The sequence below is a fragment of the Streptomyces puniciscabiei genome (genome assembly GCF_006715785.1).
GTDB classification, from domain to species: domain Bacteria; phylum Actinomycetota; class Actinomycetes; order Streptomycetales; family Streptomycetaceae; genus Streptomyces; species Streptomyces puniciscabiei.
The window spans coordinates 1-57,318 of sequence record NZ_VFNX01000002.1; the positions used below are offsets into that span (position 1 = coordinate 1).

A 57,318-nucleotide genomic window follows, 5' to 3' on the forward strand; every position below is an offset into this window, starting at 1 on the left:
CGTTGATCAGGAAAATCGCCCCTGGACATCGCCGCGCTGACCTCGCTGGGGCTGGAGTGGGCGGCGGCCTGACGCCGCGCTGCTGTTAACGGGTGAGCGGGGCCGCGGGTTGAAGGGGTCCACCACCTGTCTCTGGCCGGAGCGTGATGGTGGACCCCGGGTAGACGTAGGCGATACGTCCATCCCGAAGGCTTTCGGATAGCGACCCTCTTTGTGCAACTCCCCCTACGCCTCTTTTGTGATTCAGCTCACAGGCTGGTCTTCAGTGAATGTAGCGCCACGTGCGCATCAGGGTCGGGAGGATGCCGTCGAGTAACGCTTGTCGATTGACGAACCGCTAACACCTTGGCCGGAGCGGGTGGTTGGCCAATCGACCAGAGAGAAAGGGTGACGTAGGCGATCATGCGTAGTTCACGCATGCGGAGAAGCGCGGCGGGAGACGGCTCGCTGCTTCCCCCTTTGGAGGTCTCACGGGCCAAGGCTTCTGCGGCCGTTGCCGGTGTAGCTCTCGTAGAGTCTCAGTACGTTGTCTCTTACCCGCCGGCGATGAGCTACTGGCTGGTGCGCTTCGCGCCGCACGTCACAGCTTTCATCATCGTCGCAGTGGTCTGGCCCTGGTTTGTAGCGATCCGGCACCGCACATGGAGGGCAGTCAGCTCGGCCGTGTCCCGAGCGGTCAAGGCCGTGCTGACGTACTTCGTGGTCAGAGCGGATGAAATCCGGGCAGAGCGTAAGCAGTCAGCCCCCCACGGGCTCGTTCCGCCGGAGCGTCTCTCCGGCGCGGGCGGAGCCGACAGGAAGGCCAGTGGGCCCAGCCTGAAAAAGGAGAACGATGCGAGCGACCTGGCCGGTGCGGATCCAGGCACATGAGCGCTAAGGCGACGGCCCCTCAAAGAATCGAGCGCTTCCAGGACGCTCACTCGATGGTCATGGAAGTCTTTCGAGGGCCGTTCCGTGAGCACATGGCATTCATGGAGAGCAGAATTGGCCTCTACGAGGCCATTGCCCGCTTGCCCGAACGACAGTTCGACGTTGTGCTCCTCCACTACATCCTTGGCTACGACTTCGGGAAGACAGCGAAGCTCATGGGCATCCGGCAGGCCACCGTGCGGTCACTATGCAGGCACGCAAAGGAGCGGCTGGCGTTGGATCTCGGCTTGTCGGTCGAATAGCGCACCGATCGATGTAGGCGGACATACGGTCCGGAGGATATGCAGCAGTGTGGTGGTTGCCTACAGGCCGCCACCACACTGCTGCAGGCCTACCGCCTCCCCCCTGCCGTCCAGAATGCCTGGCTGAGCAGCTGATTGAGTTGGTCATCGAGTTGATGCTTGAGAGAGCACATCTGATCGGGCTCCAGCTCAGGGAACGCGGCTTGGAGGAGCGGGTGGGCCTCTGCGATCGCCTTGTCGAGCCACTCCATCGGGGCGACCGTGTAGGCGCCGAGCATGCCACTGCGGCGCGTGTACGGAATGTAGTCCACGCTGAGCTTCGCGTGAGTCTGGGTGAAAAGGCGCAGGTAGTCGAAGCGTTCCCAGGCTTCCTGGTATGCGCTCTCGCTGAGCGCGAGGTGGTCGGTGAAGACCGAACGGAGCTGCTCGTAGAGGCCCCGCGCCGTATCGTTCATCCCGAAGACGGCAGGCCCGAGCGCTACGGCCACGGGTAGAACCTCGTTGTTGTACGGGTTGTGTGTCATCGGCTGGGTGAGGACCTGCGCCAGGGGCGTCCAGCGCTCCGCTGCCAGAGCCGCGATGCCGGCGGCGTAGGTGACCATCGTGGCGGGGGCACGCTTCAACTGCAGGAGTGCCGTGTTCCCGCCTGAGCTGACGGGTGTGGCGAGTTCCTCGATGCTGCGGATCCACCATCGGTCGGTCGTGTTGTTGCCCCAGTAGGCGGCGGTGGCGACCAAGGCCAACAGCAGTTCCGATTCCGCCCGAAGGATCTCCACACGTCGGGTGTGTTCCGCGTTGGCGTCCGTGAAGCCGTCCCACGGGCCGCTGGTGTTCACCGGGAGGGCGGCGACGCGCTGGAATTCCCTGCGGATGGTGTCGTGCAAGGAGATCGCGGTGTGGCTTCCGGCAAGCGAGCGTTTCGCGGTGGCCACGGCCACAGCGACGCTGGTGGGGTGCCGGCGTTCCACGTCGGCGAGCGCCTGGGTGGCGTCGGCGACCTGGCCGAAGAAGGCGTCGGCGTCGGCCTGCACGAAGGTGCCAGCGCGGAGGTTGAGGAGATTCTTTGCTTCCGGCTTGAGGATGCCGGGGTCGGCCCAGTAGCTGGCGAAGCGGCGGGTGGTGCACCTGGCCAGGGCGTTGCGCAGGGCCAGGTCCCATTGGGCGGACCAGCCAGCGATGATCAGGCCGTAGTCGTCGAAGATCCGGTCGAGGAGTTTGTCGACCTGCGGTTGGTAGTGGTCCAGCTCGTCGGCGGTGTTGAGCATGCTGGTCGGGTTCAGGTAGTCGCCGTGGACATGCACGACCAGGCAGTTGATGGTGTGGAGCGGAGCCAGGCCGGTGATGTCGTCCGGGTGGGCAACCACCGTGGGCTCGATGCCGGCCTCGCTCAACGCAGTCTCGATCAGTCGGTCGAAGTTGGTGGTGAGGACGATCCGAACAAGTCCTGCGGAAGCGAGGCGGGCCACCGCGTGGTGGGCGGCGGTCGGCTTCTTCTTCCCCTGCTCCCGATCCGCGTCATCAGGCTCAAAGTATCCGCGCAGCAGCGCCTGACGCTCCATTTGGGTGGCCGTCAGCGTGGCCAGGAGGTCGTCGTAGGTGGCTGGCTTACCAAAGCGGTCTTGGTACCAGGCGAAGGGATCCCCGATCTCCCCGGCGGCCTCTGCGGCCGCAATCTGCTCGATCAGCTCCTTCTGGACATCCCAGGCCGACGGCAGCCCCGCAGCGAGGGAAACACCGGCACCGAGCAGGACGGCGTAACCACCTGGGGTCGCGCGCAGGGCGAACGCGAGCATCACGTGGGGTTCCACAGCAGGCCTCCAGACAGCTCAGAGTGACGGAGCGTCGGTCGTAGCGGCCTGCTCCCGAGTCCACTTTACGTCATAATGACGAGAAGTTGTCCAGTCTCTCGTGTGCGGACTCCGAAAGTCCCAAGCCTCATCAGGAGGGCGATCCAGACATCAGCCCTGTCCGCGCGGTACCAAGCGCAGGTGAGCCGGTGGGCTGGGCAGCTGCGGGGCGCGGAACCAGCCGTGGGCGTGCATGTTCTCGGTCTCCCAGTCCTCGAAGAGCTTAGGCAGCGCCTTCGGGTCGCGGTCCGGGTCTCGGTGCCACTGGATGAACGCGCGGGCGGCGGGGCTGCGGGCCGGGCAGAGTTCCATCCACACGCCGGTCATCAGCGGGCCGTGCCAGTGCAGCAGGAGCTCTGTGCCGCAGCGGGAGCAGAGCCGGGTCGGCTGCTCGTCTTCATCCCGCTCGGGGTGGATGGTTTTACCGCCGGGAGTCAGCAACGTTTGTTGGTCACCGCTGGAAACGCTCCGTCAGCGACAAGAATCATGTCGCTGAGTTCTGGGAGCGCGCCGGAACTTGCCTCCGGCCGTGGCGTGTGCTGGTCGGCTGGAGGCAAGTGATCACGGCCCCGGACTCCAGATCTCTGACCCCAGCCGCAAACTGACCGCCAGGGGGTAGGTCCGGAGCGCAGCAGGCATAACCCCGCCACCGAAGCGCCGCCGCGTACCTCGCTATCCGCCGACCCCACCACCGAAACCGACTGCCCGAGAGGACCCAACACCTGATGTCCATATGGCCTTCGATCGTTGCCGTACTCGGTACCCTCGCCGGTGCCCTGACCGCCGGACTCCTCCAACACCGTTCGGCACGCACCGCACGCGCCGAGGAGCGCGCCGACAGCCACCGCCAGGACCAACTCGGTGCCGTCACCGACTTCGCGGCCGCCCTCGACGCGCACCGCTCGGCGATGTTCCACCGGGAGCGTCTGCCCCTGACCGAGGCAGGCAGCGAGCACCAGCTGGAGGCACAGAAGAGATCCCACGAGACCCGGGCGGCAATCACCGCGCCCCACATCCGCCTTCAGGTCCTGGTCCCCGAACTGGCCGGCCCCGCCCAGCAGGCCGCGGACGCCACGTACGCGCTGCGCAAAGCCACCGACCGGACCGAGCTGGACGCCCGGCGGCAAGCTGCCAAGGAAGCATCCGTCGCCTTCATCGCCGCGGCCGCCACGCTGCTGAGCCCCAACAACCGCTGACTGAGGGCGACCACTGCCAGCCTCCTAACCGTCCGGTCGTGCCAGTCCCATACGCCCTACAACACGCGTGCGCTCCCGTGGCGAGTACTCCTGATTCTCGCCGATATCCCGGACGTCGGTGATCGTGAAGCGTTCCTGAAAGCCGCAAACAACCGTTCTTGGAGATCACCTACGCAGCGAGGGTGGAGCCGGGCAAGTTCTTCGTCGCTGACGTTGTCGAGGCTGCCGTCGAGGTTGCCGAGACGACAGAAGGAGCCGTCGGGGCGTACGACATAGCGCCAGGTGAACGACATGCAAGGCCCCCTTCGGGGCGGAGCGTCCCGCGACGGCCACGATCGCCTGCGCTCTGAGGCAGCGTCAAGGTGTCTGCACGCGCGGCCAGGGCTGCAGAGTAGCCAGCACTGAGGCGGTGGCACATACCAACAATCAACGAAGGCGACCTGCGCGCACTGCAGATGACAAGGACTGATCAGCCGACCGAGAACTAATAGACCCGCAGCTCATGGCGCCGACCGTGCAGAGGGAACTCGTCGCTCTCTCCCGACCCAGCACCCCAGACCACGAGCAGCACCAAACTGATCAAACCACCCCAACCCACCTAGACTTGATCAGAGAAAATGCTCCTGTACAAGCAGCTCGCCGACCTCGGTCTCGACTGGGCATAAGACAGGTCGTTAGATGCGGGCCAGTGCCGCAGCCCAGCGAAGAGGCCGGCAGGTGCATGTCGCCACGGCGCAGCCTCAGCGCCTCATCAATCCGCAGCCCGGTACACGCCAGCCGCGCGATCATGAACCGGTCCCTCGCCCGCTCCGCAAGAGTGATCACTGCGGCGATCCCCTGGAGCCGACGCCTGACCCTGGCCGAGCGCCCCGGCGTCCGAGGACGCCGGTGCGTTTCCGAAGCAGCGATGGCCTGCGGTAGAGAGAATGCAAGCGACCATTAGCAGTACGACGGAACCTCACGAGACGGGAGCCGGGGACGGTGGCGCAAGAGAACCTGATCTCTGGGGGCACGTTCAACGCCCCAGTCTTCATGGGGCGCGACTTCTCTTCCGTGGCCCTTGGCGCCAACGGTCAGGACCGTATGGATGTCCCCTCCGGCCAGCTGATTCACCAACTGCGAGACGCCGTCGCGTTCGAGGTGCACCCCGCCATCGACCTTCCCTCTGAGAGCGATGGCCCGGACCTGCCGCTCTACGTTGCCCGCAGCCACGACAGTGAACTGTGCGCAGTCGTTGAACGGGCCGCTGAGGGATCAAGCACGGTTGCGATGTTGGTGGGAGGATCTGCCTGCGGTAAGACGAGGGCGTGTTGGGAGGCAGTACACCAGCTTCCCGAAGAGTGGAGGTTGTGGCATCCCATTCAGCCAACGCGTCCGGGAGCGGTCCTGGATGGCATCGGGTCGGTTCAACCGCGCACGGTGGTGTGGCTGAACGAGGCCCAGCACTACCTGCTGACTCCAGGCAGCGACACTGGCGAGCGAGTCGCGTCAGCACTTCGGGAACTGCTTCGAGATCCCAACCGCGCACCGATACTGATCTTGGGAACACTCTGGCCCGAGTACTGGTCGCCCCTGACGGCCCCTCCAAACAGCGGACACCCAACTGACCCACACGCGCAGGCCAGAGCGCTGCTTACCGGCACCGGCATCGCTGTGCCCGACACCTTCGACGGGAAAGACCTCGACGCACTCGGCACCGCAGCCGACGCCGACCCGCGGCTGCAGAAGGCTCTTCGGAACGCCCAGCACGGCGAGATCACCCAGTACCTTGCCGGTGTCCCCGCACTGGTGGAGCGCTACCGGACCGCCAGTCCCGGAGCAAAAGCCTTCATCCATGCCGCAATGGACGCGCGCCGGCTCGGACACGCTGAGGGTCTCTCGCTGTCCTTCCTGGAAGAAGCCGCCATTGGGTACCTGACAGACCAACAGTTCGACAGCATCAGTGAAAACTGGCTCGAGGAGTCTCTGGCGTACCTGGCCGCTCCGACGCGCGGCGCCCGCGGTGCGCTTACTCGTATGCGGTCCCGACCTGGGCAGACGGAGCCTGGTCCCTTGTGCTACCGGCTTGCCGACTACCTTGACCAGATCGGCCAGAACGAGCGCCGCAGCCTCTGCCCACCCCAGGGGTTCTGGAATGCCGCAGTGAACCACCTTTCCGCCACCGATGATCTTCTCGCTCTTGGCAGGGCTGCCGAGGAACGCTGGCGACTGCGCCTCGCTTCCGCCCTCTACACCAAGACCGCTGCCCTTGGCCAGGTTCAGGGTCTCGCCGCTGCAGCACAGCTGCTGGACCGGGTGGGCGAGAACGCGGCAGCCCAGCAGCTATTCCAGCAAGCAGCCGAAGCCGGACACGCAGGAGCCATGGTGCGACTCGCGGAGGAACGAGCGCGGGCGGCCGACCACGAGGAGGCCGCACGCCTCTACTCAGCCGCCGCCGACGCGGGCGACGCCGCCGCTCTCGTAGCCCTCTGCCACATACGCGAAGTGGCAGGGCAGCACCAAGAGGCTGAGCGTCTCGCTGTTCAAGCCAGCCAGAGAGGAGAGCAGAAAGCCCTGGTCACTCTCGCCCGCGGCCGCAGCCGGAACCCGGACTTCCCGGCAACGGAGGAAGAGCGTCTTCTCCGTCTCGCTGGCGGGAAAGAAGTGGCACAACTGGCGCAACGTCGCCTCCGTGCAGGTGATCTCGTCGAAGCTGAACGCCTCGCCGCAGAAGCCGCACGCATGGGTTCTTCGGGGGCCCTCAGCCGCGTCGCCCGTGCGCACCGTTTGGCTGGGAATGTCAAAGCAGCCGAACAGCTGTACCGGCAGGCGATTCAGTCGGACGCTACGGTCCTGGCTGGCAGCAGGCCGTACGAGGAGCTGGCGAGGATACGAGAAGAGGCAGGCGATCTCCAGGAAGCCGAACAGCTATACCGGACCGGTGCAGAAAGGTCAGTAACCCATATCCTTCGCCTTCTTCGTGACGGCACCCCGTCCAGTGTCCGGAAGCGGCTCGCCGAGGACCTGCGCCACGCGGCCGAAGGAACAGCACTGCTCAACATGGCTCTCATGCGGGAACGTATGGGTGACGAATCCGAGGCTGAGCGCCTGCACCGATTGGCCGGCGACCGAGGTCTGAGGCAGCTCATCACGGCGAGGGACGATGCCGGTGAGTGGAGCGAAGCGGAACAGCTGGCACTTCGTGCAGCAGCCAAAGGCGATCCCGTCCCCTTGAGGAAGCTGGCCGAACGGCGTCGTAAGAACGGCGACATGGCAGCCGAGAAGCGCCTTTACCAACTCGCCGCGGATGCCGGAGACACACGCTCTCAGCGAGAACTCGGCCGTCTGCTTCACGACTCCGGGGACGACGCAGGCGCGAAGAGGGCCTTAAAGCTCGCCGTCAACGCTGGCGACCGACAAGCCCGGCATAGTCTCGCCCAGCTTTACGAAACAACCGGAGACACCCACCTAGTCGAAGACCTCGCGCGGCACGCAGCGAACGAGGGCGACGCACGCCTACTCACCAATCTCGCGCGAAGGAGGGGCCGAAGCGCCCCCGGATGGCAACAGCTACTCCGTTACGGCATGGAGCCTGATGGCAGCACATCCGCCCCATGGACGCCAGAGTCAACAACACCTTCACGTTGACCATTGCGGCGGCTCGCATGGCCGATCTCGAAGAACGCGTCCGGTCTGTCTGCGGACGCTGTCCGACCAGGACGGAATTGCCGGATCAGCGCCCGGTGCAACCGCGGCCTCTCGTAGCGTGTCCACTCCTGATGAAGTAAGAGATACCGAGGGTGGTACAGCATGGAACCGATTTCGATGGCGTTGCTCGCGGCGCTGGCAGGGGGCGCAGGTGGTGAGCTCGGACGGCAGGCCTGGGTGGGGCTGACCACGCTGGTGCGCCGCCCGTTCACACGTCGCCAGGATGACTCCGCACAGGCCCCAGCCGTCAGTTCCGGGGAGGCCGAGCTGGTCAGACTTCAGGAGGCGCCCGGCGATGTGGCGCGTGCGCAGGCGCTGAGCACCGCTTTGGCCGTGCGGGCGGCGGTGGATGCAGAGTTCTCTTCCGGCCTGCAGCAGTGGCACGAGCAGGCGAAGCTCGTGCGTACCGGCGACGGTGACGTCCACAACACGATCAGCGGCGGCACCCAGCACGGACCGGTGCTGCAGGGCCGGGACTTCTCCGGCTTGTCCTTCACCACCACCCCTCCTCCTCCGACCGCCCCCGAAGGCGAGACGCGATCGACGCGAGGCTGAGCCGCATGGCCGACGAGAACGGGAATGTGTCCAACGCAATCATCGGCGGAGTGTTCTTCCACCAGGTGCTCCAGGGCCGCGACATTACCCTGGTGCTGCCCCCAAAGGTCACGCCAGCGTTCTCCGGTCTCCCCGCCCCCTCTCCCACGTTCATCGGACGCGACGTACACGTAGAGGAGCTGCTTCACGCACTGGCCCCCCGCGAGGAGCAGCAGGCGGTGCCGCAGCCGTCACGGATAGCGGTGGCGGGCCTGGCAGGGGTCGGCAAGACCGAGCTGGTCGTCCAGGTCGCCGCACGCGCCCTGCGCGAGCCGGACTGGTTCCCCGGCGGAGTGCTGTTCGTCGACCTACTCGGTTACGATCCCGAACACCTACTCTCCCCCGAACGGGCTCTGGACGGGTTTCTGCGCGCTGTCGGCATTTCCGGCGAACACATCCCCGACAGCCTGCAGGACCTGCAACGGCTGTACCGCAGTGTGCTGGCTGCCTTCGCCCGCGAGGGTCGGCGGATCCTGGTGGTCGTCGACAACGCCTCCAGTGCCGACCAGGTAGCTCCGCTGCTGCCCGCCGACGGGATGACCGCTGTCCTGGTCACATCCCGCCACACCCTTGACATCGGCGCCCGCTTGCACGACCTGGACGTCCTCGACACCAATGCGTCCATCGCCTTGCTGCATCAGGCCCTCCTGCAGGCCCGCGGACCCGCCGACGCCCGCGTCCAGGACGCCCCGGACGCAGCCGCAGCCATCGCCGATCTGTGCGCGGGCCTGCCCCTGGCCCTGCGTATCGCCGCGGCCCTGCTCTCCGACGCCCCCACCCGCCCACTGGCCTCCCTGGCCCAAGCCCTCCGGACAGAGCACTCCCGGCTGGACCGGCTACGCCGCGAGGACCGCGCGGTGCGCGCTGCCTTCGACCTGTCCTACCAGCGCCTCAGCGACGTTTCGGCACGCCTGTTCCGCCTGTGCCCTCTCAACGCCGGTCCCGACCTGTCGACAGAGAGCGCCGCTGCTCTCGCCGACATGGATGACTACACGGCCGAGGAAATCCTCCAGGATCTGAACCGCGCGCACCTGATCGAGACCTCGGGGTCCGCATGGGGGCGATGGCGCATGCATGACCTGGTCCGCCTCTACGCCACTGACCATCTCAAGCAAGAGGGCCGCGAGAAGCAGATCGCGGCCCTCTCCCGGCTACTTGAGCGCTACCGAATCATGGCATCCGCCGCCAGCTCGCACCTGGCCCCCGATACCGGCAGTCCGCCTTCCCCGCTCTTCACCAACCGCGAGACGGCGCTGGAGTGGCTGGAGCACGAGCGGGCCAACCTGGTCGGCACTGTCACCACTGCTCACGAGACCGGGGCCGCCGCCACGGCGGCCAGCCTCGCCTTCAGCCTGGCCGCGTTCCTCGAGCAGCGCCGGTGCTTTGCCGACTGGACCGCGGTAACCGCCACCGCGCTGGCCATCCTCCAGCAGGCCGGCGATCACCAAAGTGCAGCCCGGGCCATGACCAACCTCGGCATCGCCCAACGGGAGTTGCGACAGTTCGACACAGCGGTCCTGCTCCTGCAGACGGCTGCTGATGCCTTCGCCGAGGCAGGCGACCGCCGCGCCCGAGCCATAGCGCTGGATGCACTCGGCGTCGCCCGGCGCGAGATGCGGCAGTACGACGAAAGTATCGACGCCCACACCGAAACCGCAGCCATCTTCCAGGACCTCCAGGATCTCGGTGGCCAGGCTCGGGCCCTGAACAATCTCGGCTCGGCCTGGCGGGAAATGCACCAGCCCGGCGAAGCCATCCCCGTCCTGCGCCAGGCTCTCAGCATCATGCGGACCACCGGCGACCACCGCGGCGAGGCCACGGCCTTGGTCAACCTCGGTGCCGCCCTACGGGAATCCGGGCAGTTCGACGAAGCCATCGCCCTGTACGGGGGAGCCATCCCCCGACTCCGCGAGACGCACGACCGGCACGGCGAGGCCCTGGCCCTGCACAACCGCGGCGACGCCCTGCAACACATAGAGAGATTTTCCGAGGCCATCGAGGACCACCGCCAGGCAGCAGAAATCTTCCAGAGGGCCAAGGAAAACCGCCCCCTGGCCAAGGCGCTGGCCAGCCTGGCCGGCGCCTACTCAGGGGACGAGCAGCACACGGCCGCAGCAAAGATCTCCGCTCAGGCAGTGGAGATCCAGCGGCAACTCTTGCACGCCGACCCCACGGTTAACGCACCGGAACTCGCCCGCACTCTGTGCCTGGCCGCCTGGGTCCGGCGCAACGGACAACACGACCTCGCCACCGCGCTGACCATGACGGAAGAGGGCATTGCGATCTACTGCGATCTGGGCGCCAAAGCGTCGCCCGTCCTCAGTGCCCACTTCCGCATGGCACTGGGACTCCAGGCAGACATTCTCGACCTGCTCGGCCGCCACCAGCAGGCCGACACCATCCGCCGCAAGGGCCTGCCTCCAGATAGAAGTTCGTGACCCAGCCCGCAGTCCCCAAGCAAACGTGCCTCACACCGCCAGCACCCCTAAATAATCGACATCCGAGCTGTGGACTCCGTGGCCCTGCTGGACCCCAAGGGCGCGCCGCACGACATCGTCCAGGCCATCGGCCGGGCGCTCCGCCAGGAGCCAGGACAGGGCAAGCTCGCTTCATTGATCGTGCCGGTATTCCTCCAACCGGGAGAAAAGCCGGAGGACATGTTCACCTCCGGGTCGTACCGGCCTAAGGCGTCGTTTCTTATGGCTATCGGCAGGCAGTAGGCGGATGTGACCGGAGCGATGTCAGAGTCTGCGGTTAGGGTTCGCGTCCATGGGCATCCACTGCGAGTACGTCCGTCTCTCCCCTGCTGAGCTGCAGCGGTCGTTGAGCGATCCGTCCTGGGCGCAGGAACACATCGACGAGCTGGGTGATGCCTGGGCCGAAGAGGACCCGCTTCCACCCGAGAAGGCGCCCTACTTCAGCATCGAGAAGTCGTGGCACAAGCTGCACTACCTCATTGCCGCCCACGGTGGCATGCCGGTCGATGTCATCCACGGAGGGGCTGAGCTTCCGTTGGAGGACGACATGGACTTCGGCCCCGCCAGGTATTTGAGCCCCGAGGACGTCGCCCGGGCCAGCGGCTGCCTCGCCACCACACCGTTTGACGAGTTGGCCCGACACTACGACTTGGCGGCCATGCGCAGCGCCGAGATCTACCCCCTGCCGGAATCCGAAACCGAGGTCCCCTCGGACCTGGACACCCTGCAGCACCGCTACGAGGAGCTGACCCGGTTCTTGTCCGCTGCCGCCACCGCAGGCGATGGCGTAGTCCTCATGCTGGTCTGACGCGGCTCCCAGCCTGTCTGCTCGGATCATCTGTCCAGACGGCGTTGGCAGATGAGGGCTGCGGCTATGCCGACGAAGGCGAGGAAGTGCTCGGCCTTGCGTTCGTAGCGGCGGTGCAGGCGGCGGCATCCGGCCAGCCAGGAAACCGTCCTCTCGACCACCCAGCGGTGGCGGCCCAGCCGTGTGGAGGACTCGATGCCCTTGCGCGCGATGCGGTGACGGATGCCTCGCTTGCGGAGCCATCGGCGCAGGTGGTCGTAGTCGTATCCCTTGTCGCCATGGAGCTTGGCCGGTCGCCGGCGGCGCGGGCCGCGCCGGGAGCGGATGGGCGGTATCCCACGCACGAGCGGTTCCAGGCCGAGGCTGTCGTGCATGTTGGCGCCGGAGATGCCCAGTGACAGGGGCAGACCGTTCCGGTCGGTGATCAGGTGGATTTTCGATCCGCTCTTGCCGCGGTCGGTCGGATTCGGTCCGGTCAGTGGCCCCCTTTTGCCGCCCGGACACTGACAGAGTCGATCGCGCACCGCGACCAGTCCAGTTCACCGCGGGCGCCGAGTTCGTCGAGGACGACCCGGTGGAGACGAGCCCACACCCTGGCCCGGCTCCACTGGGCGAAGCGCCGGTAGACCGTGGGCCAGGCCGGACCGAACACGGGCGGCAGTTGACGCCAAGTGCAGCCCGAGGTGGCTACAAAGATGATCGCCGCCAGAGTCTCTCGGTCACCTGCCCGCCGTCGACCCCCGCCCTGCGGACGCTTCACCTCAGTCGGTGGGACCACCCGCCGGAACAGGACCCACAACTCATCCGGCACCAACCGCTCAACCAGATCCGTCATGCACGGTTCAACGAGCGACCACACCAAAAGAAACGACCTCTAATTCGTAACACCAGCCTCTACAGGCGCTCGGCCGGCTGACCGGCCGAGCGCCTGCTCCTTTGGAAAAAGCGCCTCCGCGACGGCAAACTCCACACGCAAAGCCGTCCTCCTCGCGCACCCCGCCGCGTCAACGTCCTTCGGGCACTTGGGCGGGAGGGACACTGCTGCGAACCCCAGCCGCCCCTGCTCACTGATGCAACCGGGTGACTTCTAGCCAGTTTCACGGGGGAGTACTCGCTCAGTGCAGCGGCCGGCAGTGAGTGGACGGCTGCGGACCTGTGTCAGACCGCGGCGAGGAAGCCGCGGACCGTAGTCGCGAAGCCGGCCGGGTCGTTGGCGTATACGAAGTGGTCGGTCCCCAGCTCGACGAGGTGGGTGCCGGGGCGTCGGGTGGCCATCTGTTCTGCCTGCTCCGCCGGCAGCACGCCGCCCTTGGCGCCGCGCACCAGCAGCGCCGGGCACGTGGAGCCGGTCCAGTCGGCCCAGTGGTCGCCGTGTACTTGGTCCTCCGAGTCGTAGATGTCCTGGGGGTGGAAGTGTAGGCCCCAGGTGCCGTCCGGCCGCTCGCGGACGGCTGCCTCGAAGTGCGGTGCGAATGGGCCGAGTTGCGCGACGAACGCCTCCCGGTTGGGGGCGCTGCCCTCCGGCAGGTTCAGGACGAACGCCAGCGGATTGCTGCCGTCCAGGCCGAGTTCGGCGCATCCCTCGGCATTGATCAGCGCGGTGACACGCTCAGGGTGGCGGGCTGCGAACTGGTAGGCGTTGATCGCGCCGAGCGAGTGGCCGAGGAGGGCCGCCCGGTCCAGCCCCAGGTGATCCATGAGGGCTTTCAGGTCGGCGAGGTAGCCCTCCCGGCTGTAGTCGGCCGCCCGGTCGGACTCACCGTGGCCACGCTGATCGGGGGCTATGACCCGCCACTCCGGGGCGAGACGAGCGGCGAGCTCGGCGTACGACAGGCCCTCGGACATGTGCCCGTGCAGGGCGAGCAGCGGTCGGCCGGGGCCGCCGAAGTCCACGTAGGAAAGGATGCGGCCGTCGACGGTGAGCGCGGAGCGCTTGGTGAGGTCGGTGTCCATGGCTTCATCGTAGAGTAGATCTATACGCTCGTACAAGACGCCCGTACTAGACGCTTGTATAAATTTCGGCCTGCCGCGCACACGCCGCCATCTCTCGCATGGTGGCTGCATGGGTAGGAACGGGCGCGCCCCGGCTGCGGCTGGTTGTGGTCACGAAGGACGACATCGGACCGCGGCTGTGCCGCGGGTGCGGCGGTCCGCTGATGCCATCGGCGAAGGCGACGGCGGCGTTCTGTTCGTCGGCCTGATCGTGCCGCTACAACCACCGGTGGGCCCACCGCCGCGCGGCCGGACGGGGCGAGCACCCAAGGAGGCCGGGCTGGTGACCGAGCGGCGCGACGCCGACCGGATCCATCCTCTACGGCGTGGTGGAGGACCGGCCGGCGATCCGCGTCGGCTGGTCCTCGGCGTCGTCCGCCCGGAGCAGATCGTGCCGCGCCGCACCCGGTGGCGCCCGGTCGCGGATTCCGAGGGGACTGATCATCGCGCCGTGGCCGCGAGATACGACAAGCTCGCCGTCCGCTATGAGGCGACCGTCCTCGTCGCGGCCATCAACGAGTGGCTGTGACCACACACGCGCACCGCCTTTTCGATAACCCGTTGCCCACGAGCCAATCGGCCAGCTAGGTTCTCCCAGCCGCCTGCATGGGTGCAGGCCGGCGCTGTCGACGAGGAGGTGTCGAGCACATGCGCAGGAGTGCTCAGCAGTTGATCCCGCGTACCGACCTCAGCCACCTCCTCACGACGGAGACACCTTGTCCCTTCACATCACCCCACTGACCGACCCAGCTCACGGCCCGCACAGCCGACGCCTTGCATGGCTGGCGTCCGACGCCGATGCCAACCCTGCCGGGACGGCCTTTCTGCGCCTGTTCGATGGCGGACAAGAGCACCTGGCCGAGCTCGACCTCCGTGTTCATCCCGCAGAGCGCCGCAAGGGCGTCGGCTCCCGGCTCCTCAACACCGCCGTGGCCACCGCCCGGGACAACGCCCGACGCTGCGTTGTCGCGCAGGCAGAAGCCGGATCGCCCGGCGACCACTTCCTGGCAGCACGCGGTTTCCGGAAGGTCCTCACCTTGAGGTTCACCCGCTTGCCACTGGCTGACGTGGATACCGCCGTCCTCGCCGAGATCATCGAGCGTCCGCATCCCGGCTACCGCCTGATGTCATGGCAGGGAACCGTCCCCGACGACCTCGCCCAGACGTTCGCCGCCTCACGCCGCGCCATGGACGACATGCCCATGGACGACACCGACTACGGCACCGTGACCTGGGACGTGGACCGCGTGCGGGCCGCGGCGAAGGCCGTCGAACAGCGCGGCGACCACCTGCACACCGTCGTCGCCATCGACGCCTCCAACGGCTCGATCGCCGGGTTCACCGAACTCGTCATCCCCGGCAACGGCGCAGGTGACGGCCAGCACTACGGCACCGGTGTGCTGCCCGAGCACCGTGGACACGGCCTCGGCCGATGGATGAAGGCCGAGTCGATCCGACAAGCCCATAGGGACTATCCGGACCTCAGCGGCCTCCTGACCGACTCCGCCGACAGCAACACGCACATGAGACAGATCAACGACGGCCTCGGCTACACACCCACGCACACGACACACCAGCATCAGCTCGACCTTTAGCAGAGAGCGGACGGGCCGGCCCGGGGCATCACCCCGCCCGGCCCGTCCGCGCTTTCGATACACGCGCTAACGAGCTCGTGCACGGTAGGCGGAGAGGCGTCGAGTTCTCAATCGTCGATCATGGTCGTGTGATGTGGAACGAGTCTCGTACGGCGATCATCAGCGACCGGAGGATCACTGGCCTGTCGGCTGACGTGATCGCTGAACTCGTTGCTGAGGTAGGCCCGTTGTGGCACGAGCGACACCAGGCCAAGCTCGCGTCCAGGCCGCGGAAGCGGGCTGTGGGCGCGGGTGCAAAGCACCGGCTGATGTTCGTCGACCGGCTCCTGGCCACGCTCGTGCATCTGCGCCATGCCGTCACTCATGACGTGCTGGCCTGCTGGTTCCGTGTGGACCGCTCCACCATCACCCGTGCCATCGGCGAGGTTCGGCCACTGCTCGCCGAGCGAGGGTGCACCATCAGCCCGGGTGTGCAGCTGCGGACACTGGTCCAGGTCGTCGACCACCTCGGAACCAGCGGGACGACCGGCATCATCGACGGAACCGAGATCCGCGTCCGGCGCCCGGCCGCCGGACGCAAGGACCGGGACAAGTTCATCTCCGGCAAGAACAAGCAGAACGCTGTCAAGACCATGGTCGTCACGGACGGCGACGGCCGCGTCCTCTTCTGCAGCCCGGCTCAGTACGGCAGCTGCGCAGACATCACCCATGCACGCCAGTCAGGGCTGGTCAAGCTCCTGGCCGACGGGCCCGCGGTCGAAATCCTCGCCGATGCCGGCTACCAGGGACTGGGCGCCCAGACAGGCGGACGCGTGGTGACACCACCGCACCGCAAGTTCAAGAAGAACGCCCCCGACTGGTACGAGGAGATGCACGGAGCGGAAGACTGACGTCGTGCGCCGGCGGGTTGGGAAGGCGCGGTCAGGCTGCCGAGCCGAGTGGTCGGCCGCCCCGGCGGATGCCTCTCTCACTTCGGAGACGGGCGCGTTCCTTGCGTCCGGCCGCCAGGACTTCGACGAAGAGGGTTGTCGGCGGCGATCCCGTCGGCCCACGCGCTCACCACGGCTCCTTGCTCATCGGTAGCGGAGAACGGAGCCTGGGCCGGCCACGGAGATCCCGGGTCGGCTCCTGCGGGGCCGCCCCCGACTCGTGTGACACTGGCTTACCTGACCATCGCCCGGGTCGATGTCAGCTGAAGTTCGCCGGGCGGTAGCCCCCTTGCTCCTCGCGGTAGGTGCGGGCGAGGTGGTGCTGAAGACGGAGGTGGCGGAACTGGTGGACCGCGCCGCGCCGGCGTAAAACGCCGCGCTGGTAGGCGTCGTCGAGGAACGCCATCGCGTCCCATGGCAGTCTGCCGGTCAGGGGCAGCCAGATCCGCGACAGCAGGACCCACTGCCCCCACGCGGTGAAGGCCAGCACGTAGGCGGCCGCACCGCCCAGACCGCTCGCGGCGGCGACGGGCAGTGCGTCGGACAGGGACCAGTTCAGCGGCCCGAGCGAGCCGTGCAGCAAGAAGACGAGCACATACCCACCGACGACGACGGCCAGGGTCAGCATCGGCGCGAGGATGAGGGCCCGGCCTACGGCCGTCACGCGGTTGGAGGAGAGCAGGCCCTCCGGGGTGGCTGCTGTGGTGACATCGAGGGGGGCTTCGAGCGCGACCACGAACCCGAAGACCAGACAGGAGGAGGGGCCGAAGATCAGCCCGTACAGCAGCATGTTGGTGAGCGTGAGCCGGAGCATGGCCGACGTGGCAAGCGGCGCGTGGAAGAACAGGTGGTCCTGCAGGCTGGTGACGAGCGCCATGCCGGCGCCCACCACCAGGCCGCCCAGGAAGACAGCCCCCAAGAGGGCGGTGGTCTCGCGGCGCGGTCGGCGGCCCATGCCGCGGTAGGTGCCCGGCAGCCGCAGCCGGACGGCGGTGGGCTCGAAGGCCTTGCTCCTCTTCCAGGTGCCGACGACCGCGTAGGTGACGCCGAAGGCGAGACCGCCGGTCACGCCGACGAGGAGGCCCTCGACCAGGACCTGCGCGGGGCTGAGGGCGGTCGGTGAGGATCCCAGGAACGGCAGGGAGGCTAGGCCGACACACCAGGTGGCGACGGCGACACACAGCGCCGAGGCCAGCACGACCGCCAGGACACGCGTGGAGCGGCGCAGTGATTCGCCGAGCTGCCACCAGGCGAGGTCTTGGCGCTCGTGGTCGAACCGGACCAGGTGGTGGGCGAGGTAGCCCAGCCACCGCTGGGCCTTGTCGGGGGCCGGCGGTGTGCTGCGGGGACCGCTGTCGTCAAGCGCCTCGGGGGCGCGGTGCCGGTAGACCGCGGGGACGAATCCGGCGAGCAGGTGCTCCTCGATGGCGTGTGCGTCCGGGAACGTCGCCGTGTCCAGGAGTTCGTCCGGCCAGTGGTCGGGGGAGTCGCTGTAGAGCGTCCGCGCCAGGGCGATCATCAACGGGGTGCTCAGGGCCTCGGCGAGGTGCATGCCGCCCGGCCCCTTCGTGGTCTGTGCTGTGCTGAGTACGGCTTCCCAGGTGGCAACGGGCTCTTCCTCGCCGGAAATGCCGGAGGCCCCCGGCCGGCTGGGTGTGCCCGGCAGTGGCGGGTCGGTGCGGGGCAGGTACTCCTTGAGGTCGTCCAGGGTCAGGTCGCACAGTTCGATGCCGACGGCCGAGGCGAGTGGCGTGTGTGCCGCCTTCACGGCCTGGGCGAACTCGCCGCGGCGGCTGGTGAGGACGAGTGGTGTGGGCACGCGGTTGAGCACGTCGAGCGCGTTGCGCCGCAGCCCTTCGGCGATCTCGTCGAATCCGTCGAGGACGGGCAGGACGAGGTCGGCGTCGAGGAGGTCCGCGGCCAGCGTCTTGCCGCTGGGCACCCGGCGCGCGAGGTGCGGGTGGTCGCGCAGCAGCCTTTCGGCCAGCCAGTCGCGGAGCTGGACGGCGGTCGGGTCCCAGGAGCCGACCCCGAAGATCACCGGTACCCGCTGGGGTCCCCGCCCGGTACCCCGCGCCTCCAGCAGGTCCAGGACGAATCGGATCGCCAGGACCGATTTGCCGGATCCGGCCCGGCCGAGGACAACCAGCCGGCCCGTGCCCACTCGCCGGTAGAGATCCGCTATTTCGCCCAGGGAGCCGCTCGTGTCTGTCTCGTGTTGCGCGTCTCGGGAAGCATGGCGCCGGCTGTTCTCGGCGTGGTCGGCCAGGCCGGTCGGCACCTGCCGCCACCGCACCGGCAGCGGGTAGGGATGGTGGACCCGGCGCTGCGCCTCCTCGTGCCGCCAGCGCCGCCTGATCTCTCTGGCCAGATCGTCCGCCGCGTCGGCGAGCGGGCCATGGACGGCGCCTGAAGCGGGGGCGGTATCGGTCTCGGGTGAACGCGCGGCCGGAACGTCCGCCGCCGGCGCGTCCTGCGGCGGCATGCCCTCGCCCGGTGTCCCGGCGACGCCGCCGAGCGCCGCGGCGAGCCGCTGGCGGTCTTGGGGGCCGGCCCCGAGCGCGTCCGCCAGTAACGTCACCGTGCCGAGCCGGTGGTCGAACGGTTTGTCGTTCTCCATTCTGCGGATGGTGCTCACGCTCACCCCGGCGCGCTCCTCCAGCTCCTGCTGGGTCAGCCCCGCCTGCTTACGCAGCCGGCGCAGCAGTTCGCCGAGCGTATCCGCCACACCGTCACCTTCCGCTCCATGCCCGGACGGTCACGAGCTTACCGCGACGACCGGTCACCTATGACCGGTTGCATGACCTGGGCTTTTCGTCCGGGGGAAGCCAGCATCGCCGTTGCGGGCCGGCCGCCAGTGGGAAAGACACCAGCCCATTGACGACATCAGCGAGCGAGTGCGAGGAGGCGGATCGATGGCGGACACGAGGGGCGTGCTGCTGCCGACCTACGTCGTGGCCGACGAGTCGGCGTCGATGGGACCCTATGTGAGCGATCTGCAAGGCGGGGTGACCTCGCTGTGCGAGGGGCTGCGCGCGGAGCCGATGATCGCGGCGAAGCTGAGGCTCGCCGTTCTCGGCTTCTCCGACGATGTGCAGGTCAGGCTCGCGGTGGCCGATATGCGTACCGAGACCTCCGTACCGCGGGTGGTCATCCGCGGGATGACCAGCTACCGGGCCGTGTTCGACGACTTGCTGCAGCGCATTCCCGCCGACGTGCGATGGTTGCGCGGCGAGGGCTACAAGGTGCACCGCCCGGTGGTGTTCTTCCTCAGCGACGGTCAGCCGTCGGACGAGCACGACTGGCGTTCCCCGCACGCCGCCCTGGTCGACCGGGACCGGACGCCCACCGCGCCGAACATCATCGCCTGCGGCCTCGGCGACGCCCAGGCGCGGACCATGGTCGATGTCGCTACCCGCCCCGAGTTCGCCTTCGTCGCCAAGCCGGGTACGGATATCGGCAAGGCGGTCGCGGAGTTCTTCCAGTCCCTCACCGCGAGCCTGGTCGCGACCGGCCAGGCACTGAACTCGGCGAGTCCGCAACTGGTGGTCAGCAAGCCGGACCAGTTCACCCTGGCGATCGACGAGGTCGGCCTGTGACGACCGGACACGGGGGGAGCCCCGCGCCGCAGCCCGCGCCTCCCCGGCCGGCGGGCTCACCGGGATCCACACACCCGCCCGCCCTGCCCGGTCCCGCCTTCCCGCCACCCCCCGGCCTGCAGCCGTGGCAGCGGGTCGCGGTGGACATCCCTGGGATGGAGTTCGAGGCCCGGCCTCCTGACCGGTACGCCTTCGACTTCCCCGACAGCGAGTGCGACGGCTGGTCCACCGACCACCTCGCTCTTCGTTTCGCCTCGGTCCGCGGCGCGAAGCACCGTTACTACAGGCAGCCCCGTCAGGACACCGCTCGGGCGGCGGCGCACGAGACCACCGGCAGCGTGGTGTTCGCCGTCGCCGACGGGGTCTCCAGCGCCACGGAATCACATCAGGGCGCCGTCGAGGCGTGCCGCGCGTCCGTCGAGCGCATCCTGCACCTGCTCGATCAGGGGCCCGGACCGCTGGATCTGGCCGATGCCGCGGCCTACGCCGCCTCGCGCCTCGGCGAGTTGGCGCGATGGCTGCTCGGGACCGCCGACCCCGGGACCGAGGAGGTGGCACGGCTGTGCGCGACCACGCTGGTCGCCGGCGCGGTCCGCCCCACCGCCGGCGGCCCGCGCGTCGAGCTCTTCCGGATCGGGGACTCCGGCGCCTGGCTGCTGGACCGGGCGAGCGGCCGCTACCACCAGGTGTTCGCCTCGAAGACCGGGACGGACTCAGTGCTGGTCACCAACGAGGTGGCGCCGCTGCCGCGGATCCCCGGCAGCTTGGAGCAGGCCGCCTTCCACTTGTCCGGCCACATAGTGCTGTTGACGGGCACCGACGGGTTCGGCGATCCGCTCGGCGACGGTGACGGCGCGGTCGGCGCGCTCTTCGCCCACCATCTCGCCGAACCCCCGCCGCCGTTGTGGCTCGGACACGTCCTGGACTTCTCTCGTGAGACGTTCGACGACGACCGCACCTTGCTCGCCGTCTGGCCGCAAGCGGCCGCGGGGCCGGCACCGAAAGCCGGGCCGCAATGAGCGCCCCGCGCCCCGCGCCCATCGACATCACGACGCTGACACTCGGAGACCGTCTCGGACAGGGCGGCCAGGGTACCGTCCACCAGGTACGGAACAAACGCATCAACAAGGGGCGCCCGGACGGCGACTGGCCGGTCGTCTACAAGGAGTACAACGCCGCCGTCCTACCGGCCCTCGACACCACGGCACTCGAATCCGCCGTGGCGCTGCTCAACCGCCTCCCCGACAGCGAGGGGCGCTGGCTGTGCGACAAAACCGCGTGGCCGGCCGTCGTCGTCCACCGCCAAGGCCAGGCGTGCGGGTTCCTGATGCGCGCGGTCCCTGACCGCTTCCGCTTCACGCTCCGGTCGCTGAACGCGGTACGCCCAGGGCAACGGCGGCTGGCCACCGTGGAGTTCCTCCTCAACGACGACGCCTACGTCGCCGGGATCGGCCTGACCGTGGGCGACCGCGACCGGCTCCTGCTGCTGGCCGATCTGGCCACGACCCTGCACCGCCTGCACGCGTTCGACATCACGGTCGGCGACGTCTCCCCGAAGAACCTGCTGTTCGCCCTCGCTCCTCAGCCCGAGTGCTTCCTCATCGACAGCGACGCCATGCGTCTGCGGGGCGCGAGCGTGCTGCCGCAGGCCGAGACCCCCGACTGGCAGGTCCCGCCGGGCGAGGAGCGCGCCACCGCGGCAAGCGACGTCTACAAACTCGGGCTCCTCGCCGTCAGGCTCTTCGCCCGCGACCAGACCACGACGGACCCGGCGGCCCTCGCCCGGACCGGTTCACGCCTCGGTGACCTCGCCCGCGCCTCCCTCGACCCGGAACCCGCCCGCCGTCCGAGCGCGGCGGCCTGGGCGGAGGAACTGGCTGCGGCGGCTGCCACTGCGACCAACCAGCCGAAAAAGAACCAGCAGAAGCAGAAGCCCAAGCCCGCCCGGCAGCCCGCCGGACCGGCAGTCGCCGGCCGCGGCTCCGGCCGGCCGGGAGGTGCCGGAGCAGGACGCACCGCGGGGCCGGGAATCTCCCCCGGCACCACGGCGGCCGGACTCAAGCAGGCCCTCGGCACCCTCGCCGCGATCGCAGCCCTCGTGGCAGTCATCGCGGGCGGCCACCAACTCCATTCCCGGGCCGAAGCCGTCAGGGACACTCATGGCCCCACCCTGAGCAGCCCGCCATTTCCTGACCCGTTCAGCACCTCTTTCGACCCCGCCGACGGCACCGCGGGAAACCTTGACGATCCGTACAACAAGCCCGGCGGCGGCACCTCCACTGACCCCGCGGATCCGGCCCCGGACACGCCGTCAGCCACTCCCACCGATCCCATCGGTACCGCCGAGGTCGGCGACTGCTTCGATGACCACGGCGGCGGCAAGCAGGCCGATCTGAGTCCAGCCGACTGCGCCGCAGGCACGTTCAAGGTCGCCCGGATCAAAACCGGGACCACCGACCTGAACAGCTGCGACGGCGTCACCGACAGCGACGAGAGCGTCTCCTCCGCTGCCTACGACCGCGTGCTCTGCCTCAGCTACCAGAGCTCCGGGGGGAGCGCGTTCCACGCCCACCAGGGCGACTGCGTCTTCGGTGCCCCCGGCGCCGAGGAGTGGTCGACGCAGTCCTGCCGGACCGGCACGTTCAAGGTCCTTGCCGCCTACCGCGGCACCACCTCCCATGCCAAGTGCGAAGGCTGGCCGCACTACAACTACTGGCGCTCCATGAAGGTCGCCGGCAACTCGGCCCTCGACGTGATGCTGTGCCTGTCCATGAACTACCCGGACGACGCCGGCTACGCGGTCCGGAACGAGTGCCTGGTCAAGTCAGGCAACACCTTCACCAACGTGGGTGACTGCGGGAAATCCAACGTCTACGTCACCGGACGCACCAGCACCTACAGCGACGCCTCGTTCTGCGGCAGCGACGGCTACACCACGTGGCCCTCCACCGACTACCCCGCCTTCGCCTACACCGTGTGCTGGCGCTGGCGCTGACCCCCGGGCCCAGGCAGGCACCAGCCCCCGCAGCACCTCATCGCGCCCTATTTGTCACACATCGTTCAGGAGTCGCCATGGCGTACCGCTACTGGTGCGGCGAATGCAGCTTCAAGTCGTCCTGGGGAACCGAGTCCCAGGGCGAGAAGGAACAGCTCGAGCACTACCGGGTCCACCACCCCGGGCTCGTTCCCGGCGGGCAGATCGAGACCAACCGCAAAAACCCCGAGGGCGGAGGAAGCTGCCTCGCGATCATCGCCATCGCGGTCCTTCTCGTGTTCCTCGCCGCTTCGTGCCACCACTGAAACCCGTCCCAGGAGCTCGAGTTGTCCTCTTCGCAACCGCCCCACGGGCCGGCCGACCGACCTCGCCCCACCTGGCAGGACCCGCAGCCGCCCCACGGGTCCGCCGGCCGGCCCCGCCCCACGTGGCAGCACACCCCCCGAGCCACCCCGCCTCCACTGGGCCGCCCCGCCCCCTCCGGTGCCCCGCCCCTTCCGCCGCCGCCCCGTGCTTCCCAGCCGCCGACGGCGCCTCCCCCGCCCCCTGCTTCCCCGCCGCCCACGGCGCCTCCCCCGCCCCGGCCGCCGCAGCCACCCGCGGGACCTTCGCTGCCGGCCCGGCCCCACGCGGCAGGAACGCCGACCGGTTCACCGCGAGCGGTCGCCCGGTGGTTCCGGCACACGCGTGCCCGGTCCCTCACGGCCGCGGGCGTCGCCCTGGCCGTACTGGCGAGCCTGCTGTACGTGCTGTGGCCGAGCACGTCGAACGGGTCGGGCGGTCCCGGGGACGCCAAGCACGAGGCATCGGCGCCCCGCGTGTCACCGGCCCGGCAGGGCGCGTCGGCGGCGCAGGCACTGAGCGCCCTGCCGGCGGTGGACCTGTCGATGGTCTACGCACTGACCGAGCACGCGCCCATGACCCGGGCGAACCTGACGGTCAACAGCGCAGGGCAGGCGTCGGGAACCCTCAGCGAACCGGTGACCGGGAAGTCCACCCTCGCATGGTCCGGCGACCAGCTCTACCTGAAGGGCGACTCGGCCTTCTGGGCGAAGCAGAATCCCCAGTTCGGCCACGACCTGACCAGCACCGGTCACTGGGTCGCGCCGCAGAAGCGCTCCGGTTACTACATGCTCGACAGCTTCGGGGTGAACGTCGGCTCGCTGACGCCGGCCTCACTCGCCGCGCTGGTCCGGAAGGTCACCTCCGACCCCGAGGCGGTGCGACAGGACGGCGCGACGTTCCAGGGCCGTAAGGCGGTCGCGTACACCTCGCAGGGCTGGACGGTCGTCCTCGCCGCGGATTCTCCCTACCCGGTCCTTGCCATCGGCGGGGATCCCGGCCACGACGGCCCCGTCAAGTCCGCCGTCTGGCACTCCGCCCAGCGCACCGGGCAGGCCGCGGAACCGGCGGACTACCGTACGAACGCCGTGCCGGCCGATGACAGTGACTTCAGCAGCTACCTCGTGCTGGAGCCGAAGCCGGCCACCACCAAGCAGGCCGCTGTAGCCCGGACCGCCACTGCCTCGGCTGTGGCGACCGCCGTCCCGCCCGCCACGTCGGCCGAGGCGGTCTCCAAGACCATGGGGCCGGCCTTCACCATCACCAGCAACGACGCTTACCTGTGCACGACCGACCCGTGCTCGTACTCCTACACGGTCACCAACAGCGGCGACCAGGCGGGCGCGGCCACGCTCTTTCTGTCCCTGCCGAGGGTGCCCGACCAGCCCCACCCGCTGGGCACACTGCAGCCCAAGCGGTCCAAGACGGTCAGCGGCACCCGCCCCAACATCGCGTGGGGCACCGGACGGACCGTGAACCACACCGACTACGCCTGGGTGTACTCGACCGCCGAGTACGGCCCCGACCCCAAGGTGGGCAGCCGACTTCACGCCCGCAACCTGCGACCGAGCGACCTCTCATTCAGCACCCCTTTGCAGCCCACCGTGGCAGGGCTGCTCGACGCGATGACCAAGGACCGGCCGACCAGCGACACCGAGGCGGGCAGCAAGGCGACCGACGCGATCGAAAAGGCCAACGACCAAGGAGAGCTGCCCGACCTGGGGGAGATCGTCGACTCCGGCCGACTGGGCAACCCGCAGGACCTGCGCGAGATCCTCCCCACCACCGACAAGGTCGACAACCAGCGCGTGCTCCAGCAGATCGCGCTGCTGCTCCAGACCGACCCTCACGCGCACGTCACCTGGACCACGCCGTCCACGGCCGGTGGTACGACACCCCCGGCGGACTACCTCTACACCACCACCGAGCAGGGTCAGCAGGTCCAACGTGCCGTCAAGGCGGAAACGGTACGGAGCCCGGCAGAACTCGGGACGCAGGCACGCCTCGGCGCCGCGCAACTCAATGGCGCACCCCTGGACTCCGGCTCGGCCAACGGCCAGAAGGTGCGGTCCGGTTACGAACGGGTGCTACGGCTCGACCTCGAACCGTTCGTGGGCCCGCTACTGGACCTGGCCACCACGCAGGACCTGGAGCACTCCCTTTCCACGGGCCAGCAGTTCCAGCAACTGCGGGACAGCCTCTGCGAGCCGAACAGCGGTGGCCCCCGCATCGATCGCCTCGTCATCGTCAACGCCGCCGGCACCCATCAGTGGACATCCCCGCGCCAGGTCGGCGCGAGTTGCGGTTCCGGCGGGACCTCGGCATCGCCGGACCCATCGAGCAGTAGCGGGCCGGACAGCAAGCCGACCTGCCTGACGCAGACCTTTCCGCCCGGTACTGTCGAGCGCAACGGGCCGGGCTGGATCAACTACGCCCCTCTCGGGCCACACAACCGGGCCACGGCGGCCACTGCGTGCTTGAAGCTTCCGGTCGGCGGCGACGGGACAGCACCTTCCACTAACAACATCGCCGGCTTGGAGGAGGCCCAGAAACGCGCGGCTGCGCTGTTCCCCCGGGCGCGCGGGAGACTGGTCGACCGCTGTCACCTGATCCCCAGGATGTTTAACGGCCGCGGTGTGCAACGCAACATCGCGCCGTGTTGGAGGACGCCAGTGAACGTCGGTGAGATGACGGACATCGCCAATGCAGTAAACGCTTACCTCAACAAGGGAGGAACCGCGCTGCTGACGGTGGCCTGCAGGTACAACGACAGCGCGGCAGAGATCCCGTACGAGTTCATCTTCAGAGCCACCGCATGGGACTCCGACGGAAACCAGCACTCGCTCCCGCTACCCCACGGTGGCACAGTCCAGAATGTCAAGAGCGGGAAGAACCTCAGGCCCTGACAGATGGTGTACCAGTGATGCGGGATGACATTGCCGCGTTCGCGCGGATCACCGGAGCAGTGCCCAGGACGGCGGGGCCAGTCCTGCCATGGGGCAACACCCGGACCTTGTTCGGCATCGACCTGCCCGCCGACTACCGGGCGTTCGTTGACGCATACGGGCCCGGAACGGTGGGCAGCCGACTCACGCCGCTGATCCCACTGCCCCCGTACGGCGCCGGGATCGCCGCCCTGAGACCCGTCCTGGACGCCGCTGCCGAGATCGGCACCCTGCTGCGCGGCCTTCGAGAGAAGTACCCGGAGGCGTTCCCGTACTTCTTCTACCCCGAGGCCGGGGGTCTCCTTGCCTGGGGCGACGGCGACGGAGGGAAACAGTGCTTCTGGCTGACAGAGGACGCGGATCCGGACGCCTGGCCGGTCGTGGTGTGGGACAAGGCGAACTGGCGCCGTTACGACATGGGCATGGTCGCCCTGCTGAACCGCGCCCTCGGCCGGCAGGACGCGTTCCTCGACGAACTCGTCGGGCCCAGGCCCGGGGAGCCGCTGTGGAGCCCCGAACTCTGAGCCGTTCGCCGTGTCTCCCGGGGCTCGTACCTAAAGTGGGAAGCAGCGGCCTGGGAGGGGGATGACATCGGTTCACAGAGTCGCGGACTGGCGGACCTACAGGCTTCCGGACTCCGGGCGGGGGCTACGACCTATCCGGCGGATCTTGTGGCTTCGAGTGAGCGGTTCGTTGCGGTTCACCCGTTGGCTGCGCTGCCAGCTCCGTTCGCTAAGGTCTGCGGCCATGACCGAGAGCCAGACCGAAGCTTGGCCGGAACCTCCCCTCGCCGGCACCGAGGTCGCAGCGATCCTCGGCGCCGTCGAGCGTCAGCGGGCTACCCTTGCCTGGAAGTGCTCCGGCCTGGACGCCGCCGGTCTTCGCGCCACGCTCGGCACGTCCGCCATCACTTTGGGCGGCCTCCTCAAGCACCTGGCGCACGTAGAAGACAGTCACTTCGCCCGGTTGTGGCTCGGCTCCCCCGATGGTGCTCCCTGGGACACCGTCGACTGGGACAGCAATCCCGGCTGGGACTACCGCTCCGCCGCCGAGGACACCCCCGAGCAGCTGCGCGTTCTCTGGCAGGAATCGGTCGCCCGTTCACGTGCCATCGTCGACGAGGCGCTCAGTACGGGCGGGCTGGACCAACTCGGCGCCTACACCACCCGTAGCGGCGAACGCCTTAACCTCCGCCGCATCCTCCTGGACCTCATCGAGGAGTACGCCCGCCACGTCGGTCACGCCGACCTCATTCGTGAATCCGTCGACGGGCTCACGGGCGAGGACCCACCGAGGTGAACTGAAGTACGTCGTGGCGGGATGGTCGTCTTCATCATGCTCACCGCTGATAAGGGCATGTTCCGGCCGAGTGATCACGCCGGAGCCATAAACGGATGGCGGCGGTGGTCACGGTGCCGTAGGGAAGACGTAGGCCCTCTTGTCGTAGCGGGTGACGACGGCCCGGGAGTTCTTGAGCCGGTTGATCGTCCACACAAGACCGGCTCACCGGGCAACCGCCCTGTGAGCGCCAGCTGGCGCCCGTCCGGCACCGCCGGTCTGCTGCGATCGTGTCGGCTGTCGGTGAAGGCGCCGATGCCCGGATACGGCTGCTGCTGGAGCGTTTCTGCGGAGGGGCGGACACCGAGGCGGTGTTCTTGCTGCGCGAACGTCCACAGCCGCCGCCACCGGGCGGTCGCTGAGCGGGCGGTCGGGTTCAGAGCCGGATGATGATCAGAGCGATGTCGTCGCGGGCGCCGCCGGCCACGCCGAGGTGGGCGAGCAGGGCGTCGGCCATGGCCTCGGGCGCGAGGGCGCGGGAGCGGGCCAGGGCGGCGGTGAGGCGGCCGAGTCCGGTGTCGATGTCTTCATCCCGGCGTTCGATGAGCCCGTCGGTGTAGAGGACGAGGGTGTCGCCGGGGGTGTAGGTCTGGCCGGCCTCGGGTCGGGGGACGTGCTGCATGCGTGCGGCCAGGGGTGGGTCGGTGGCCTGGTCGAGCAGGTCACAGGTGCCGTCGGGGTGGAGCAGGATCAGGGGCGGGTGGCCTGCGCTGCTGTAGATGATCAGGTGGCTGGTGGGGTCGATGAGGGTTTTGACGGCGGTGGTGTTCAGGGCGCCGTGGACGGAGCGGGCGTACAGGCCGACGACTTCCAACGCCTGAGCAGGGCGTTCCAGGGCGCGGATGGCGGCGGACAGGGCACTGCGGAGCATGCCCATGAAGGCGGCGGCCTCAAGGCCGTGGCCGGTGATGTCGCCGACGGCGGCGGCAAAGCGGCCTTCAGGCAGATCGACCAGGTCGTACCAGTCGCCGCACACGTCGCCGGGCGCGCGGATACGGAGCTGGCTTTCGTCCTGCTCCGGCTGGCCGAGGACATCGTCTGGCCCGTCACCGCCGTGGACGGAGACAGCGAGCCGTGCGCGGACTCCTTCGCGCTGGACGAGGTCGGGTACGTACTGCTGTCCGCACTGCGCGAATGGGCACGGGAGTCCCCCACCACGGCGGCGCCGGGCATCGCCCGCAGCAAATCCGGTTCACGGCGAATGTCGTCACGGACCCCGACCACCCGGACACCGCCGACACCCAGGGCCAGCGCTCCGAGCCAGCCCAGGCGTACAGCAGGCACCTTGTGCCACCTCCCGATCGCGGTGCCCGGACTCCAGGCACGTCACCTGGTGCCCCTACCCCGACGTGGCGGCCGCACGAGGGCGACGGGCCGGGCCGGCGAAGAGAGGGGCAGCCGGGTTCGTAGGCGAGCGGTTCATGGCCAAGGCCTGTGGCAGGCGCAAACAGGGTGCGCGGACGGACTGATCATGAGGGCCGGTGTGGAACCACTCTGCTGGGGGCACCGGAATGCTCAGGAGTGGGCCGAGGTGCGGGCCCGCACCGAAGGGTGTGGGAGGGCACATGGACGTGCTGGCCCGGCTGGACCGATACCAGCGGCGGCACCGGTGGGCGGGTATGCCGATCGCGGTGGTGTACAAGTTCTTCGACGACCAGGCCACATACCTCGCCGCACTGCTGGCGTACTACGGCTTCGTCTCCCTCTTCCCGCTGCTGCTGTTCCTGGTGGCGATCCTCAGCGGCGCCCTGCACGGCAATCCTCAGCTCCAGCACTCGATGCTGCACTCAGCACTCAGCGACTTCCCCGTGATCGGCGACCAGCTCGGCCAGAACATCCACTCCTTCCACGGCAGCGGCGCGGCCATCGCGGTCGGCATCAGCGGCAGCGTCTACGGCGCCCTCGGTATCGCCCAGGCGGTCCAGCACGCCCTGAACAAGATCTTCGCCGTGCCGCGGCACACCCGCCCCGACCCGCTGCGGTCACGGGCCAAGAGCCTGTACTTCCTGCTCCTGCTCGCCGCCGGCCTGTGCCTGACGACGGCCCTGTCCACCGCGGAAGGCGCCGCCCTCCTCTTCGGAACCCGCCTGGCAGTCGGCATCCGGACTGCCGCCGGTGTCGCGGGTGTCGGCCTCAACGCCACCCTCCTGCTGCTGAGTTACCGACTCATGACCCGGCGCGAACTGCCTGCGCGCAGCATGTACGGGCCGGCCCTGGGAGCCGCGTGTGCCTGGCAGGCACTGCAGTGGGGCGGCACGTACTACGTCGGCCACGTGCTGCGGGGCGCCACGGCGACCTACGGAATGTTCGGCATCGTGCTCGGCCTGCTCGCCTGGATCTACCTCGCCGCCATCGTGTACCTCACCGCCGCCGAGATCATCGCCGTGCGCCGCCTTCGGCTGTGGCCGCGCAGCCTGGCCACGCCCTTCACCGACCACGTCCACCTCGCCACCGGCGACCTGCGCGCCTACCGCACCTATGCGACCACGGAGTCCTTCAAGGGCTTCGAGAAAATCTCCGTCCGCTTCGGCGAGCCACCGCCGCCGGCCGTGGGCGACAAGGGGCCCCCGTGAGCCGCCGGAAGGGATCACCGAGTACGCCGGTGGGCCTGGACGGCGGTACGCGGCACCCCGCATGATCACATCTCATGACGGACGCTGAGGAGACAGTGGAACGGCAACTCGCCGCGTACAACGATCACGACATGGAAGCCTTCGTCGCCACCTACGCCGACGACGTGCGCGTGCGTCTGCGTGATGGGACCTACCTGCGGGGCCCCGACGCTCTGCGGGAACGGTATGCAGCCCAGTTCGCCGAAGGCCGGTGAAAGGCGGAGATCGTCGGCGGGCTCACCGAGGGCGAGTGGGTGGTGGACCACGAGATCGCCCACGGACTGGGCGACGTTCCCCTTCGTGTCCTGGTCGCCTATCACGTGCGCGCAGGGCTCATCGACCGCATCAACTTCCTCGGCTGAACCAGCGCCCCGCAGATGAGAGCTGGGCCAAAGCCGGCAGAGGTTGAATAGCAGACGACCGGCCAGGTACCGGCCGACCGGGATTTCCCCTCCCAGACGAGACGTCAGGCAGAGAGCCGCAGCAGGATCACCGCCCGCGCGAAGCGCACCACCAGCGCGTCGGCGAGGACGGCCCGCTCGTACTGCAACGGGACTCGGGGTATCTCCCACTCCCCCGGCTCCAGGTCCGAAGCCGGGACGCGGCCGACGTGCCCGGGGCTGCCGGTCACGGTCCGGTGCGGCGGTCGGCGGACGTCGGGCGGTGGCCGTGGCGGCGTCTACGGACGACGTACACACCGAGCGCGGTGAGGACCAGCAGGCCACAGGACACGCCGGGCTAGCCGGTGCCGGGGCCCGCGGTGACGCTGCGCTTGGCGACCGGACCGGACAGTTGGTTGTCCGCCCGACACTGCAGGCGCACAGTCCGTGGCCCGCCGCCTTGGTGAGGCGGCGGGCCACGACGGATACGGCGAACTGGGTGGTCAGCCCACCAGGTTGACCGCGCGGGACGAGGTGACGCCGATCTCCTCGGCGATCTCGGCCAGCACCGGCTGTGGAATGGAGTCGTCCACGATCAGTGCGACCAGCCCGGCCGCCTCGCCGTCGCCGCGAGCGCACCGTCCAAGTGATGGATGGGTTGCTGGGCTACGAGCGGGCGGGTGCGTGCGTCACCTCGTGCCGTGCTCCTGTGGCCACTGTCCGGTGATCTTGCCGTCGGGCGTCAGGGTGAACCGGGTTCCGTCCATGTCCGTCGTGGCACTGGCTCTCGTGCCGTACGCCTCCATGGTGAAGTCCTCGGCTTTACCCATGTGCACGTGCGCCTCAGCGGCGTTGCTCCACGAATTGACCCGCACCTGCACTCCCCAGTGGTTCACTTGCGACTTCTCCCGCCACGGCCCCCAGCTGCTCTGCGGCAGCAGCCCTGTGCCTCGGCCCGAGAACACGTACCAGCTCGCGAAGCCAAGCAGGGTCACAGCGGCGACGAGCGCAAACGCGGCCGACCGGCGACGGATGCGGGAGGAGAGAGCCACTTGATGGGTTCCTTCATGGTTCGGGGAGCGCTTCGCCGCAGTCCAAGACGGTCCCCGGCCGGGCCGCGTTCCTGACCGCCGGGATCAATCAGCTGAACCCCTCACCTGTCCAGGTCAAACTGTTGCGCCGTCAGGCCGACCTGGAGACCAGGGGGGCCGCGCTGCTGAGGGCCCTTGTCGGCATCGAACCGGACCGTGAGAAGCGAGCATCTGGCCCGCGCCGAGGTAAGCGGGCGCTGGCTGGCGTGCCAGCGATGCAACACCAGCCATCAAGACGGCGCTAAAGATGGCTACTTCTCACGTACAGTCGTTCGAGCGTCCGGCATGATCAACACGCGTCGCGTGACCAACGGCGTGTCGGCAACAGCTATGTGGGGAAAGACATGAAGAAGCGTCCACAGTCTGCCTTGGCCCTCGGCACTGTCATCCTCGCCACGACCACGCTCTTCGGAGCGACAGCTGGCAACGCATCGGCTGCGCCGGGCGACGACGCACCTCAGCAAACTCTGCAGGGTGTCCTGGCGGATCTGACCGCGCAGCACGGCGACAACGGCGGCGGTTCATTCGACAGTCCGGAAGGGCAGCGCCTGCTCGCCGCGCTCGAAGCGGATGGTGATGGCAGGAGCGGCGCCAGCGTGTCCGCCGCAGTGGTTCCGGACGCGGTCGCACCGGCCGCCACGACGAGAAACTGCACGGGCACGTTCAACGACACCTCGGCCACGGTGACGCTCCAAGAGAGCAATGCCAGCATCCCCTGGAGTGTCCGTCTCGCACCGGCCAACGCCTCGCTGGGAGCCGTCAACTTCAGCAATCAGAGCTTCGCAGACAACTACCAGGCAAACAGCTACCAGCCGCACAACGAGCCGTGGAACTACTGGTTCCACGGAAATCTGGGCAACCCGTTCTCGATCGTCCGCAGCAGCCTCAAACACCAGATGCACAATGGTTCGTCGGTGTCCTTCCTGTGGTTCTGGCACAGCATCGCCAGGCCCACCTCCGGCGGGTACGCGTGGGTGAACTGCACCTACCGGCCCGGCGTCAACTAAGGGGAAGCATGGACCAGGGGATTGACGAGCCCTTCCAGGCAGTGCTGCGCGATCTCGTTGCGTCCGGACTGTCTGCCCGACTCAAAGAGGACAGCAGCGGCTTGACCGATGGACTGCTCCGAGCAGACCTGTCCGTGGCCGGCCGGAGAATCGGGCATCTGGCAGTGGATCCCGCACAGGATCTGGACGGGTGTATCTGGGTGCTCGCCGACCAAGTACAGGACCTGGTCCTTGAGGAAGTGCGCGACGAGGAAGGTCATGCCATCGTCTGGCCGCCCTGTACGGAAGGGCACCAGCACCCGATGCGCCTTTCATCCGATCCAGGTCATCCTTACTGGTCCTGCCCCGCACGACCGGAAGTGGAAATCCGAGTCGGGGCGCACCCCGGTCGTCGACCCTAATTTCCCTACACGCCTCCATTCCCAAACGCAGCCGGTAGGAGCGGAGCAGAGCCGGCGGTGTGCCTTATGTGCTCGGCGAGGATCTGATCAGGTTCGACCTCTCCGGTGGCTCGCGCGGCCAGCACGATGGGGGTCACCCGCTCCACGACGTCCCGGACGTACCCGGCCGGTGTCATACCGTTCTCCGAGGCGGCGCCGGCCGCGCCGCACGAGACATGGCCGAGCGAAGGCGTCGCGCGGCGTCGGGGTGTGGATCTCGGTCATGGCGCAGCCTACGAGCCGGACCGTTCGTTGTCAGTGCATGGATGCTCACAACGCTGACGCGCAGCCCTGTACGGCCTCGCTGGAGGTGTACTGACTCCCGTACTGGTCGGACAGTCACAACGATGCCGGCGCGCATGGACGCGCGACGGACCGGCTGGCGTCGTGGAACGGACGGGCGGTGATAGTCGCCATCGCGGTGGCCACCGTGATCCTCGCGGTGGTGTCCGTCGTGGTGCGTGACCTGCCCAGGTGAGTCTCTATGAGCTGTTCGGGGAACTGGTGGTGCCCGGCTGGCGTGCCGCAGCCGGCCGGCCATCCGATGGGCCGCAGGATGACCGCCCGGGCGGGCGGTGCGACGGGCCCGATTTCCCGGCGGCGCCTGCGCATCCCGCGGAGTGTGCGGATCCTTCGGGACCGCCCGCCCGGCTGCACCGTTCTCCCAGCGGTGCAGCCGCCCCGTGCCCGTGCACCGCGTGCACACAGGTGCGGGCCGCGACCTTGGTGGTGCGGTGAAGGGCGGCCTGATACGCCATGGCGTTCGGTGCTGACTGCAGTCACAGGCTGATCGCCACGAGGGGCCCTCATGCCATGCTCAACGACGCACATCAACATCCTGAGCATGGACCCGACTGCCCCACCAGGAACTGCGAAGCCTCAACGGCCGGGCTCAAATGCGCCGCCGTTGGCACTACAGACCGCGGAGTTCTCGGATGATGACCTTCAGGCCGTCGATGAACTCCAAGGTGGACGGGATGGTCCGGCCCGCCGGGACGGTGTCAGTGTGGCCGTTGCCCTGCAGGATGAGCGGCACGTACGGCGAAAGGCTCGCGCAAGACCAAGGACAGCCGGTTACGGTGCTGACCATGGCGACCAGCCCCCGATCTGCTGGCGCTGCCTGATCCGGCCCCGCCGACGCCGCCGGCCGCGAAGCTGCCGGACCATCCGGCCTACCGGCAGATCATGGCGGTGTTCGCTGCGGCCGACGTTCCGCTGCGGGCACGGGCGGTCTGCGAGGCGATGGATCTGGAGATCGCGCCCAGCAACGTCAACAACGTCCGGCTGAAGCTCAAGCGGCTGGTCGAACACGGGGTCCTGATCGAGCCGGCGCAGGGAGTGTTCACCCAGCCACGGCCGTAGGCACCCGGAGAGGCCACCATCCCGACAGCCCCAGCTGCAAGCGCGAAAAGGCAGCACGTCACTTACGCCCTCTGAAGCCCGGTCGACCAGCGCTCAGCGGTGGGTGGCGAGATGTTTCTGCAACTGGGCGTGGCGGAACTGGTAGACGCCTCCCACTCGCCTCAGCACCCCCCTGTGCTCGTGTGCGTCCACCAGGAAACCCACGAAGCGCCAGGGCAGCCGCCCGGCGAGACACAACCAGCCCTTGGTGACGGCGTACATCCCCCAGGCGCTCTCGCTGAATCCCGCGCCCGCGAACAGCACGGCGAAGAACAGCCCGACACCCAGGACGGCGGTGGAACCGACCGCCAGGCCGGCGAGCCCGAAGGAGAGCAGCCAACCGAGTCCCATCGTCGCGGACATCGCCCAGAAGACCCGGCGATCGCGGACCAGGAACGCCCGCGGTGTGGCAGCGGTGGTCAGATCGGCTGGAACCCCGGCGACGGCCCCAGACTCCCAGGCGTACCAGACGGCGACCGTCGCCACCGCGCTCACCGCCGCGCAGCCCACCAGCACCCCAGTGAGGCCCGCCGTCGCGAACCCGACCCCCACCCCGGTCGCCGTGAGGGCGATCCCGCCGGCCGTGAGAGCGGCCGGCCACCGCAGGCGACCCAGCGGGGGACGTACCGTCGCGCTGGAACGAGCGTCCGCGGCGGCCGCTCCGCCCGCGGTGGCCCCGAAGAACAGACCTAGTGCGGCGCTGACCGCCACACTGATCGAACTGCCGGTGCAGAGTCCCATCGCCACCGCGAAGACCACGCCCAGTGTCCCGGCAAACACCGCGACGAAGAGCCGACCCGGGGCCGCGCGACGCGGCTGCCACCAGGCGATGTCGGACCGGCCCACCCCGGGGATGCCATATCTGACGGCCGCCTCCCTGGCTGAGCAGCTGACCGTGACGCGCCGGCTCACCAGCGAACCCTTCGGTGTCAACCTCTTCGTGCCCGGGGAACCAGCCCGGCAAGACGACGTGGCCCGATATGCCGCATCCCTCGCCGACACCGCCCGTCACGCAGGCATCGAGCTCGGCGATCCGGTGTTCGAGGACGACGACTGGACAGCCAAACTCACCCTCCTGCTCCACGAGCCCGTCCCAGTGGTGTCCTTCACCTTCGGCTGCCCCGACGCGGAAACCGTGACCCGCCTGCAAGGCGTGGGCAGCGAGGTCTGGGTGACGGTCGGCTCTCCCCAAGAAGCCACCGAAGCCACCACAGCAGGCGCCGACGTGCTCGTGGCACAGGGCAGCGAGGCAGGCGGACACCGAGGCGGATCCGACGACGACGCCAGCATCGGCCTGCTCAGCCTTCTGCAACTGCTGGCGGCGCGCACTCACCTGCCTCTCGTCGCCACCGGCGGCATCGCCACCGGCGCCGCAGTCGCCGCTGTCCTCGCCGCAGGTGCCAGGGCAGCGGCACTGGGTACCGCCTTCCTGTGCTGCCCCGAGGCCGGCACGGCCCCCGTACACCGCGAAGCCCCGCACCGGTCCGCCCCCACAGCCGTGACCCGCGCCTTCACCGGTCGTGCCGCACGCGGCATCCGCAACCAGTTCCTCGACCAGCACACCGCGCACGCCCCCGCTGCCTATCCAGAGGTGCACCACCTGACAGCCCCCCTGCGTCAGGCGGGCCGCGCCCGCGGTGAAGCGGACCTCGTCAACCTCTGGGCAGGACAGTCCTATCCCCTGGTGCGCGATCTACCGGCCGCCGACCTAGTCCGCCGCATCGACGCCGAGACCCAAGCCGCACTTCAGGCGGCACTGTCCGCCGTGAACCGCTCCGACTCCCCAGCCGCAGACCAGTAAGAGAACGCAACCCGCAGCTGTCCAATGCTGCGCTGGCCGACCAGAGCTGACGAAGCGCTGCTCCCAGCCCGTGACCGTCCTGGAAACACTGCCCAGATCGCCGGCACCGGCTTCCCGACCGCCCGTCCCACTCCCCCACCACGGCGACGTCGGGCATGTCGGGGTACGTCCTTCTGTGCCCAGGCGGGTACGGAGAACGTACCCACTTTCCGCATATCCGGCCCCGTGCATCCTGGTCAGTGCTGCGGAGAGGGTTGAATGCGCATGGGGTCAGCGGCCTGTCGTAGGGTCCCGGCAAGAGTCCCCCAGTCCTTTCGGAGCGCCTGTGCCCCGCCTTGCTCGCCTTGTGACTACGCTCGCGGCCCCTCTCCCATTCTCCGGGGCCGACGCAGCGCCTCATCTGGAGCCCCGGCTCACATCGCGGCTCCTCGTACAGCGAGGGGACACAGAGCTGATCGTCCAGGAAGTCCAGCCGCCGACCACGGCCTCGACCGTCTCCTTTCCGGCGCCCTGGCCTCGCCGGTTCGGCACGAGCGCAGTGTCGCCTGCCGCTGACCTGGTTGTCTTCACCGGACCGCATGCACTGCGAGCCGTTGACCAGTCGGGAAGCCCACGGTGGGAACTGCGGCACCGCTGCTGGGCAGGCTGCGTGGGGCACACAGACTTCTCCGAGTACGCGGACGACAGAGACCACCGCTATGCCAACCGTGGCTCGGCCGGCTTCTCCTTGGACGGGAATACTGTGTGGGCCCATGTCCACGGTCCTCTGGAGCACGACGCCTCGGACCACGACCGCGGGGAAGAGTGGCTGGTCATCGACGCCGCTGACGGCACGGTGCTGGCCCGCACGCAGACTCGCACGGCCGCGGCGGGCTCCCTCCACGTTCCGCATCCGGACCCCGGCCAGATGGGTCTGACCATCGGAGAAGGCCAGGACGGATCACCCCTGCGCTGGGGGAAGTGGGACGGTCACGCCCTCATTGTCCACAGCTTCGGCGACGAGGACCGTGTCCTGCTGGGAGTGAGCCCGAGCGGAGATCGTCTGCTCACAGTGACCCATGACCAGGACGTTCTCGCCGTTCATCTGGTCGCCGACGGCTCCGTGGTGGCCGAACTCAACGCGGACGTGCTTCCCCCGTATCCTGCGTTCGAGGAGGAGACCACAGATGACGAGGCGCAGGCGTTTTTCGGCTACGAGGGCGGCTTCGTCGACGAAAAGACCCTCGTCGTCGGGACCGTCGAGAGCGACGAGGAGTTCAGCACAGGCCGGCACTGGCTCGTCGACGCGGTCCACATGCAGCTGATCGACCAGATCACCTATCCCTTCGAGGTGCCCGGCCTGCCCAAGGCTCTCGGAGACGGCACCTGGTACACCGTGTCCAACCTCGACCACGCCCTCCACATCTGGGCTCTGTAACGGCGTTGCCCACGATCAGGCGTACCCGAACGCTGAGCACGTTCACCCGTACGCGGCTGGGTACGTTCGCGTGTACGCCGACATGAGCAGGTCCCGCTGCTATCCGGCCGACACCTTCGACGACGAGTGGGCCCTGATCGAGGCCCTGCTGCCGCTGCCAGCCTGCGAGATGCCCACCGGGGACGTCCCGAGAAGCCCGGCGCGAGATCGTCGACGCGATCCGCTACGTCGTCGACACCGGCTGCAAGTGGAGGACCCTGCCCAAGAACTTCCCACCCTCGATGATCTGGGTCGGAGATCTCCTGCATGCAGCCGATTGATGACGACGTCACATAAGAGGTCGTTTCTTTTGGTGTGGTCGCTCGTTGAACCGTGCATGACGGATCTGGTTGAGCGGTTGGTGCCGGATGAGTTGTGGGTCCTGTTCCGGCGGGTGGTCCCACCGACTGAGGTGAAGCGTCCGCAGGGCGGGGGTCGACGGCGGGCAGGTGACCGAGAGACTCTGGCGGCGATCATCTTTGTAGCCACCTCGGGCTGCACTTGGCGTCAACTGCCGCCCGTGTTCGGTCCGGCCTGGCCCACGGTCTACCGGCGCTTCGCCCAGTGGAGCCGGGCCAGGGTGTGGGCTCGTCTCCACCGGGTCGTCCTCGACGAACTCGGCGCCCGCGGTGAACTGGACTGGTCGCGGTGCGCGATCGACTCTGTCAGTGTCCGGGCGGCAAAAGGGGGCCACTGACCGGACCGAATCCGACCGACCGCGGCAAGAGCGGATCGAAAATCCACCTGATCACCGACCGGAACGGTCTGCCCCTGTCACTGGGCATCTCCGGCGCCAACATGCACGACAGCCTCGGCCTGGAACCGCTCGTGCGTGGGATACCGCCCATCCGCTCCCGGCGCGGCCCGCGCCGCCGGCGACCGGCCAAGCTCCATGGCGACAAGGGATACGACTACGACCACCTGCGCCGATGGCTCCGCAAGCGAGGCATCCGTCACCGCATCGCGCGCAAGGGCATCGAGTCCTCCACACGGCTGGGCCGCCACCGCTGGGTGGTCGAGAGGACGGTTTCCTGGCTGGCCGGATGCCGCCGCCTGCACCGCCGCTACGAACGCAAGGCCGAGCACTTCCTCGCCTTCGTCGGCATAGCCGCAGCCCTCATCTGCCAACGCCGTCTGGACAGATGATCCGAGCAGACAGGCTGGGAGCCGCGTCAGACCAGCATGAGGACTACGCCATCGCCTGCGGTGGCGGCAGCGGACAAGAACCGGGTCAGCTCCTCGTAGCGGTGCTGCAGGGTGTCCAGGTCCGAGGGGACCTCGGTTTCGGATTCCGGCAGGGGGTAGATCTCGGCGCTGCGCATGGCCGCCAAGTCGTAGTGTCGGGCCAACTCGTCAAACGGTGTGGTGGCGAGGCAGCCGCTGGCCCGGGCGACGTCCTCGGGGCTCAAATACCTGGCGGGGCCGAAGTCCATGTCGTCCTCCAACGGAAGCTCAGCCCCTCCGTGGATGACATCGACCGGCATGCCACCGTGGGCGGCAATGAGGTAGTGCAGCTTGTGCCACGACTTCTCGATGCTGAAGTAGGGCGCCTTCTCGGGTGGAAGCGGGTCCTCTTCGGCCCAGGCATCACCCAGCTCGTCGATGTGTTCCTGCGCCCAGGACGGATCGCTCAACGACCGCTGCAGCTCAGCAGGGGAGAGACGGACGTACTCGCAGTGGATGCCCATGGACGCGAACCCTAACCGCAGACTCTGACATCGCTCCGGTCACATCCGCCTACTGCCTGCCGATAGCCATAAGAAACGACGTCTAAGTGGTGGTGGAGCAGGTACGCCTCGTGAGCGGCCTCCGGATGACCGGCTCAGGTGGGACGGCGATCCGGCCCACGGTGCCGCCTCATGACCTGTCAGGGGCAACAAGCTCCGGCGGCATGAGGTGCGTCGGCGCAGGCCAGCATCTTGTGCCCCTGGACTGAGAGGTCAGGACCGTTACACTGCCTGCGCTGATCGAACTGATGACCCAGGGGTGGGACTGTGAATCTCAAGGCCCGGCGCGTTGCGTGCGCAGCGGTTCTCTCGTTGTGCATTATCCCGGCGTCGGCGTGCAGCAGTGGCAGCGGAACGGCCCAGGCACACCAAACTCCTGCGCCAACTGCCGCAAGGCGGTCGACGCAGTCGAGTACCGACCTCACCGGCTCACCAACAGGTGCCGCTTCGCCTTCGGTGGCGAGTGAGACGCCGATGACGGAGAACCAGCTCAAAGCTGCCGTGATAACCGCCGCAGATGTTCCGGGACTGCGAGCTGACACAGCCCGGGACAGCACCGGGATCATGAGCCGAAAGCTCACAGCGAGCTCCGGAGGGCCGGTCTGCACGGAATTCCTGAACGCTTCCAACGCGTCCGCTGACTCCTACCATCCCTCTTCCGAACTGGGTAGGGCCTTCACTGCCAACACGACCGCCGGAACGATGCTCATCAGGGTCTCGTTGGTCGGCCATGCCTCATCGGCCGATGCGCAGCGGGTCATCAAGGAAACTCGCAGTTCCGCCAAGAGATGCCCCCATCTCACAGATGGAACACAGCGCATGAACTTGGCCCCCCTGAAACTGCCGGTGATGGGCGACGATTCCACCGTTACCCGTGTCGGTCTGATTTCCAGCAGGCTGAGCGAATGCGCGACCATTGGCCTGGTGCGAGTGGGCACAGTAACGCTCACCATCACGGTATTCGCACGTGATGCCTATTACCCCAACCTGCTCCAAGAGGTGGCGAAAGCGTCCGTGGGCAAGCTCCAGAAAACAGAACGCTAGGTCGCAGTCTCCCGTTCCGATGCACACCTGACATCGCGGCGCCGCGGAAGGTGATTGCGTCCCGGTCCGTGGAAATCTGCCCAACTACCGCACCAGAACGAGCTGAGAGCAGCGGGCAATGATGGGCGGCCGAGTCCGGACGGATCACGGGTCGAACCTTCTCCCAGGTCAGAGCTTGAACCGACCGTCAGTGATCGCAGCTTCCCAAGCTGAGCGCACTTGCGCGAAGGCCGTTGCCGGCGAGGCTCCGAATGATCGTAGGATCTGCTCGCGCACGTGACGGCACGGCGCGAGGAGGAGGGGATTCATGAGGCTCTTCAGGTGGGGAGTCGCGGCAGCAGCGACGGGGGTGAGCGTGCTGGCCATGCTCCCCGGCACAGCTCAAGCCGCGCCTACAACGTCCGCCAGTGTCAAGCCGACCTGTTCCCTCGGCGAGATCACTGGTTCGGGCAACGGGTCCGGCCAACCGATCTCCACGAGGGCCGGGCAGAACCTGGTCACCCACACCACCGTGCGCAACGCCAAGTCGGCGCCGCTGTCGGGCGTGTTCTTCGACTACCAGATGGCGGCGCCCAGCAACCACAAGGGCGCGGCGCCGACGGTCTGGTGGAAGTTCAACGGCGGGTCATGGCATCACCTGATCATGACCTGGCACCCGGCGACCAAGGCGTCGACCGCACAGTGGGTCGGCGGTGATGCTGTCCTCGGCAACCTTCCCGGCAACACGACCCGCAAGTTGGAGATGACCGTCGACTATCCGTCGGGCGCCACGCAGGGCTTCTACCCGGGGACCCTGCTGGCAGGAGCGAAGACGTGCGGATATCAGTTGCTGGGAGCAATCCCGGTGACCACGGCGTACGAACCACGGTAGTCACATGTCGCAGGTATGCCGACAGGCTCAGCTGTGAGTGAGCCTTTTCAACGTTGCCTCTCCAGGGTGAGGACTGCGGCGGCGATGTCCGTCATGCGGTTCGGGCTGCAGCGGCTGCGGCGGAAGATCCGCCAGGACTTCAGGCGGGCGACACCTCGTTCGACGGGAGCGCGGGCCTGGGCGAGTGCCCGGTTCAGCGTCCGCTCGGTCGGTGACAGTTCGCCGTTGGGCGGGCGGCGGATGGCGGTGGTGGCCCAGGAGCCGGCGCCGATGTAGGCGCGGTCGGCGACGATCGGGACGCCCTGGCGTTCGCAGATTCGGATGATGCGGTGGGTGCGTGCGGCGGTCAGATCGTGAGCACGGCCCGGCAAGGCCGGCGAGATCCACAGAAGCTGGCCTACGGGATCGGTGACGACCTGCACGTTCACGCCGTGGCGCCGGTGCTTGTGGGAGTAATCGGCGCGTCCGTCGCCCAGGCGGTCGCACTCGCTGAGGGTGCCGTCCAGGAGTACGTAGTCCGGGTCGTGCTCGCGCAGGGTCTTGAGCAGGCCCGGCGCCCGGTCGGCGAGGAGCCGCACGACGGCGGTGGTGTAGGCGTGGGCGGTGCCGACGGATATGCCGAACCCGGCGGCGATCTGCGCGAGAGTCTCGTGCTTGCGCAGGTAGGCGAGAGCGACGAGGGCGCGCTGGTGCGGCGGGAGCTTGCAGCGGCGGTCACCCTCGCGGGTGACGATAAGCATCGTGACCCACTCGACCAGCGCATGAGGCAGGTCGAGTGCGGCAGGATAGGGAACCAACAGGGCTCCTGGACCGGCAGGTTGAGACTTCGAACACCTCACCCAACGGCACGGGAGCCCTGTCCGTTGCGGGCACCAAGGTCATCACCCGATCGGTGGCCACGCTGAAAAGGCTCAGTGTCTCACTGCGTGACAGCGCCGACGGACGGCGGCGGACACTCGCGTACACCTACGGACTGTCGCAGCAGGTGAGAGTCACACCGGCCCAAGGTCGAGCCACCGCCCAGGTTGCTTCGGGACGAAGAGGTCCGTGGGTTCAAATACCGGCACCCCGACGTTGAAGTACAAGGTCAGAGGCCGGTAGCAAACGTGCTACCGGCCTCTGACTCTCTGGCGGGTCGGGGGGTGGGGGTTTCTTCCGCGCCTGTTGGCGTCAGATGCCGCGTTCGATCATGTCGATGACGTGCCGGCCCGCGTCGTGGGCTTGGGTGGGGTGGAGGCCGCGCAGGGGGCCGTCGATGAGGAGGACGGCGAGCCCGTGGACGGCGGACCAGGCGAGGAACTCGGCGCCGGGGCGCCGGTCCTCGGCCAGGAGGCCGGTGTCCACGAGGCCCAGGTCGTTTGCGTGGACATCACCGACACCCAACTCCAGGCCGCCCAACTCCTGGGCGCCGCAGGCCGCTCGGACGAGGTCCGCGGGGCCAGGCTCGCCGCGCTCCAGACCGCGCTGGTGAAGGCGTCGGCCGAGGAGAACTTCCGGCGCACGTTGGTATTCCACCACCTCGTCAAGGAGGCCGAAGCGTTCGCGGCCGGCCTCCCCGATGTCGCTGCGCAACTGCACGCCACCGACCCCGAGCTGTACCCCGAGATGATTTGGGCCAACTGGCTGTGTGGGGAGCACAAGCCCAACCACCGGCGGCGGGTTCTCACCGAGTTCACCGACGGGATCGCCACCGACGGCACGATCGTGGAGAAGGCCTTCCTGGGCTCGGTGAAAGTGCTGGGCGAAGGCGTCGACACCCGCAACTGCGACAGCGTCTACTGGGCCGACGTACGCGGCTCCATGCCCGACCTCGTCCAAGCCGTCGGCCGTGCACTACGCATGCAGCCCGGCGAAGGGAAGGTGGCCAGCCTCGTGGTGCCGGTCCTGCTCGGGCCCGGAGAGACGGCAGACAACATGCTCACCAGCCGGGCGTTCGGCGGGCTGGCCAAGCTACTGGAAGCCCTCCGGGCGCACGACGCCAGGGTCGTGGAGGCTCTGGCGCAGCAGCAGGCGCCAAGCCGTGTCAGGGGTGTTCAGAGCCGCAGCGGGGGCTCGGAGGGAGAAGGCGAGGGGGAAGGGCCGGGCCGTCGACTCCTGCCCGCCAGCTGCTGAAGTTCTCAACGCCCCGCGACCCCGCCCAGCTCGCGGTGTTCATCAACCTGCGAGTCCTCAACCCCGAGCACGAACACTGGCGACGCGCCATCGAGGCCGCCGTCATCTACAACCGCGAGCACGGCGACCTGAAGGTACCGTTCACCTACCGCGTGCCCGGCGGCGACGACCAGGCGGTGCAAGCCGAGGGGTGGCCGGCCACGCTCACCGACTTCCCCCTCGGGCAGTGGATCGCCGACAACCGGCGCTTCTACGCCCGCGGCCGTCTGGACCCCGACCGCATCGAACAGCTCGGCATGGTCTGGTCGCACTACGACGTCGCATGGGAGGAAGGACTCGCCGCCGCGCGCGCGTGGGCCGCGCAGAACGGGCACCTGCTCGCGCCGCTGGACGCCACCTACCAAGGTCACAAGGTCGGCATGGCTCAAGAACCAGCGAGCCGCCGCCCGCAAGGCAGCCGAGATCGAACAGCGGCGTACCGAAGGCCTGCCGGGCGGAGCGCTGTCGCAGGAACGGCGCGAGCAGCTGGACGACATCGACCCCTCATGGTGCCCCGCCTGGCCCGTGGAAGGGCAACGCGCATTCCACCTCACCCGGCTCCACCTCGAAGCCGACGGCAAGCTCCCGATGGAGCCGGGCGACGTCGTGCACCAGGGCCAGGACCTCGGCCGATGGGTACGCTCCGTCCGCCTCGGCTGGGACAAACTCACCACCGTCCAGCAATGGATGTGTGAGCACATCCTCGGAATCGAGCCCGCGGCCGAGGACGAGAAACCGAAGCCGCGCCGTACGCAGGCCGACAAATGGGCCATGAACTACGCCGCCGCCAAGCAGTACTACGAACGCGAAGGACACCTTCGGGTACCACGCAAGCACATCGAGACGATGGTCGTCAGGGACGCGAAGAGGGGCAACGGCGAGAACCAGGAGGAGCAGCAGATCTGGCTCGGGGCATGGATCGGGAACCAACGCAGCAGAGCCGCCACGCTGCCCCCGGAACGGGTGGAACAACTCTCCGCCATCGGCATGCGATGGTCGTAGCGGTAGTCCTGCTCTCCTGCCGCACGAACGGGACAGCTCCGGCCGATATCCCACGGGCTCCGCGGCCCGCCTCCGCAGCCAGCAATCCAACGCGGACAGCGCCCGCCGCCCGCACCCTGCGTCACCGGCACAGTGTTGGGCATGGCAGGCGCGGAGCCAAGAGGCAGGGCCGACCGGCGTACCCGGAAATCGACAGGCCCGGGATATGGGGGGCGTGGGAGGCGGTGCCGCCGGCTCTCGGATTGTGGCGGTTGCCGACGGAAGGCAGGGTGGTCTCGAGACGGGCTCACGGAGGTGTGGCGCATGTCGGAGAAGAACCCGGAGCACGGGACCGCCAATGAGGTCTCCCTGCCGCCCGAGGTCCAGTTGCTGCAGGAGGTCACCCCCCCTTCTTTCCCGAAGGTGGTTCGGGAATGACCATTCTCGTCGAGTGGCCTCCCGGTCACCCCGGGCTCCCTCCGCATCGCCACTCGGGCCCGTCGTTCGGCTACGTGATGGAGGGCGCGCTCCGGTTCGAGCTCGAGAGGGAGCCGGAGCGAGTGGTCGAGGCCGGTGGGACGTTCTGGGAGCCGGGCGGCGACGTGATCCACCATCAGGATGGCAACGCCCTGTCGGACGCGCCGACCAGGTTCGTGGTGACCATGGTGTGCGCGCCGGGTCAGCCGATGCTCACGGTGGTCGACGAGGAGGAGCTGAAGGAACGGGCGCACCTGCGCGCCCCGCGTCCCTCCGAAGGCTGACCTGCGAGATCGGCACGCGTGGGTTTCTGCCTTGCCGCCGCGGTCTGTCTCTTCACGATTGAGCGGGGAGCCACAATGCGCTCCATGGCGTTGTAGGCCTGATAGCTCAGGCTGACGCGACAACGGAGGACTGGGGACTGGGCAGGTCTGCGCAGCAGACGAGCCCTATGTGGTTTCAGGCGATACCGTATCGAATGAGTGGACGGCGTAATGTTGGCCGCATGGCCGCCGACATCCCTCCCGGAACCACCCCCTCGCGCGTGACCGACCGCCCCGGGGATGCTTCGCCTTTCGCTCTCGGCTTGCTGCTGCGCCGGGCGCACTGGCGCGCGGCCGCCGTGATGGAGGAGGCGCTTCGGCCGCTCGGCATCGAGTTGCGGCACTTCGCCGTGCTGATCGTGCTTGTCGACCGTGGGCCCACAGTGCAGCGGGACTTGGCGGCCGCGACGGGGTATGACAAGGCGGGCATCATGAGGATTGTGGACGATCTGGAGCGTAGAGGGCTGGCTGTACGCAAGAACGTTCCGGGGGACCGGCGGGTGCGGGCGGTGGAAATCACGCCTCAGGGCGTGGAACTCTTCGATGCGGCCCATGTGGCGGCAGAGCCGCTGGCTGAGCGTCTGGTTGCCGACCTGAGTCCCGGCGAGCCCGAGAAGCTGACGGATCTGCTGACCCGGATTGCCTATCCCGCAGGCGGCGAGGCGTAAGCGCGCCCGCGCGCTGGTTGCCTGCCGCGTGGGCGCACGTCGCCTCCTGCGGCTTGCGCAACGAACCCGGCCTTGCGGGCCGCCGGCATCGTCGCGATGTGCCGGCCCCGGCTACAGGCGGCGGTCAGGCGTCGCCGACGGGGACCGGGCTGCTCGCAGTTCGCACCGCCGTCACGCGGTATATCTGGCTGGCGGTGTGCTGTTCAGCCCCGCACCTATAGCAGCCGGCGAAGACACCGTGTGACGCTCCGACCCAGGACGTCACACGGCGTCTACAGCCAGGGGTCTATACCGTGAGGCGCTGTGCGAGTTCCTTGGCCTTGGCGGTCGCGTGGTCGAAGGCGCGGTGGCGGGAGGCCTCGTAGAGGGGAACCAGTTCGGACATGGCCACGTTGCGGGGGGCCATGGTGAGTTCCGGGACGATGAAGTCGAGATCCAGGCCGAGGGTGCCCTTGAGGGTGGCCTCGAGGTAGTTCTGTACGAACTCGTAGCCCTTGCGTGGGGTGCCCGGCGCGTAGGAGCCGCCGCGGCTGGCGACCACGACCACCGGAGTTCTCTGGGCGGAGGGGGCTTCGCCGGCGGTACGGCCGAGCAGGAGGACGCTGTCCAGCCACGCCTTGAGGGTCGACGGGATCGAGAAGTTGTACATGGGGGCGCCGATCAGTATGGCGTCCGCCTGCTCCAGTTCCTCGATGAGCTTCACGCGCGCTGCGAACGCGGTGGACTGCTCCGGGGTGCGCTCGGCGGGGACGGTGTATCCGGCGGACCAGGCGTCGGCAGTGATGTGCGGGATGGGGTCGGCGGCGAGGTCGCGGTAGATCACCGTGCCCTCCGGGAGCTGTTCCTCCCAGATCCTGCGGAAGGCGGCCGTGACCGAACGGGACGAGGACGCCTCGCCGGGAAACACGGACGAGTCGATGTGCAGCAGGGTGGCCATGGGCCTTCTCCAAGGTGCAGTGCCCGGGCGGGGGAGCCACAAGCTGGGGAGTTGCGCTCGTCGATAGTTAAACACGAGATTGTATTGAATGATACTATCTCGCTTGTAACGGAAGCGAGGACGTCGAGCGAGCAAGGAGTCGGGCGATCATGGACGTCTACGAGGCAGTCACCGGCCGACGGGCGGTGCGCGCCTTCACCGGCCAGGAGGTCCCGAGAGAGGCGCTGGAGCGCGTGATGTCCGCCGCGGCCCGGGCTCCGTCCGGGTCGAACCTCCAGCCGTGGCACACCTACGTCGTGACTGGCGTGCCGCTGGCAGAGATCAAGAAGCGCGCCGGCGAGCGCCTTGCCGCAGGTGATCCCTGGGACGAGCCGGAGTACGAGCAGTACCCATCGGCACTGAAGTCCCCTTACCGCGAGCGCCGCTCCGCCTTCGGTGAGCAGCGCTACGGCGTACTCGGCATCGCTCGCGAGGACATGGAGGCGCGCCAGCGGGCCGCTTCGGCGAACTGGGACTGCTTCGGCGCGCCCGCCGCCCTGTTCTGCTATATCGACCGCGACCTTGGCCGGCCGCAATGGTCCGACGTCGGCATGTATCTGCAGACCGTCATGCTGCTGCTGCGCGCCGAAGGGCTGCACAGCTGTACTCAGATGGCCTGGGCGAAGTTTCACAAGACCGTCGCAGAGGTCCTGTCACCCCCGGACGAGCTCGTCCTCTTCTGCGGCATGTCGATCGGGTTCGAAGACGCCACGGCACGTGACGCCCGCACCGGGCGGGCCCCGCTCGACGAGACGGTCACCTTCGTCGACGGTCTCTTCTCCAAGGCCGCCCCTCCTCGGTCGATTGAGGCGCATGTCACCCCGACGGATAGTGGCATATATGCCACGTATTCTCCTGGAAAGGTCATGTCATGAAGATCGCAGTCATCGGCGGCACCGGGCTGATCGGGTCGCAGGTCGTCAAGAACCTGAACGCCGCCGGTCACGAGGCGGTACCCCACTCGCAGTCCACCGGCGTCGACATCATCAGCGGCCGGGGCGCGGACGAGGCGGTGGCGGGCGCCGATGTCGTCGTCAACGTGACGAACTCCCCGACCTTCGACGAAGCCTCGCTCGCGTTCTTCCAGACGTCGATGGACAACCTGCTGGCTGCGGCCCACAAGGGCGGTGTCGGTCACTTCGTCATCCTCTCGATCGTCGGCGTGGACCAGGTACCGGAGCTGGACTACTACCGGGCCAAGACGCTCCAGGAGCAGATCCTCGCGGCCGGCCCGATCCCCTACTCGATCGTCCGCGCCACGCAGTTCATGGACTTCATGGACGCCGTTCTGTCATGGACCGCCGACGGCGACACTGTCCGGTTGCCCGCTACGCCGATCCAGCCGATCGCCTCCAAGGACGTGGCGCGGGCGGTGGCGGAGGTCGCCACGGGCGACCCGGTGAACGGCATCCACAACATCGCCGGCCCCGAGGTCTTCACCCTGGACGAGCTGGGCCGGATCACCCTGGCCCACAAGGGCGACCACCGCACCGTCGTCACCGACCCCACCGCCGGCATGTTCGCGGTCGTCAAGGGCGACGTCCTCACCGACACGAACGCCCACCCCGCCCCCACCCGCTACACCGAATGGCTCTCCTGACCTGCTCGCACCCCTCTTAGGTGTGCAGACCGCACAGAGCAGCTGAAGGAGGTGGATGATCCTGGACGTCTACGAGGCGGTCACGAGCCGACGGGCGGTTCGCGGATTCACCAGCCGGGAGGTGCCGAGGGCGGTGCTGGAGCGCGTGCTCTGCGCCGCGGCCTGGGCGCCGTCCGGGTCAAACCTCCAGCCGTGGCACATCTACGTCGTGACCGGCCGGCCGCTGGCCGAGCTCAAGAGGCGCGCCGGCGAGCGCGTGGCCGCGGGTGATCCCTGGGACGAGCGGGAGTACGAGATGTATCCGGCCGCACTGAAGTCCCCGTATCACGAGCGCCGATCCACCTTCGGTCATGAGCGCTACAGCGCACTCGGCATTGCGCGTGAGGACTGGGTGGCGCGCCAGCGGGCCGCTTCGGCGAACTGGGACTGCTTCGGCGCGCCCGCCGCCCTGTTCTGCTACATCGACCGCGACATGGGCCGGCCCCAATGGTCCGACGTCGGCATGTACCTGCAGACCGTTATGCTGCTCCTCCGCTCCGAAGGCCTGCACAGTTGCCCGCAGATGGCATGGTCGGTGTATCGCAAGACCGTCGCGGAGATCGTGTCACCCCCGGACGAGCTCATCCTCTTCTGTGGCATGTCGATCGGGTTCGAAGACGCCACGGTGGGCTACAGGCGTACGGGCCGGGCCCCGCTCGACGAGACCGTCACATTCGTCGACGGCTAGGATCAGCGCGCTCCGGCCCGTGCGTTCGTGCCACTCGGCTCGGCATGCGACGCGGCATCGGCCGTCGTTCAATGCGGACCCCCGCGCTCTGGACCCGTCGCCACACTGCCCGCCGGCCAGGGGCGGGAGATGCCCCCGCTGTCGCGGGCAGCGGGACTGGGCAGGGTTATGGCCTACAGCGAAGTCGCACCTTCGGGCCGTTGTCGCCCCAGTGAAGCTCACCCCCGACGGCGGAGGAGTCGTGCAGGCGTCCAAGTTCCCCGCCGTGGGCCGTCACCGCGTGGCGAGGTACTACCACCTTCGCCGACCGCTTCTGGCCCGGCGTCACGGTGGACCCGGCCGAGGCCAACGGCAGGCCGGCGCTGAGTCTGTCCCGCGACGGCACCGTGGTCGCCGTCCTCACCGTGAGCGTCACCCCGGACGGCATCGACCGCGTGCTCGTCGTGATGAACCCGTCGAAACTCGCGGCCATGACCGTCTGAGCCAATGGAAGGGCCCCGCCCTGCGCGTCCGCTGCAGCCTTTCGCAGAGGCGGGGCCGCCCGCCCTCGTTGCTCTGTCGGCGGGCCGCGGGCACCTGTCCCCTGACGCCCACACCTCCTGAAAGTAAAACGAACGGTTATTTTTTACAGCCCGAGCTCACTCGCACGGATTCGACCGCGACCCGCTGCAGCGGTCAGAGTTCGCGCGTCCTTACGTGTAGGTGACCGGCAAGGGGGTATGCCGGCGGCGCTGCGGGCAGGAGCGTGGTCAGTTCGTACCGGCTCTTCTGGGCGACGCGGCATGACGCGGTGTTGTCCAACTGGTGCAGGAGTTCAAGTCGCGTCAGTCCGCCACCGAAGGCGGTGAAGGCTCAGTCCGTGAGCGCCTGCAGTGCTCTGGGCGCCACTCCCCGGCCGCGCGCATGCGCCGCGGTCCAGTAGCCGACCTCGGCGGACGAAGCACCCGGTGTGACGTTCTTGAGGACCAAGTGGCCCGCCAACTGCTCCTCATGACCCGTGGCTTGGGATTCCACGATGGCGAATCCGAAGCGGTCCCCCGTCTCCCATCCCCGTTGCTGCTCCTGAACCCACCGCGCCGCGCTCGCCTCGTCGTTGACGGCTGAGCTCGTCCAGCGGCGCAGGACGTCATCCCGATACAGCTCAACCAGGTCGACAGCATCCGCCGGGCTCCAAGGGCGCAGTATGAGGGCGGAGGCTGACGGTGTGGCGTCTGCCTCCAGTCGTGCAGCCATCTTGCCCGTCGGTCGAGCGTATGTGGCCGTAGTGGCTTTGCGTGCCTCGTCTGGCTGTGCGGGACTGTGAGGCTGTTGCGTCATCGTGCCGCCCGTACGCGCAGAGCTGTGATGGACCAGTCGATCACCGGGGCGAGGCGATCCGGCGCTGGCCAGCCGTTGATCAGTGCGAGCAACTGGAAGTAGTGGTCCCTGCGTGGATCGCTCGCGGCTTCCAGACGGTGCAGCAGCCACTGGTGCAGTGTGGGGTCCTCGGGGCGGCCGTGGGCGAGCGCGCATTGAGCGGTGAGCGCCGCGACGACTGGATCGGCCTGGAGCGAATCCGCGCTGATGCCGGACGCCACAGCTGGTCCGACGAGATCACGGGCGACGGCGACCGTGTCCGGGCGCGGTCGTGTGGGGGCGCCGTCGGGCAGGCCGGTCACATGGTCTTCGGCCAGGCGCCGCACAGTGGCTCGGAAGTCCGGGTCCAGGGACAGTTCCGCCAGCTCCACCCATGCCCTGACCTGCTCGTCTGTAGGGTTGTCGGGCAGTTCGGGTGTCATGGAGCGCCGAGCTGCGGCATGGCGGGAGTCGCTGTGCGGGCCGCCGAAGACACTGTCTAGGAAGTCGTCGATCGGACGTCGGCGCTCGGCTTCGGACAGCGTGGCCAGCTGGTGCATGAGTTCCATCTCCTCGGGGGTGGCTTCGCGTTCGGCGGCGGCCGTCAGCACTGCCCGTCGCAGACGCAGGAGGCTGATCTGTACGTCCAGTGCGGCGGCGTGCTCCGCAGCGACTTCGCTGAGCGTGAGTTCTTGATCCACGACTTGCCGGATCATGTCGAGGCCGAGTCCCAGTTCTCGAAGTGTCCGCACCAGAGCAAGGCGAGCGACAGCCTCCGGGGCGTAGCGCCGGTAGCCGGCGTGAGTGCGGTCGGCAGGCGCCACGATGCCACGATCGGAGTAGAACCGGATCGTCTTGACTGTCAGCCCGGTGCGCTGGGCCAGTTCACCGATCGAGTAGAGGGTGCCGCCGTCCATGAGCCCACCTTCCTGTCTCCCCCTGCAGGAGACTCAAGTCTGTACCCTGCGTCTCCACGCTCTCCCCTGCTCGCCTTCTACTTCCCGGAAGCGCGCCCCGGCCTTGCCTTTCGGTGACGTCACGGGCAGGGACAAGGTGCCCCGGCTGAGGCTCGTCGTGGTCGCCGATGACCGAGGCGCCGGGCCTCGGTTGTGCCGTGCCTGCGGGGGTCCGCTGATGCCGACGGCGAAGGCGAAGGCCGCATTCTGTTCATCGGCGTGCAGGTCGCGGCACCGGCGGCAGATGCGAGAGCGCGGGCGAGGACCGAGACAGTCCAGGCGGGCCGGACGTCCACCTGTGCAGAGTGCGGAATGTCCTGGACGGTCGGGGTCGAACGTCCCGTCTCGGCAACGTACTGCTCTCCCCGCTGCCGCAAACGAGCCTGGCACAGGCGGCGCACGAGACAGCGCGAGTTGTGAGACCGCGTATCTGGCGGCTATGGCCCTGCTCCACGGCCGGGGCCGCGCCCTTTCCGACGGCCTCAGGCCGTCGGATGGCGCGAAGAGACGGTCTGCTCGGGCCAGTTGGTGACATAGGTCGCGCCGGGGCCCGTGGGGTGGTGTCCGGATGCCCGCAATGGTCGGCAGTTTGACCCGGGAACGCTACGACGAGCTGGTCAAGCTGGGGAGGGACTGGGTCGCCACGATGAGCGGCGCCCAGTGGCGGATCGGCGATGCAGCCATGGAGATCGAGCCGATGCGCTCGTATGGGGGTGCGAATCCGTCCGGGAAGGACGACCTGTTCACGGTCAGCGAGGCCATCCGGCTGTTCCCCGAGGACATCGGCCTGTCGTACTCGACAGGCCGCGACTACCGGTGGGGTGGTGGAGCGGTCGAATTCGTGGACGATGCGGGCCCGACGCAGCGCAAGGGACTACGAGCGCCTCATGTCCCATGCCGAAGCCCACATCCAGTGGGCCTTCACCCTGATGTCCCGCCGGCTGGCCCGGCAGCTCCGCCGCAACGAGGCGGTCCCAGCCACTCTCGCGGCAGCCGCCTGAAGGTACCTCCATACCGTTCGGTTGCCCGCCCATCGACGCCCGGCCGAACGCCAAGCCAGATCACGATCGAGCCTTATGACGCTGTGACCTGCTGAAAGGAGATGTGACACAGCTTCTGAGGAACGGCGACGGCTCCCCCGCTCTGACCATCCAGGCCACCACCTCCTACGGCGACATCACCGCCCGCAGCCTCTGACCGGCCACGGTCCGTGCACCGACCGCACGTCCGGTACCGCGGTGGTGTCCGGGCCGCACGATGAGTGCACAGCAAGGGCAGCCGTGCGCGCGTCACACAGGACGGCGCACCTTGCACCGGTCGGACACGCCTGCCGGTCAGCGGCAGTCAGGAGAGCGTCAGCCCGCCCTGGCACCGTGGAACACGTGAACGGCACCGCGAGGACACCGCGAGGCCGGGAACGAGGAGAGGTGCCCGGAGCGGCTGATCGGGGACCAGGGCAGCAGCCCAGAGTCGGACCCCTCGAGGATCCACGCAGGTTCGAATCCTGCCCTCTCCGCAACACACATCCCACCCGTCAGGGGTGACGGCCCCGACGACGTACGCGAACCCGCGGGATGCGCGGCGTTCACGTCGACGGAGGGTCAGGGACCTGCGGGCATACGGCCGTCGCCGGCCGCCGGCGTCTGGGCGCCGGCGCACGCACCAGCCGCCGCACGCACCAGTCGCCGCACGCACCAGTCGCCCGTCCCGGGGCGCCGCGCGCGACGCCTCCGCACCGTGTCGCTGTGACAGGGACGTACGGAACCTGTCACAGGGCTCGTACCGCCAGGTGCCGCCGCTTCCCCCAGAGCCCCACGGATGGGATGTTTACCGGCCGGAGCGGCCCGCAGCAGCAGGCCGCGGGGAGGGATCGGGTGGACACCTTGATGCGCATCGGCAACGGCAGAACCGCCGCAGGGACTCGAAGAATCGGCACCACCGGTGGAACCGGCACAGCGCGGCGCCGCCGGGCGGCGGTGATCGCCACGGCGCTCGCCATGGCCGTACCGCTGACCCTCGGCGCGGCGCAAGACGCGGGGGCGGCGGGGACATCGGGGGCGGCAGGGGACGACCCCATCGTCTTCGCCCGCTACACCTCCGCAGCGCCCGTCGAGGACCTCTACGCGGTCTCCACCGCCGGCGGCACGCCCGTCAAACTCACCCACACCTCCACCGTCAGCGACGTGATGCCCACCTGGTCCCCCGACGGCAAACGGGTGGCCTTCGTCCGCTACGGATCCGGCGGCGCCATCGACGGCATCTGGACCATGAAGACCACGGGCGACGACCTCAAGGCCGTCCCCGGCACCAAGGGCGCCACCGACCCGGCGTGGTCCCCGGACGGCACACGGATCGCCTACGCCAAACCGGTCGGCACCCAGCGCGAGATCTACGTGGCCGACATCGACGGGAGCCCCGCCACCCGGCTCACCCACACCACGGCGGACGATCTCCACCCGACGTGGTCCCCGGACGGCAGGTACCTGGCGTTCAACCGCGCGGACGCGACCGGACACAGCAAAGTGATGCGGATCCGGCTGTCCACCCTGGCCCAGACGGCGGTCACCGGGGCCGGCTCCCACGACTGGACGCCCGACTGGTCGCACAACGACCGGATCGCCTTCAGCCGCGTGGACTCCTCCGGCTTCGCCCACCTCTACCTCGTCCGCCCCGACGGCACCGGGCTGCACCGCATCACCGCGGCCCGCCTCAACGACAAGAACCCCTCGTGGTCCCCGGACGGCAGCCGCCTGGTCTTCACCAGAGGCGGTGCCGACGACGCCGACCCCGAACACCTCTACCTCGTACGGGCCGACGGCACCGCACTGACCCAGCTCACCAAAGCGGACTCCCACGACCTGGAGGCCGACTGGCGCCCGTAAGACGCCCGGTGCATGCGAAGGCCCGGGGAATCCGCCGTCCGGGCCGGGCCTTCGCAGCACCGCCGGAGACGGCGTGGGCGACCGTGTCCGGACATGGCCGCCTCTCAAAGATTCCGTTCAGCCGCGCCAGGCACCCAGTCCGGCATCCGTGAATTCGCAAGTGACGCCCGCGCCCCAGTCGTCGTCCTCGTGCAACACCGCCGGGTCGGCCAGCGTGGTGAGGAGTTCGCCGGCCGGTACGACCGTGAAGCCCTCCTCCCGGCCAGGGAAGTAGTACACCTCGATCCAGCCCTGCTCGACCCATCGGACCAGCGGCGCGATCTGCGGCTCGACCCAGGCGAGGCGTTCATCGAGGCTCCAGTCCCCCTCCGGGCTCTGAAGGACGCCGAAGGGGCCGGTCAGCCAGCCACTCGCCTCCAGCGTGCAGATCAGCAGGGTCTCCTCCACCGCAGTCCACTCCTCGCGGTGCGGGAACCCGCCCGACGCCGGAGCCGGGAAGGCGCGGGCCTGCCAACGCGCGCGGACGACCTCCGGCACCGACAGCCAGACGCGGTCCGCGCACGCCCTGGCCGGGATCCACTGCTCCGGGTCGGTCAGCACCCGGCGCAGCTCCTGGCCGCTCAGCACCGGGTCGGTGCTCTCGGGCCACGGGCCGTCCGCGCGGCGGACCTCCAGCAACCCCCGCCCGGCCAGGTCCAGGGCCGCCCCGGCCAGGCGGGGCAGTAGCTCCCGCGCCTCCTCCTCGGCGCAACGGCGAACGCTTTGACGAACTTCGCGTCCGAAGGTCCCCGGTTCCGGGCGATGTCACAGCCCGCCGGGCTGTCTCTCCTCGGGGACGAACCGTTGCCGACCGCGGGCGGGGCCTGCGGGGCGGGCGTCTTTGGCGGCGGTGACCCCATCGCAGTGAGAAGGAGCGGAAGGGCATCATGAGCAAGGTCTGGTTCGTCACCGGTTCGTCCCGCGGCCTGGATCGCAACTTCGTCGAGGCCGCCCTCTCCCGAGGCGATGCGGTGGCCGCGACCGCCCGGAACGCCCGGGAGCCTGGACCGGCTGGTCGCCGCCCACGGCGACGCGGTGCTCCCGCTCGAATTGGACGTGACCGACGCAGCGGCCGTCCTCGAGAGCGTGAAGCGGGCTGAGGAGCACTTCGGCCGTCTCGACGTCGTCGTGAACAACGCGGGGTACGGCCTGCTCGGGACGGTGGAGGAGTTGACCGAGCAGGAACTGCGCGACCAACTGGAGACCAACCTGTTCGGCGTGGTCCGGGTCGTCCAGGCCGTGCTGCCCCACCTGCGCGAGCAGGGCGCGGGGCACATCGTCCAGATCTCCTCGGTCGGCGGCGTCACGGCGTTCCCGCTCGGAGGCGGGTACCACGCCTCCAAGTAAATCCTCGAAGGCCTCAGCGAATCCCTCGCGCAGGAGGTCGCGGGATTCGGCGTCAAGGTGACCCTGGTCGAGCCCGGCTCATACGCCGCTTGTCCAAGTCGCTTCGCCCTTGTGAGCCCCGCCATCAGCCGGACACTCGTCGTGATCGGTGTCGGTGAGGCGGTCGCCACGGCAGTGCTGCTGGCCATCGTGCTCCACGTGGTCGGCAATCCGGACCTGGAAGAGGTCGCCTCTGCCGTCATCGGGACGACCCTCGCCGTCCTGATCCTTCTCACCGCAGGCACCACGGGCGGCAGCCGCAATCCCGCCCGCCGGTTCGGCCCCTGGGTCATGGCCGGCGCGCCCGGCACGATCTGACCGTGCCTGGCCTGGCTTGGCCGGGCCAGGCCAGGCCGATGGCAGCAGCCGCCGTTGTCAGGGCACCGGCACGGCTCCTGCCCTGCCGGTAACCGGTCCGGAGCAGGGCAGGGCCGGCCGAGCGAGGCCACGGGGCGCCGCATCCCCCGTCAAAGCAGCCGAGCACCGTACCCGGTCCCGGCCCGCCAGGCGCTCTACAGCCGGGACCGGTCGCAGGCCGTTGTGCTGTCGATGTCCGCACCAAGCACAGGCGGCCGACAAGCTCGCGTCCCCGCACCTACTCGGCCCCTGCGTCCGGAACCGTGGAATGCATGTCCGTTTGGACACTTCCGGCTACCAGACCGGACGGGGACCGTGGAGATGAATCGGATGTGACCCATTCCTCGGCCTTCCCCTTCAGGAGTCCCCATGCCCGAAACGATTGCCGGGATCACGGTCCCGGACACCGCCCTGGTCCACGAGGCGACCGCTCTCGTACGCCAGTCGGCCGACGACACGCTGTTCCACCACTCCCGCAGGGTGTTCCTGTGGGGAATGCTCAAGACCGCTGTCCGGGGACTCGAGGTCGACCCCGAACTCGCCTACGTCGGCGGCCTCTTCCACGATCTCGGGCTGACGGCCGACCACCGCACGAAGGACCGCCGCTTCGAGCTCGACGGCGCCGAGGCGGCGTACGGCTTCCTGCGTGACCACGGGCGCAGCGAGGAGGAGGCGCGAAACGTCTGGCTTGCCATCGCGCTGCACACCACACCGGAGGTTCCCCTCCACCTCGCGCCCGAAGTCGCCGTGGTGACGCTCGGCGTCGAGACCGACGTCCTGGGCCTGAACCTCGAGCAGATCACCCCGGTACAACGCGCCGAGGTCGTCGCCGCCCATCCAAGGCCGGATTTCAAGAACCGCATTCTCCAAGCCTTCTACGACGGCATGGCCGACCGGCCGGACACCACGTTCGGCACCATGAACGACGACGTCCTGGCACACTTCGACCCCACATTCCAGCGCAAGGACTTCGTCGCTGTCATACGGTCCAACGCCTGGCCCGAGTGACCTGATTCGCGATCATGGCAACGTCGCGGGTGGGCCAGCAGTCGGCGAGGGGCCGGCCGGCGCTCTTGGCCCCAGCCGGCCCACCGAGCGGCCGTAGCGCCGCGAG

The 57,318-nt window shown here is 68.5% G+C and carries 52 protein-coding genes, 1 tRNA gene and 9 pseudogenes; 43 read left to right on the top strand and 19 right to left on the bottom strand.

All coding sequences use genetic code 11. From position 1 onward, the window contains the following. The first annotated feature begins 546 nt into the window (after positions 1 to 546). Together FB563_RS30675 and FB563_RS30680 are read left to right on the top strand one after the other, a co-directional pair. Positions 547 to 870: a hypothetical protein gene (locus FB563_RS30675; RefSeq protein WP_142219091.1), complete on the top strand. Its 324-nt coding sequence runs from the start codon at positions 547 to 549 to the stop codon at positions 868 to 870. 53 nt (positions 871 to 923) lie between these two features. Continuing rightward, positions 924 to 1,172 (top strand): sigma-70 family RNA polymerase sigma factor, encoded by a 249-nt coding sequence (locus FB563_RS30680; protein WP_159045509.1) that lies wholly within the window; start codon positions 924 to 926, stop codon positions 1,170 to 1,172. Between the two features lie 89 nt (positions 1,173 to 1,261). Here the strand turns inward: FB563_RS30680 and FB563_RS30685 are convergent, their stop codons facing one another. Together FB563_RS30685 and FB563_RS30690 are read right to left on the bottom strand one after the other, a co-directional pair. Continuing rightward, positions 1,262 to 2,980: an SIR2 family protein gene (locus FB563_RS30685; RefSeq protein WP_055706101.1), complete on the bottom strand. Its 1,719-nt coding sequence runs from the start codon at positions 2,978 to 2,980 to the stop codon at positions 1,262 to 1,264. Between the two features lie 150 nt (positions 2,981 to 3,130). After that, the gene (locus FB563_RS30690) at positions 3,131 to 3,460 is read right to left on the bottom strand and encodes a DUF6300 family protein (RefSeq protein WP_055706102.1); all 330 of its coding nucleotides are present in this window, start codon (positions 3,458 to 3,460) and stop codon (positions 3,131 to 3,133) included. Positions 3,461 to 3,744: 284 nt separating this feature from the next. On the opposite strand from FB563_RS30690, the gene FB563_RS30695 reads away from it, so the two are divergent. The 6 genes and pseudogenes from FB563_RS30695 to FB563_RS30725 all read left to right on the top strand — a co-directional run bounded on the left by FB563_RS30695 (position 3,745) and on the right by FB563_RS30725 (position 11,781). Further along, on the top strand, positions 3,745 to 4,215 hold the full coding sequence (locus FB563_RS30695; RefSeq protein ID WP_055706103.1) for a hypothetical protein: 471 nt from the start codon (positions 3,745 to 3,747) through the stop codon (positions 4,213 to 4,215). Positions 4,216 to 5,196: 981 nt separating this feature from the next. Further along, a complete protein-coding gene (locus FB563_RS30705) occupies positions 5,197 to 7,842 on the top strand; it encodes a hypothetical protein (RefSeq protein WP_142219092.1) in 2,646 nt (881 codons plus the stop codon). A gap of 162 nt (positions 7,843 to 8,004) precedes the next feature. Beyond that, positions 8,005 to 8,457: a hypothetical protein gene (locus FB563_RS30710; protein ID WP_055706106.1), complete on the top strand. Its 453-nt coding sequence runs from the start codon at positions 8,005 to 8,007 to the stop codon at positions 8,455 to 8,457. A 5-nt stretch (positions 8,458 to 8,462) separates the two neighbouring features. Beyond that, positions 8,463 to 10,934: a tetratricopeptide repeat protein gene (locus FB563_RS30715; protein ID WP_055706107.1), complete on the top strand. Its 2,472-nt coding sequence runs from the start codon at positions 8,463 to 8,465 to the stop codon at positions 10,932 to 10,934. A gap of 54 nt (positions 10,935 to 10,988) precedes the next feature. After that, a pseudogene (locus tag FB563_RS30720) lies at positions 10,989 to 11,195 on the top strand (hypothetical protein); the annotation flags it as partial. Between the two features lie 70 nt (positions 11,196 to 11,265). Continuing rightward, entirely contained in the window at positions 11,266 to 11,781 is a 516-nt protein-coding gene (locus FB563_RS30725) for a YfbM family protein (RefSeq protein WP_055710354.1), read from the top strand. Positions 11,782 to 11,807: 26 nt separating this feature from the next. Here FB563_RS30725 and FB563_RS30730 read toward each other — a convergent pair. Beyond that, positions 11,808 to 12,616 (bottom strand): IS5 family transposase gene (locus tag FB563_RS30730; protein ID WP_411573236.1). Its coding sequence is split into 2 segments (ribosomal slippage): positions 11,808 to 12,259 and positions 12,259 to 12,616, totalling 810 coding nucleotides; the frame shifts between segments, so codons are not numbered across the junction. Between the two features lie 323 nt (positions 12,617 to 12,939). Further along, on the bottom strand, positions 12,940 to 13,734 hold the full coding sequence (locus tag FB563_RS30735) for an alpha/beta fold hydrolase (protein ID WP_055708639.1): 795 nt from the start codon (positions 13,732 to 13,734) through the stop codon (positions 12,940 to 12,942). A gap of 322 nt (positions 13,735 to 14,056) precedes the next feature. Between FB563_RS30735 and FB563_RS43570 the strand changes: the two genes are divergently transcribed. The 3 genes from FB563_RS43570 (at position 14,057) to FB563_RS30750 (ending at position 16,258) form a co-directional block, all read left to right on the top strand. Next, complete coding sequence (locus tag FB563_RS43570; RefSeq protein WP_055708638.1) at positions 14,057 to 14,302, top strand: hypothetical protein; 246 nt, start codon at positions 14,057 to 14,059, stop codon at positions 14,300 to 14,302. Positions 14,303 to 14,489: 187 nt separating this feature from the next. After that, positions 14,490 to 15,368, top strand: coding sequence for a GNAT family N-acetyltransferase (locus tag FB563_RS30745; RefSeq protein WP_079048974.1), 879 nt, complete (start codon positions 14,490 to 14,492; stop codon positions 15,366 to 15,368). 281 nt (positions 15,369 to 15,649) lie between these two features. Beyond that, positions 15,650 to 16,258 carry a transposase family protein gene (locus tag FB563_RS30750; RefSeq protein WP_234357901.1) on the top strand — a complete coding sequence of 203 codons (609 nt, stop codon included), beginning with the start codon at positions 15,650 to 15,652 and terminating at the stop codon, positions 16,256 to 16,258. Positions 16,259 to 16,556: 298 nt separating this feature from the next. Here FB563_RS30750 and FB563_RS30755 read toward each other — a convergent pair whose 3' ends face one another. After that, a complete protein-coding gene (locus FB563_RS30755) occupies positions 16,557 to 19,025 on the bottom strand; it encodes a helix-turn-helix domain-containing protein (protein ID WP_055708636.1) in 2,469 nt (822 codons plus the stop codon). Between the two features lie 187 nt (positions 19,026 to 19,212). Here FB563_RS30755 and FB563_RS30760 point away from each other — a divergent pair, with 187 nt between their 5' ends. The 7 genes from FB563_RS30760 to FB563_RS30785 all read left to right on the top strand — a co-directional run bounded on the left by FB563_RS30760 (position 19,213) and on the right by FB563_RS30785 (position 27,477). Further along, positions 19,213 to 19,896 carry a vWA domain-containing protein gene (locus FB563_RS30760; protein WP_055708635.1) on the top strand — a complete coding sequence of 228 codons (684 nt, stop codon included), beginning with the start codon at positions 19,213 to 19,215 and terminating at the stop codon, positions 19,894 to 19,896. A 140-nt stretch (positions 19,897 to 20,036) separates the two neighbouring features. After that, entirely contained in the window at positions 20,037 to 20,915 is an 879-nt protein-coding gene (locus tag FB563_RS30765) for a protein phosphatase 2C domain-containing protein (RefSeq protein ID WP_142219093.1), read from the top strand. Beyond that, entirely contained in the window at positions 20,912 to 22,891 is a 1,980-nt protein-coding gene (locus FB563_RS30770) for an LppU/SCO3897 family protein (protein WP_055708633.1), read from the top strand. Before FB563_RS30765 ends, FB563_RS30770 begins: the two co-directional genes overlap by 4 nt. Before the next feature lie 77 nt (positions 22,892 to 22,968). Further along, positions 22,969 to 23,196 carry a hypothetical protein gene (locus tag FB563_RS30775; RefSeq protein ID WP_055708632.1) on the top strand — a complete coding sequence of 76 codons (228 nt, stop codon included), beginning with the start codon at positions 22,969 to 22,971 and terminating at the stop codon, positions 23,194 to 23,196. A gap of 441 nt (positions 23,197 to 23,637) precedes the next feature. Next, the gene (locus FB563_RS43145) at positions 23,638 to 26,139 is read left to right on the top strand and encodes a DNA/RNA non-specific endonuclease (RefSeq protein WP_167528536.1); all 2,502 of its coding nucleotides are present in this window, start codon (positions 23,638 to 23,640) and stop codon (positions 26,137 to 26,139) included. Between the two features lie 17 nt (positions 26,140 to 26,156). Then, a complete protein-coding gene (locus FB563_RS30780; protein ID WP_142219094.1) occupies positions 26,157 to 26,702 on the top strand; it encodes a hypothetical protein in 546 nt (181 codons plus the stop codon). A 223-nt stretch (positions 26,703 to 26,925) separates the two neighbouring features. Next, a complete protein-coding gene (locus FB563_RS30785; RefSeq protein ID WP_055704973.1) occupies positions 26,926 to 27,477 on the top strand; it encodes a DinB family protein in 552 nt (183 codons plus the stop codon). Between the two features lie 415 nt (positions 27,478 to 27,892). Here FB563_RS30785 and FB563_RS30790 read toward each other — a convergent pair. Beyond that, positions 27,893 to 28,495, bottom strand: a pseudogene (locus FB563_RS30790) (PP2C family protein-serine/threonine phosphatase); the annotation flags it as partial. 586 nt (positions 28,496 to 29,081) lie between these two features. Here FB563_RS30790 and FB563_RS30795 point away from each other — a divergent pair. Next, positions 29,082 to 30,089, top strand: coding sequence for a YihY/virulence factor BrkB family protein (locus FB563_RS30795; protein WP_055709896.1), 1,008 nt, complete (start codon positions 29,082 to 29,084; stop codon positions 30,087 to 30,089). Positions 30,090 to 30,163: 74 nt separating this feature from the next. Further along, on the top strand, positions 30,164 to 30,343 hold the full coding sequence (locus FB563_RS43575) for a nuclear transport factor 2 family protein (protein WP_055709895.1): 180 nt from the start codon (positions 30,164 to 30,166) through the stop codon (positions 30,341 to 30,343). A 251-nt stretch (positions 30,344 to 30,594) separates the two neighbouring features. Here the strand turns inward: FB563_RS43575 and FB563_RS43150 are convergent, their stop codons facing one another. Both FB563_RS43150 and FB563_RS30805 read right to left on the bottom strand, forming a co-directional pair. Then, positions 30,595 to 30,759, bottom strand: coding sequence for a hypothetical protein (locus tag FB563_RS43150; RefSeq protein ID WP_159045616.1), 165 nt, complete (start codon positions 30,757 to 30,759; stop codon positions 30,595 to 30,597). A 438-nt stretch (positions 30,760 to 31,197) separates the two neighbouring features. Further along, positions 31,198 to 31,560: a hypothetical protein gene (locus FB563_RS30805; protein WP_055709894.1), complete on the bottom strand. Its 363-nt coding sequence runs from the start codon at positions 31,558 to 31,560 to the stop codon at positions 31,198 to 31,200. A 383-nt stretch (positions 31,561 to 31,943) separates the two neighbouring features. Between FB563_RS30805 and FB563_RS30810 the strand changes: the two genes are divergently transcribed. Beyond that, a complete protein-coding gene (locus FB563_RS30810) occupies positions 31,944 to 32,606 on the top strand; it encodes a hypothetical protein (RefSeq protein WP_142219095.1) in 663 nt (220 codons plus the stop codon). Here FB563_RS30810 and FB563_RS30815 read toward each other — a convergent pair. The 3 genes and pseudogenes from FB563_RS30815 to FB563_RS44985 form a co-directional block, all read right to left on the bottom strand. After that, a complete protein-coding gene (locus FB563_RS30815) occupies positions 32,603 to 32,866 on the bottom strand; it encodes a hypothetical protein (protein WP_142219096.1) in 264 nt (87 codons plus the stop codon). The genes FB563_RS30810 and FB563_RS30815 overlap by 4 nt on opposite strands. Positions 32,867 to 33,063: 197 nt before the next feature. Then, positions 33,064 to 33,231: pseudogene (locus tag FB563_RS44980) on the bottom strand (carbonic anhydrase); the annotation flags it as partial. Between the two features lie 728 nt (positions 33,232 to 33,959). Beyond that, entirely contained in the window at positions 33,960 to 34,082 is a 123-nt protein-coding gene (locus tag FB563_RS44985) for a hypothetical protein (protein ID WP_267888671.1), read from the bottom strand. Positions 34,083 to 34,231: 149 nt separating this feature from the next. On the opposite strand from FB563_RS44985, the gene FB563_RS43155 reads away from it, so the two are divergent. Beyond that, a complete protein-coding gene (locus tag FB563_RS43155) occupies positions 34,232 to 34,408 on the top strand; it encodes a hypothetical protein (protein ID WP_167528537.1) in 177 nt (58 codons plus the stop codon). 93 nt (positions 34,409 to 34,501) lie between these two features. Here FB563_RS43155 and FB563_RS30825 read toward each other — a convergent pair whose 3' ends face one another. Next, positions 34,502 to 34,999 (bottom strand): hypothetical protein, encoded by a 498-nt coding sequence (locus tag FB563_RS30825; protein ID WP_055709890.1) that lies wholly within the window; start codon positions 34,997 to 34,999, stop codon positions 34,502 to 34,504. A gap of 118 nt (positions 35,000 to 35,117) precedes the next feature. On the opposite strand from FB563_RS30825, the gene FB563_RS30830 reads away from it, so the two are divergent. From FB563_RS30830 to FB563_RS30845, 4 genes and pseudogenes are all read left to right on the top strand, one after another. Beyond that, positions 35,118 to 36,248 carry a nitronate monooxygenase gene (locus FB563_RS30830; RefSeq protein ID WP_199833013.1) on the top strand — a complete coding sequence of 377 codons (1,131 nt, stop codon included), beginning with the start codon at positions 35,118 to 35,120 and terminating at the stop codon, positions 36,246 to 36,248. A 649-nt stretch (positions 36,249 to 36,897) separates the two neighbouring features. Further along, positions 36,898 to 37,665, top strand: coding sequence for a hypothetical protein (locus tag FB563_RS30835; protein WP_234358053.1), 768 nt, complete (start codon positions 36,898 to 36,900; stop codon positions 37,663 to 37,665). An 82-nt stretch (positions 37,666 to 37,747) separates the two neighbouring features. Next, positions 37,748 to 37,943, top strand: a pseudogene (locus FB563_RS44265) (transposase); the annotation flags it as partial. A 98-nt stretch (positions 37,944 to 38,041) separates the two neighbouring features. Next, a protein-coding gene (locus FB563_RS30845) for an IS5 family transposase (RefSeq protein ID WP_411573236.1) occupies positions 38,042 to 38,850 on the top strand; the annotation gives its coding sequence in 2 pieces (ribosomal slippage) (positions 38,042 to 38,399 and positions 38,399 to 38,850; 810 coding nt in all). 26 nt (positions 38,851 to 38,876) lie between these two features. Here the strand turns inward: FB563_RS30845 and FB563_RS30850 are convergent. Further along, positions 38,877 to 39,392, bottom strand: a complete 516-nt coding sequence (locus FB563_RS30850; RefSeq protein ID WP_055710354.1) for a YfbM family protein — start codon at positions 39,390 to 39,392, stop codon at positions 38,877 to 38,879. A gap of 513 nt (positions 39,393 to 39,905) precedes the next feature. Between FB563_RS30850 and FB563_RS30855 the strand changes: the two genes are divergently transcribed. Then, entirely contained in the window at positions 39,906 to 40,475 is a 570-nt protein-coding gene (locus FB563_RS30855; protein ID WP_142219097.1) for a hypothetical protein, read from the top strand. A 307-nt stretch (positions 40,476 to 40,782) separates the two neighbouring features. Further along, positions 40,783 to 41,346 (top strand): hypothetical protein, encoded by a 564-nt coding sequence (locus FB563_RS30860; RefSeq protein ID WP_142219098.1) that lies wholly within the window; start codon positions 40,783 to 40,785, stop codon positions 41,344 to 41,346. Positions 41,347 to 41,393: 47 nt separating this feature from the next. On the opposite strand, the gene FB563_RS30865 is transcribed toward FB563_RS30860, so the two are convergent. After that, positions 41,394 to 42,143, bottom strand: a complete 750-nt coding sequence (locus FB563_RS30865) for a transposase family protein (protein WP_142218408.1) — start codon at positions 42,141 to 42,143, stop codon at positions 41,394 to 41,396. Positions 42,144 to 42,516: 373 nt separating this feature from the next. Next, positions 42,517 to 42,690 carry a WHG domain-containing protein gene (locus FB563_RS30870; protein ID WP_142219099.1) on the bottom strand — a complete coding sequence of 58 codons (174 nt, stop codon included), beginning with the start codon at positions 42,688 to 42,690 and terminating at the stop codon, positions 42,517 to 42,519. 18 nt (positions 42,691 to 42,708) lie between these two features. Between FB563_RS30870 and FB563_RS45560 the strand changes: the two genes are divergently transcribed. From FB563_RS45560 to FB563_RS30885, 5 genes and pseudogenes are all read left to right on the top strand, one after another. Then, entirely contained in the window at positions 42,709 to 43,458 is a 750-nt protein-coding gene (locus FB563_RS45560; RefSeq protein ID WP_425281744.1) for a helicase-related protein, read from the top strand. Positions 43,459 to 43,493: 35 nt separating this feature from the next. Next, positions 43,494 to 43,691 (top strand): annotated as a pseudogene (locus FB563_RS45565) (helicase associated domain-containing protein); the annotation flags it as partial. 331 nt (positions 43,692 to 44,022) lie between these two features. Further along, positions 44,023 to 44,499, top strand: a complete 477-nt coding sequence (locus FB563_RS45570; protein ID WP_425281745.1) for a helicase associated domain-containing protein — start codon at positions 44,023 to 44,025, stop codon at positions 44,497 to 44,499. Positions 44,500 to 44,802: 303 nt separating this feature from the next. Next, positions 44,803 to 45,239 (top strand): annotated as a pseudogene (locus tag FB563_RS30880) (cupin domain-containing protein). Positions 45,240 to 45,460: 221 nt separating this feature from the next. Continuing rightward, complete coding sequence (locus tag FB563_RS30885; RefSeq protein ID WP_142219100.1) at positions 45,461 to 45,946, top strand: MarR family winged helix-turn-helix transcriptional regulator; 486 nt, start codon at positions 45,461 to 45,463, stop codon at positions 45,944 to 45,946. Between the two features lie 286 nt (positions 45,947 to 46,232). On the opposite strand, the gene FB563_RS30890 is transcribed toward FB563_RS30885, so the two are convergent. Beyond that, entirely contained in the window at positions 46,233 to 46,883 is a 651-nt protein-coding gene (locus FB563_RS30890) for an FMN-dependent NADH-azoreductase (protein ID WP_142219101.1), read from the bottom strand. Positions 46,884 to 47,032: 149 nt separating this feature from the next. On the opposite strand from FB563_RS30890, the gene FB563_RS30895 reads away from it, so the two are divergent. The 4 genes from FB563_RS30895 (at position 47,033) to FB563_RS43160 (ending at position 49,731) form a co-directional block, all read left to right on the top strand. Then, a complete protein-coding gene (locus tag FB563_RS30895) occupies positions 47,033 to 47,797 on the top strand; it encodes a nitroreductase (protein ID WP_142219102.1) in 765 nt (254 codons plus the stop codon). Further along, positions 47,794 to 48,522 carry an SDR family oxidoreductase gene (locus FB563_RS30900; protein WP_142219103.1) on the top strand — a complete coding sequence of 243 codons (729 nt, stop codon included), beginning with the start codon at positions 47,794 to 47,796 and terminating at the stop codon, positions 48,520 to 48,522. Before FB563_RS30895 ends, FB563_RS30900 begins: the two co-directional genes overlap by 4 nt. Before the next feature lie 61 nt (positions 48,523 to 48,583). Then, positions 48,584 to 49,249, top strand: a complete 666-nt coding sequence (locus tag FB563_RS30905) for a nitroreductase (protein WP_142219166.1) — start codon at positions 48,584 to 48,586, stop codon at positions 49,247 to 49,249. A 329-nt stretch (positions 49,250 to 49,578) separates the two neighbouring features. Beyond that, positions 49,579 to 49,731 (top strand): hypothetical protein, encoded by a 153-nt coding sequence (locus tag FB563_RS43160; protein ID WP_159045525.1) that lies wholly within the window; start codon positions 49,579 to 49,581, stop codon positions 49,729 to 49,731. A gap of 193 nt (positions 49,732 to 49,924) precedes the next feature. Here FB563_RS43160 and FB563_RS30910 read toward each other — a convergent pair. Together FB563_RS30910 and FB563_RS30915 are read right to left on the bottom strand one after the other, a co-directional pair. Next, positions 49,925 to 50,482: pseudogene (locus FB563_RS30910) on the bottom strand (GNAT family N-acetyltransferase). Positions 50,483 to 50,562: 80 nt separating this feature from the next. Beyond that, positions 50,563 to 51,501, bottom strand: coding sequence for a MerR family transcriptional regulator (locus FB563_RS30915; RefSeq protein WP_142219104.1), 939 nt, complete (start codon positions 51,499 to 51,501; stop codon positions 50,563 to 50,565). Positions 51,502 to 52,653: 1,152 nt separating this feature from the next. Between FB563_RS30915 and FB563_RS45710 the strand changes: the two are divergent. The 3 genes and pseudogenes from FB563_RS45710 to FB563_RS30930 all read left to right on the top strand — a co-directional run. After that, positions 52,654 to 52,737, top strand: a pseudogene (locus FB563_RS45710) (DUF4097 family beta strand repeat-containing protein); the annotation flags it as partial. A gap of 224 nt (positions 52,738 to 52,961) precedes the next feature. Next, positions 52,962 to 53,056: transfer RNA gene (locus FB563_RS43165), tRNA-OTHER, on the top strand. Between the two features lie 358 nt (positions 53,057 to 53,414). Then, entirely contained in the window at positions 53,415 to 54,422 is a 1,008-nt protein-coding gene (locus FB563_RS30930; RefSeq protein WP_167528538.1) for a PD40 domain-containing protein, read from the top strand. A 117-nt stretch (positions 54,423 to 54,539) separates the two neighbouring features. On the opposite strand, the gene FB563_RS30935 is transcribed toward FB563_RS30930, so the two are convergent. Then, the gene (locus FB563_RS30935; RefSeq protein WP_055706556.1) at positions 54,540 to 55,100 is read right to left on the bottom strand and encodes a hypothetical protein; all 561 of its coding nucleotides are present in this window, start codon (positions 55,098 to 55,100) and stop codon (positions 54,540 to 54,542) included. Between the two features lie 248 nt (positions 55,101 to 55,348). Between FB563_RS30935 and FB563_RS30940 the strand changes: the two are divergent. From FB563_RS30940 to FB563_RS30945, 3 genes and pseudogenes are all read left to right on the top strand, one after another. Continuing rightward, positions 55,349 to 55,895, top strand: a pseudogene (locus FB563_RS30940) (SDR family NAD(P)-dependent oxidoreductase); the annotation flags it as partial. A 24-nt stretch (positions 55,896 to 55,919) separates the two neighbouring features. Further along, the gene (locus FB563_RS43170; protein WP_167528534.1) at positions 55,920 to 56,165 is read left to right on the top strand and encodes an aquaporin; all 246 of its coding nucleotides are present in this window, start codon (positions 55,920 to 55,922) and stop codon (positions 56,163 to 56,165) included. 408 nt (positions 56,166 to 56,573) lie between these two features. After that, the gene (locus FB563_RS30945) at positions 56,574 to 57,212 is read left to right on the top strand and encodes an HD domain-containing protein (RefSeq protein WP_055706555.1); all 639 of its coding nucleotides are present in this window, start codon (positions 56,574 to 56,576) and stop codon (positions 57,210 to 57,212) included. Positions 57,213 to 57,318 lie beyond the last annotated feature (106 nt).

Coding starts and splice junctions, on each gene's coding strand:
- FB563_RS30675 (WP_142219091.1), top strand. CDS start 547: ATGAGCTACTGGCTGGTGCGCTTCGCGCCGCACGTCACAGCTTTCATC.
- FB563_RS30680 (WP_159045509.1), top strand. CDS start 924: ATGGTCATGGAAGTCTTTCGAGGGCCGTTCCGTGAGCACATGGCATTC.
- FB563_RS30695 (WP_055706103.1), top strand. CDS start 3,745: ATGTCCATATGGCCTTCGATCGTTGCCGTACTCGGTACCCTCGCCGGT.
- FB563_RS30710 (WP_055706106.1), top strand. CDS start 8,005: ATGGAACCGATTTCGATGGCGTTGCTCGCGGCGCTGGCAGGGGGCGCA.
- FB563_RS30715 (WP_055706107.1), top strand. CDS start 8,463: ATGGCCGACGAGAACGGGAATGTGTCCAACGCAATCATCGGCGGAGTG.
- FB563_RS30725 (WP_055710354.1), top strand. CDS start 11,266: ATGGGCATCCACTGCGAGTACGTCCGTCTCTCCCCTGCTGAGCTGCAG.
- FB563_RS30735 (WP_055708639.1), bottom strand. CDS start 13,734: ATGGACACCGACCTCACCAAGCGCTCCGCGCTCACCGTCGACGGCCGC.
- FB563_RS30760 (WP_055708635.1), top strand. CDS start 19,213: ATGGCGGACACGAGGGGCGTGCTGCTGCCGACCTACGTCGTGGCCGAC.
- FB563_RS30770 (WP_055708633.1), top strand. CDS start 20,912: ATGAGCGCCCCGCGCCCCGCGCCCATCGACATCACGACGCTGACACTC.
- FB563_RS30775 (WP_055708632.1), top strand. CDS start 22,969: ATGGCGTACCGCTACTGGTGCGGCGAATGCAGCTTCAAGTCGTCCTGG.
- FB563_RS30780 (WP_142219094.1), top strand. CDS start 26,157: ATGCGGGATGACATTGCCGCGTTCGCGCGGATCACCGGAGCAGTGCCC.
- FB563_RS30785 (WP_055704973.1), top strand. CDS start 26,926: ATGACCGAGAGCCAGACCGAAGCTTGGCCGGAACCTCCCCTCGCCGGC.
- FB563_RS30795 (WP_055709896.1), top strand. CDS start 29,082: ATGGACGTGCTGGCCCGGCTGGACCGATACCAGCGGCGGCACCGGTGG.
- FB563_RS43575 (WP_055709895.1), top strand. CDS start 30,164: ATGACGGACGCTGAGGAGACAGTGGAACGGCAACTCGCCGCGTACAAC.
- FB563_RS30810 (WP_142219095.1), top strand. CDS start 31,944: ATGAAGAAGCGTCCACAGTCTGCCTTGGCCCTCGGCACTGTCATCCTC.
- FB563_RS30815 (WP_142219096.1), bottom strand. CDS start 32,866: ATGACCTTCCTCGTCGCGCACTTCCTCAAGGACCAGGTCCTGTACTTG.
- FB563_RS43155 (WP_167528537.1), top strand. CDS start 34,232: ATGGCGGTGTTCGCTGCGGCCGACGTTCCGCTGCGGGCACGGGCGGTC.
- FB563_RS30850 (WP_055710354.1), bottom strand. CDS start 39,392: ATGGGCATCCACTGCGAGTACGTCCGTCTCTCCCCTGCTGAGCTGCAG.
- FB563_RS30855 (WP_142219097.1), top strand. CDS start 39,906: ATGACGGAGAACCAGCTCAAAGCTGCCGTGATAACCGCCGCAGATGTT.
- FB563_RS30860 (WP_142219098.1), top strand. CDS start 40,783: ATGAGGCTCTTCAGGTGGGGAGTCGCGGCAGCAGCGACGGGGGTGAGC.
- FB563_RS30885 (WP_142219100.1), top strand. CDS start 45,461: ATGGCCGCCGACATCCCTCCCGGAACCACCCCCTCGCGCGTGACCGAC.
- FB563_RS30890 (WP_142219101.1), bottom strand. CDS start 46,883: ATGGCCACCCTGCTGCACATCGACTCGTCCGTGTTTCCCGGCGAGGCG.
- FB563_RS30895 (WP_142219102.1), top strand. CDS start 47,033: ATGGACGTCTACGAGGCAGTCACCGGCCGACGGGCGGTGCGCGCCTTC.
- FB563_RS30900 (WP_142219103.1), top strand. CDS start 47,794: ATGAAGATCGCAGTCATCGGCGGCACCGGGCTGATCGGGTCGCAGGTC.
- FB563_RS30915 (WP_142219104.1), bottom strand. CDS start 51,501: ATGGACGGCGGCACCCTCTACTCGATCGGTGAACTGGCCCAGCGCACC.
- FB563_RS30945 (WP_055706555.1), top strand. CDS start 56,574: ATGCCCGAAACGATTGCCGGGATCACGGTCCCGGACACCGCCCTGGTC.